Consider the following 56,833-nt stretch of genomic DNA (forward strand, 5'->3'; position numbering starts at 1 on the left):
GTGCTCGGCCGCGCCGCGTTCGGGGTCCGGGGCAACAAGCTGCCGTCACTCGTCTCGTGGCTGCTGACCGTCGGGTGGGAGACCGTGCTGACGATCCTCGCGACACTGGCGACCGCCACCGTGTTCGAGCGGCTCGGCTGGGGCGGCGGCACGCTAACCAAGGTGATCGCGCTGCTCGTGGTCGGCCTACTGACAGTCGCCTGCGGTGTTCTCGGGTTCGACCTGATCATGCGGGCGCAGACAGTCATCACGATCGTCACCGGCGTACTCACGGTCGTCTACATCATCCTGGTCGCCGACCAGATTCACTGGAGCACAGTGTCCGCGCTGCCGAGCGGGTCCGCGCAGGCGGTGATCGGCGCGCTGGTCTTCCTGATGACGGGCTTCGGACTCGGCTGGGTGAACGCCGCTGCGGACTACTCGCGGTATCTTCCGCGCCAGGCGTCGAGCCGCGGGGTGGTCGGCTGGACCACGTTCGGCGGTTCGCTGGCTCCCGTCGTACTGCTGGTGTTCGGTCTGCTGCTGGCGGGGTCGTCGGAGGATCTTTCGAAGGCGATCGGCGCGGACCCGATCGGGGCACTCGCCGAGGCGTTGCCGACCTGGTTCCTGGTGCCGTTCGTGATCGTCGCGGTGCTCGGGCTGGTGGGCGGCGCCGTACTGGACATCTACTCGTCCGGCCTCGCGCTGCTCTCGCTCGGGCTGCCGGTGAAGCGGTACGTCGCGGCGTTCATCGACGGCGTGGTGATGATCGCGGGGACCGTCTACGTGGTGTTCTACGGCGGCGAGTTCCTCGGGCAGTTCCAAGGGTTCCTGATCACGCTCGGCGTACCGATCGCGGCGTGGTGCGGGATCATGCTCGCCGACATCGCGTCCCGGCGGCGCGACTACGCGGAGGAGGACCTCTACCGGCCTTCCGGGCGGTACGGCGACGTGCAGTGGCTGCCCGTGGCGACGATGGTCGTTGCCACCGGCATCGGGTGGGGACTCGTCACGAACACGTTGGCGTCGTGGCTGACGTGGCAGGGGTATCTGCTCGGGGCGTTCGGTCTCGGCGGCAAGGAAGGCGCGTGGGCGTACGCGAACCTCGGCGTACTGGTGGCGCTGGTTCTCGGTTTCGTCGTGCAGTGGTTCGGCGGGCGGTCCGCCGTACGGCGTCAGGAGGCCTGATGGTGCTGGCCCTCATCGACCTGCAGCGGATCTTCGCGGACCCGGCGTCCGGCTGGGCGACACCGGATTTCCAGCGGGTCGTCGAGCCGACGCGGGAGCTGATCAAGCTGTTCGCACCGAACGTGGTGTTCACGCGGTTCGTCGCGCCGAAGCGGCCTGACGGAGCGTGGGTCGGGTACTACGAGGCGTTTCCGTTCGCGTTGCAGCCGGCGGACGCCGAGGACTATCAACTGGTCGACGAGTTCAAGGGCGCTCCAACTCTCGACAAGACCACGTTCGGTGCGTGGGGCCCCGAACTGGCGGCGCGGACCTACGGGCGGCTGGTGCTGGCCGGCGTGGCGACCGACTGTTGCGTGATCAGTACGGCGCTTGCCGCGGTGGACGCCGGCGTACAGGTCCAGGTCGTCGAGGAGGCGTGCGCCGGGTCGACCGCGGAGAACCACGCCAAGGCGATCGACCTGATGCGGCTGTACGCGCCGATGCTGGAGATCGTGAGCGTGGAGCAGCTGCGATGATCCGTCGGACCTCCCTGAAACACGAGCGGATCGCGCGGGTGCTCGCGCGGGAGATCAAGTCCGGCGTCGTACGGCGGGGCACTCAGCTGCCCGGTGAGGTCGAGCTGGCGAAACGGTTCTCGGTCAGCCGGAACACCGTCCGCGCCGCGCTCGCCGTACTCGCTGAGGACGAGCTGATCGCCACGCACACCGGCAAGGGTTCGTACGTGCTGTTCGACGGGCGACCGCTGGACGGGCGTCTTGGGTGGACGCATGCGCTGTCCGAGCAGGGTGTGGAGACCCGGATGCGGACGGTGCGGATCGAGCTCGAGAACGATCCCGCGCTGGCTGACCGGCTCGGTCTGCCGTCGTCCGAGGTGGTGGTGATCGAGCGCGTCCGCCAGCTCACGGACGGTACGGCGATCTCGCTCGAACGCAGCCGGATCCCGGCGCTCGAGTCGCTCCGCGACCTGCCCGAACGCGGCCTGGACAACGGCTCGATCAGCGTCACCCTGAACCGCGCCGGCCTTTACCTCGACCACTGCGAGCAACGCCTCCGCGGGCGCCCCCTCACCCCCGTAGAAGCCGGCCACCTGGCCCGCCCGCACGGCACCTGGTTCCTGCACACCACCCGAACCAGCTGGACCTCCACCGACACCTTCGCCGAACACGCCGACGAACTCTTGGACCCGACCCACTACGAACTGAACCTCACCTACCGCAGCTGAATCGCACTGACCGGACGGCCGCGCAGGCAGAAGTAGCTCCCGCTCGGCGTGTCACTGCCGTTTTGCGAGGTTTTGCCTGCGTAGCGGTCCCCTAGGGAGTCCATTGCCCAGGGCATAGGGAGTTGTCCGGATGTGGGGGGTGTCCTCAGGGGAGCACTGTCTAGTCATCGACAGGAGCTCGGAGGACATCATGTTTGTTTACTCGACTGACGCGGTGCGGGCGGAGATCAAGTACCGCCAGGAGCGGATTCGGCGGGACTACCAGCGTCCGTTGTGGTTCCTGCCCAAGCGTGCGCCGCGGCCGCCCCAGCCCTGCGCGCCCGAGCTTCGGGCCCGTCCCGCGATGTGACCGCACGATCACCGCCCCAGACCCCCTCCCCCCAAGGCGCGGTCGGCTCTTCGGAGCCGGCCGCGCCACCGTCGTTTCAGGGTCCTCAGGCACCCCCTAGGACCCCCTCAGGACACCTAGGTACCGCCCACCCGCGGGGATAGGGAGGACTTCCGATGTGCGGGTCCTCCTCAGACGAGCAGATTTACACCTGTCGGCAGGTAGCCGGCACCAGCAAACGGAGGAACACATGTTCACCAACGCATCGGTCAAGGCAGAGGTCGACTACCGCAGGGAGCGCCTCAGCCGTGACTTCCGGCAGACCCGGAACACCCGGAGCCGCCGGACCATCAGCCACCTGTTCGGCCGGAAAGCCTGAAGGGAGGGAAACCATGATGATCAACATGCCACTGACCCCGGACGCCATGAAGGCGGAATCGGCCTACCGGTTGGAGCGCGCCAAGCGTGACTTCCGGGTCGCGAACCGCCGGAAGCGCACGGAGCGGACCGCACAGTCCGAGCCGCGCCAGGCCCTCCGACCCCGCCCGGCCGCATGACCGCCGAAACCGCCGTCCCTGATCGAGAACTCGCGATCAGGGACGGCGTTTCTGCGCCTGGGAGAAAGGCCGGGAGCAGCCAGCGGACGGGATACCGTCGATTTGTGTCGGCACCAGGGGCGAAGATGGACGACGTGCCCTGGAACTCGACACCTCTCGTCGGCCGCTCATCCGAGATGGCCACTCTGCTCAGCGCCGTGGACGACGCCAAGACGCGTCGGGCCGGCGCCGTGCTGCTGTCCGGTGACGCCGGCGTCGGCAAGACCCGGTTACTGGACGAGGTGGCGACCGGCGCGCACGAGCGCGGATTCGGCGTCCTGGTCGGGCACTGCACCGACTTCGGCGACGCCGGCCTGCCGTACCAGCCGTTCTCGGAGATCTTCGGCCGGCTGGCCGGCGACCGCCCCGACCTCGTCGAGGGCGTCCTCACCAACTTCCCGGCGATCGGCCGGCTGCTCCCGGCGCACCGGCTGCTGAGCGCCCAGCCCGTGCCGCAGGAGGGCCAGCTCGACCGGGCCGCCCTGTTCGACGCCGTCCTCGGCGCGTTCACCGCGCTCGCCACCAGCGAGCCGCAGCTGGTGATCATCGAGGACGCCCACTGGGCCGACGACTCGACCCGGGACCTGATCGGTTTCCTGATCACCCGCCTGACCTCGCAGCGCCTGGCGCTCGTGGTGTCGTACCGCAGCGACGACCTGCACCGCCGGCACCCGCTGCGCCGCCCGATCGCCGAGTGGTCCCGCAACCCTCGGGTACGTCGCGTGAACCTGCTCCCCCACGACGCCGACGAGGCCCGCACCCTGCTGCACCTGCTGCTCACCGATCCGCTGTCTCCGGCCGAGGAGCGCCGCATCCTCGAGCGGGCCGGCGGCAACGCGTTCTTCACCGAGGAACTCGCCGCCGCGGCCTCGATGGGCGACGGCGACGCCGTGCCGCCCGATCTCGCCGACCTGCTGCTGGTCCGCCTCGACCCGCTGTCCGACGAGGCCCGCCAGGTCGCCCGGGTGATCGCGGTCGCCGGCCGCCGCGTCCCGCACGACCTGCTCACCGCCGTCGCCAAACTGCCGGATCGCGAGCTCGACGACGCCCTGCGCGAGCTGATCGACGCCCACATCATCGACGTACCGACCAGCGATCGGTACTACTTCCGCCACGCCCTGCTGGCCGAGGCCGTGTACGACGACCTGCTGCCGGGCGAGCGGGTTCGCCAGCACGCGGCGTACGTGCAGGAGCTGGAGAGCCAGACAGTCGCGGGCACCGCGGCCGAGCTGGCCGGGCACGCCACCCGGTCGCACGACCTGGCCACGGCGTTCGAGGCGAGGGTCCGAGCGGGTCAGGAAGCGCTCTCGGTCGCCGCGCCGCAGGAGGCGCTGAAGCACTACGAGATGGCCCTCGAGCTGTTCCCGAACGCCGCGCCGACGAGCACGGTCGACAAGACCTGGCTGATCGTCGACACGGCGATGGCGGCCACCTTGTCCTCCCAGCACCTGCGCGCCGTCAAGCTGCTCCGGAAGGCGCTGGTCGATCTGCCGCCCGACGCACCGAAGCTGCAGCGGGCCGAGCTGCTGCTGCCGCTCGCGGACATCGCGCTGGTCATCGACCAGGACAAGGAGGCCAGCGAGGCCGTCTCGCAGGCGCTCAAGCTGGTCCAGGACGAGCCGGCCAGCGTGTTCAAGGCGCAGGTCGCGTCGCTCTACGCCCGGGTGTCCGACGCGCTCGGCCGCCCGATGGATGCGGAGCGCTGGGCGCACAAGGCGCTCGAGATCGCCCGCGAGGCCGGCCAGGAATCCGCCGCCAGCGACGCCGGGATCACGCTGGCCCAGCTCCGTCGCCGGGCGGGCGATCCGGAGACCGCCGCGAAGCAGCTCGAGGAGGCCGCCGTACGGGCGCAGCTCACCGGCGACTCCCCCGCGGAGGTGCGCAGCCGGTTCCTGCTCGGGTCGACGCACTACGAGCAGGGCGACCTGCTGAACGCGAAGGCGTCGCTGTCGTTCGCGACGAAGCGGGCCGGTGAGCTCGGGCGGCAATGGGCGGCGTACGGGTTCGACGCGCGCCGGATGCTGGCGCTGACCCAGTTCATGCTCGGCGAGTGGGACGAGGCGGCGGCGACCGCCCGGACGGACTCGATGACGCCGGCGGCGGCCGCGGCGGCGTTGCGGGCGGTGGAGTTCTCGGTCCGCAGCGGGCGGGGTGACACGGCGGTCGCGGAGGAGTTCGAGCTGTCCCGGAAGTGGTGGGACCTCGACGTGATGCTGCCGATCATCGGGCTGCAGCCGGCCGTCGACGCGTACCGCGTACTCGACAAGCCGGCCGAGGCGGAGAAGCTGATCACGGATGTGTCGGCGCTGTGCGCCGACGTGTTCCAGACCGAATGGTTCTTCGCACGGATCCGGTTCTCCACGCTCGGGATGCAGCTCCTGTGCCACCGCGCCGTCGGTGAGCCGTCGGCCGCGGCCGAGCTGGTCGCGCGCGGCGCGGAGCTGCTCAACCTCGGGCAGATGACCGCGGAGAAGGGGATGCCTCCGGGGCGGCTGATGGGCGTCGAAGGTCTCGCCTGGCTCGCGCGGCTGGAGTCGGAGTGGGATCGGCTGCGCTGGCTGGCCGGGATCGACGCGCCGACGCCGGAGGAACACGTCGCCGCCTGGCAGCGGACGACGGACGCTTTCGGCTACGGGTACGTCTTCGAGCAGGCCTGGTCGCGGATCCGCCTGTCGGCCGCGCTACGCGCCGCGGGCCGGGTGGCCGAGGCGAACGAGCAGACGACACTGGCGGCCGAGGTCGGCCGGGAGCTGAGCGCGCGCCCGCTCCTGGAAGAGGCCGGCGGCGTCGACACCGGCGGTGCCAGTGCGCTGACGTCGCGAGAGACCGAAGTACTGCGATTGCTCGCGGAGGGCCGGACGAACCGGCAGCTGGCGCGGGAGCTGTACATCAGCGAGAAGACCGTCAGCGTGCACGTGTCGAACATCCTCGCGAAGCTCGGCGTCCGTTCCCGCACGGAAGCAGCCGCGGTAGCCCGCCGCGACGGACTCCTCGACGGGGACTAGAGCCCTAGCCGTGCCGGCGGTGCCGGCTGTCGGCCTCGGCCTGCAGATGCCGAGCCCGGGCGCGGCTCAGGTCGTCGCCGACCGACGCCGATTCGGCGGGGGGCGCGGCCGTGGGGCGATCGAGCTCGGTGATGTCGTCGAAGACCTTGCGGGCGTGCCGCATTCGCAGTGCGGCCAACACCACCAGCACGGCCGCAACGAGGGCTATCAATACCCACAGTTGCCAAGACATAGCCTCACCACCACGTATTCGCCCCGTTCCCCCGAGTAATCACCATAGCCCCGATGTCGGCCCTTGGCGACAGGGCGTACGCATACCGTCATCTCGGCGCTTGAAGCTTACGTTTTGTTGCCCATTGCAAACACATACGGTGACCGGGCAACGAGTCGGGGGAACCCAGGAGCGACTACTTTCAGTGACTGCGCGGCGTGAGCCGGCCACCCCGGAACAGGTATTCCGCGCGACCGTCGACCGCCCCGCGGAAGGCGAGCACCTCGTGCGTCCCGTGCTCGGCCTCGGCGGCGATCAGCCGGGTGTCGTCGAGCGCGACGAGCCTGGTCCGGCGCGGCTCCGGGTACATCAGCCGCGCCTCGTCGCTGACCGCCTCGTCGAGCACCCAGAACTCCCCGTCCTGGACGCTGATCGTGGCCTGCGCGAGTACGCCGGTGTACCGACCGGTGACCAGCTCCGGTGAGATGTCGACCGGCTCCGTCGGCGGCACCGGACGGGCCGGCAACTCGACCCCGGCCGTCTCGCGGAGGATGTGGCCGACCAGTTCGTCGTACAAGGGTCCGGTGCTGCCGCCGTTGGTGAGGAGCGCGACCGCGACGCCCTTCTCCGGCACCAGCCGGAAGAACGCCGACTGGCCGACGGTCCCGCCGTCGTGGCCGTAGAGCCGCCCGCCTTCGACGTCGAAGATCATCCAGCCGAGTCCCCAGTGCTGCGCGAACCCGCCGATCGCCGGTACGTCGACCTGCGGCTGCCACAACCGATCGACCGTTTCCCGGTCGAACAGCGTCGCGTCCAGGTAGGCGCGGCCGAACGTGATCAGGTCCCGAGCGCTCATCGCCAGCAACGACCCGGCCGGGGCCATCGCATGCACCAGGCTCCACACCGGCGCGGTCTGCAAGGGAGCACCCGGCTTCGGCGCCACATGCCCGAGCGCAGCGCGGTACAGGAGAGCCTCGTCCGCGATCGTCGCGACGTGCTCCAGCCCGAGCGGTACGGCGATACGCTCCCGGACGAGCTGGTGGAACGGCTTCCCGAACAGGACCTCGGCGATCCGCCCGAGCACCACGAAGCCGGAGTTGTTGTACGAGAACCCAGCGCCCGGCGACACCTCCTGCGCCAGCCCGGGCAGCACGTCCCGCACGAACAGCTCGACCGCGTCGTCGCCCCGCGAGGTCGGGGTGAAGGCGTCCCCGGAGAACCCGCTGGAGTGCGTGAGCAACTGCCGCGGCGTGATCACCACGGCGGCGGCCTCGTCGGCGAGCTTGAACTCGGGCAGGTAGTCCCGCACCGGCCGGTCGAGGTCGACCTTTCCCTCGGCAACCAGCTGCAGGATCAGGGTGGTTGTCCACAGCTTGGTGATCGACCCGATCTGGAACACCGAGTCGACGGTCGCCTCGACTCCCGTGTCGAGGTTGAGGATGCCCGCGGCCGCCGTACTGACCTCGCCGTCGACCAGGACGGCGACCGAGGCGGCCGGTACGCCGTGCTTCGTGATCAGGTCCGCGAGGTTGTCGTCCAGCCAGCTCTGCACGTCGTCACTCCTTGGATGAGAGAACCCGGACCAGGTTCTGGCCGAGGACCTTCCGGATGGTTGCTTCGGGCAGTCCCCGGGCCAGCAGGGCGTCGGTGACCAGGGGCATCCCGGCCGGGCCTTCGAGGCCGGGGACGTACAACTCGGCGTCCAGGCCCTGGATGACCACCGGCCGGTCGCAGGCCGGGATCTTCTCGCCGAAGACCTCCGCAACGAAGTCGCTGCCGAGACCGACGTGGTCCTCGCCGGCGACGTCGAGGATGTGCAGGACGTGGTCGGCCAGGTGGTCGACGGTCGGCTTCTCGGCGGTGGTCAGGAAGCCGGCGAAGAAGTTCACGCAGATCACGCCGCCGGTCGCGGCGATCGCGCGGAGCTGCTCGTCGGTCAGGTTGCGGTGGTGCTCGCGCAGCGCGAACGCACTGGAGTGCGAGGCGACGACCGGCTTGGTCGCGAGCTCGAGGATGTGCTCGGTGCCGGCACGGCCGACGTGCGAGACGTCGATGAGTACGCCGAGCTCCTCGAGGAGTCGTACCGCCTCGACGCCGGCGTGCGTCAGCCGGCTTCCGGTCGCGTCCTCACCGGATCCGTCGCCGAGCGCGCTGCGCCCGAAGTGCGTGAACGAGACCATCCGGACGCCGAGTCGCTGGAGGGTCTGCAGGAGCTCGAGGTCGGTGTCGATCTGCGGGCAGCCTTCGAGCGCCAGGACCAGCGCGATCCTGCCCGCCGCGGTCGCGGCCTCGACGTCGCCGGGCGCCGTACACAGCGCGACCTCGTCGGCGTTCGCCTCGGCGATCCGGTGCGCGGCCTCGATCATCCGGAGCGTCTCGCGCAGCGCTCCTTCGGGCAGGAACTCCGAGTCGATGAACACCGGCAGGACCTGCACGTCGATACCGCCGTCCCGCAGCTGCGGGATCCACCGCTCCCGGAAGTACGCGGACCAGACCTCCTTCGGCCGCCGCGCGACCAGCATCAGCAGATCGTTGTGCGCATCCGCCACCACCGCGTCGCGGTGCAGGTCCATCGCTCCCCCTCGAAGTCGGCCGGTCAGGTCCAGCGCAGGACGCCCTTGCGGTACGCGTACAACAGGCCGACGGCGACGAAGGCCAGGAAGACGAACATCTCGATCAGGGTCGCGAAGCCGAGGGTCGCGAAGATCGTCGCCCACGGGAAGAGGTAGATCGCGTCCACGGCGAAGATCACGTAGAGGTACGCGAACAGGTAGTACCTGATGTGGACCTGGGCCCAGCCCTCGCCGACCGGGTCGACGCCCGACTCGTAGGTCTTGAGCTTGCCCTCGGTCGGATACGTGACCGTCAGCGCCTTGTTCAGCGCGAACGCGCCGAGCAGCCCGACGAATCCGAGCGCGACCACCGCGGCGATGACGCCATAGCTGTCCGACACAGGGAGGAGTCTAGTTCGTACAGAGCAGGAGGGAGTCGATCGAGACGTACGGGCCGTAGCCGGAGCGGACGTCGGCGACCTGGAGGCGCAGGCGGGTGACGCCGGTGATGTCGTAGTTCAGCCAGGTCTCGGTCTCCTGCTGCATCCGGACCGACGTCAGCGCGTTCGTCCCGTTGTGCAGCGACACCCGGACCAGCCCGTCGGTGAGGTTGCCGAGCCAGTTCCGCGAGTACCGGCACCCGGCCGAGTCGACGTCACCCCAGACGTACCCGCCCTGGTTCGCCAGCAGGTCCGCCTCGGAGCGCCGCGGCCCGTCCTTCGGCGGTACGACGGTGAACTGCGGCTGGCCCGCCCCGCCCGCGGCCACCAGCCCCTTCTTGAACATCCCGCGCCACACGTAGTGCTTGAAGCTGATCATCGGCGAGATCGCCGCGGCGTACCGCGCCTGCGGGCCGACCGCGATCCGGTACGTCCGGATCGACCCGGGCTGCACGGTGGTGATCGTCACGCTGCTGCCCGACGAGTACCCGTGCGCGACCTCCTGCCAGCGCTTCAGCGACGGGATCCACTGGTGCAACGGGATCCTCGTGCCCGCGGCGGGCGCCGGCGACAACGTCCCGACGACCGTGATCACGCCCTTGGTCGCGTCCGTCGTACGAATGCTGTAGATCTTCGCGGTCCGCGCCGGTGACGGGACCGCGGTCGCGATCGGGACAGCGCAGCCCAGCATCAGCAAAGTCAGCAGTCCGATCAGCACACGGCGCATGAAGCAACTCCCTGAATTCGCAACTAGGTACGCCACCCTGCCGGTTCTCACTCCGGATCGCAAGCGAGCGCTTGCGCAGGGTGACACCGAACTGTTTCGCGCCTACCGCACCCGATCGCCTTGTAACACCGCGTCCCAGGCTGTGGACCTCCGGGGCTTCCGCATGATTCCGTTCTAAGGGCGAACTAATATTGGGGTTATCGCCCTGACGGGGGGATCGACGTGTCACCCACAAGGTGGCAAGCCGACCCAAGCTTCGACTTGGAGATGAACAGAACAGTGACCATCGAGGTCAAGCAGCTCGACCGCGTGGTGATCCGCTTCGCCGGCGATTCCGGCGACGGGATGCAACTCACGGGGGACAGGTTCACCGCGGAAACGGCATCGTTCGGCAATGATCTGTCGACCTTGCCCAACTTCCCCGCCGAGATCCGGGCACCAGCCGGAACTCTGCCGGGAGTGTCGTCCTTCCAGCTCCACTTCGCCGACCACGACATCCTCACGCCGGGTGATGCGCCCGACGTGCTGATCGCGATGAACCCGGCGGCGCTGAAGGCGAACCTCAAGGACGTGCCGCGCGGCGCGACCCTGATCGTCGACACCGCGGACTTCACCGCGCGCAACCTGAAGCGGATCGGGTACGACGAGAACCCGCTGGAGACCGGCGAGCTCGACGGGTACCACGTGGTCCCGCTGAACCTGACCGGCATGACGGTGGAGTCGGTCAAGGAGTTCGGCCTGACCCGCAAGGACGCGTCCCGGGCGAAGAACATGTATGCGCTCGGTCTGGTGTCCTGGCTGTTCCAGCGGCCGGTCGAGTCGACGATCACCTTCCTGCAGACCAAGTTCGCGTCCAAGCCGGACATCCGGGACGCGAACATCGCGGCCTTCCGCGCGGGCTACAACTTCGGTGAGACCGCCGAGGAGTTCTCGGTCCGGTACGAGGTGAAGCCGGCTCACATGGCCACCGGCACCTACCGGAACATCTCCGGCAACCTCGCGCTGGCGTACGGCCTGGTGGCGGGCGCCCAGCGGGCCGGGTTGCCACTGGTCCTCGGTGCGTACCCGATCACCCCGGCGTCCGACGTACTGCACGAGCTGTCCAAGCTCAAGCGGTTCAACGTCACCACGATCCAGGCCGAGGACGAGATCGCCGGTGTCGGCGCCGCCCTGGGCGCGTCGTTCGGCGGCGCCCTCGGCGTCACCACGTCGTCCGGTCCGGGCATCAGCCTGAAGTCCGAGACGATCGGCCTCGGCGTGATGCTTGAGCTCCCGCTGGTGGTCTGTGACATCCAGCGCGCCGGCCCCTCGACGGGTATGCCGACCAAGACCGAGCAGGCCGACCTGCTGCAGGTGATGTTCGGCCGCAACGGCGAGGCGCCGCTGCCGGTGATCGCGGCCCAGTCCCCCGCGGACTGCTTCGCGATCGCGGTCGAGGCGGCCCGGATCGCGATCACCTACCGGACACCGGTGATCGTGCTGTCCGACGGCTACCTGGCGAACGGTTCCGAGCCGTGGAAGATCCCGGTCATCGAGGACCTGCCGACGATCGACCCGGACTTCACCGTCGAGCCGAACGCGACCGACGACAAGGGCGCCCCGAAGTACCTCCCCTACCTGCGCGACCCGGAGACCCTCGCCCGTGCCTGGGCAGTTCCCGGTACGGCGGGCCTGGACCACCGGATCGGCGGTCTGGAGAAGGAGGACAAGACCGGGAACATCTCCTACGACCCGGCCAACCACGACCTGATGATCCGCACCCGCCAGGCGAAGGTGGACGGGATCACTGTCCCGCCCGTCGAGGTCGACGACCCGGACGGTACGGCGAAGGTCCTGGTGCTCGGGTGGGGTTCGACGTACGGCCCGATCGGCGCCGCTGTCCGCCGGGTCCGCAAGGTCGGCGGCAAGATCGCGCAGGCGCACCTGCGGCACCTGAACCCGTTCCCGTCGAACCTCGGCGACGTGCTGAAGTCGTACGACAAGGTCCTCGTGCCGGAGATGAACCTCGGCCAGCTGGCGATGCTGCTGCGCGCCAAGTACCTGGTCGACGTGGTCTCGTACGCGCAGGTCCGCGGCATGCCGCTCGGCGCCGCCGAACTGGCCGAGGTGATCGGCAACCTGGTCGAGGAGACCGAAGGGATCGACGACGACGCCCGCCACCTGGGGGCGGCCGCGGCCGCCGTCAAGCACGGCGAGGCACTGGCCGACCAGAACGGCCATCTCAAGACGGAAGGTGCACGATGAGCGCCGTAGAGCTCGGTATGCCGAGCCTGCCGAACGGACTGCAGGGCGTCCCGGCCGCGACCGAGCCGCAGAACCGCAAGGAGTACGTGTCGGACCAGGAGGTCCGCTGGTGCCCGGGGTGCGGTGACTACGCCGTACTCGCGGCCTTCCAGGGCTTCCTGCCCGAGCTCGGGATCAAGCGCGAGAACGTCGCGATGGTCTCCGGGATCGGCTGCTCGTCCCGCTTCCCGTACTACCTGTCGACGTACGGCATGCACTCGATCCACGGCCGCGCGCCGGCGATCGCGACCGGGCTCGCGACGGCCCGGCCGGACCTGAGCGTGTGGGTGGTGACCGGTGACGGCGACGCGCTGTCGATCGGCGGCAACCACCTGATCCACACGCTGCGGCGGAACGTGAACATGAAGATCCTGCTGTTCAACAACCGGATCTACGGGCTCACCAAGGGGCAGTACTCGCCGACGTCGGAGCCGGGCAAGGTGACGAAGTCGACGCCGATGGGCTCGGTGGACAATCCGTTCAACCCGGTCTCGCTGGCGCTCGGCGCGGAGGCGACGTTCGTGGCACGCACCGTCGACTCCGACCGCAAGCACCTCACCTCGGTCCTGCGGGCCGCGGCCGAGCACCGCGGTACGGCGTTCGTGGAGATCTACCAGAACTGCCCGATCTTCAACGACAACGCGTTCGACGCGATCAAGAACCCGGAGACCCGGGACGACGCGATCATCCCGCTCGTGCACGGCGAGCCGATCCGCTTCGGCACCGACGGGCACCTCGGCGTGGTGCGCGACGGCTTCGCCTCGCTGGCCGTCCGCGAGGTCGCCGACCTACCCGGCGGCGAGTCGGACCTGGTCGTCCACGACGCCCACACCGAGGACCCGGCGTACGCGTTCGCCCTGTCCCGGCTGACCGACGGCGGTGTCCTGCACCAGGCCCCGATCGGCGTCTTCCGGTCCGTCGAGCGTCCGGCGTACGACGACCTGGTCCGTCAGCAGATCACCACCGCCCAGGAATCCCAGGGCACCGGCGACCTGCAGGCCCTGGTCACCGGCGCGGACACCTGGACCGTGAACTAGAGCAGTTCGAGCAAGGTCTGCCCGGCCGCGCGGTCCAGATGCCGCGCGGTCAGGCCGGCCGCTTGCGCGGCGACCACGTCCAGCTCGAGGTTGTCGCCGATCATCAGCGCATCGGACGGCTCGACTCCCAGCGCTTCGCACACCCGGTGGTAGGCCCGCGGGTCGGGCTTGCTGAAACCGAGCGATTCCGAGGTGCAGACGACGTCGATCAAGTCGGCCAGCCCGATCTTCTGCAACTTCGCGTTCTGCTGCCGGGTGCTGCCGTTGGTGAGTACGCCGATCCGCCATCCGTTGCCCCGAGCAACTTCCAGCGCGGGACGCGCGTCCGGGTACGCGATCCAGTTGTTCACGTACTGTGTGAGGTACCCCTCGAACACCTCGTCCAACTCGGCATCGGTCGCCGGGACCGGGCGACCGAGCACCGGCAGAAAAGCGCGAAGTCGCCCGCGCCGCTGGCCCTGGTGCGTGAGCTCCCCGGCCAGAAAGCGATTGAACTGATCCTCTTCGATCACGAACCACTCGGCGATCAGCTCATCCGTCGGCGTGATCCCCAGCTCCGTCACCCAGCTGCGCAGACCCGCCACGGCACACCCTGTGTGATCGAACAACGTGTTGTCCAAATCAAACACAACCGCCTTCATGCGCGGACCACCGAGTCGCGGTTGAGCTCTCGATGGTTGGCGTAGCCGGAGAGGGCGAGGGTCAGGTCGAGTTCGGCGAGGAAGCAGCGGAGGACGTGCTCTACGCCGGCTTGGCCGGCCAGGGCCAGGCCGTACAACAAAGGTCGGCCTAGAAGTATCGCCTTCGCTCCCAGGGCGAGTGCCTTGGCCGCGTCGGCCCCGGTGCGTACGCCGGAGTCGAAGAGGATCGTGAGCTGCTCACCGACCGCGTCCGCGATCGCCGGCAGTGCGTCCAGCGAGGCGATCGCGCCGTCGACCTGGCGGCCGCCGTGGTTCGAGACCACGAGGCCGTCCACGCCGTGCTCGGCCGCGAGCTTGGCGTCCTCGACGTGGGTGATGCCCTTGAGCACGATCGGGCCGTCCCAGTTGTCCCGCAGGAACGACAGGTCGTCCCAGGACAGGCCGACGTTCGGGAACATCTGCGCCCAGTGCATCACCGCCGCGCCGGGGTCCTCGTCGATCGGCTTGGCCAGCTTCGCCCGGAACGCCGGGTCGCTGAAGTAGTTCGCCAGCCCCTCCCCCTTCAGGAACGGCAGGAACCCGCGGTCCAGGTCGGCCGGGCGCCAGCCGATCGTCCCGGTGTCCAGGGTGACGACGAGTACGGCGTACCCCGCGGCCTTCGCGCGCTGCAAGAAGCTCAGGCAGACGTCGCGGTCGGTCGGGTAGTACAGCTGGAACCACTTGCTGGTTGCCTCGATCTGCTCGATCGCGTGGCTCGCCTGGGTCGAGTGCGTGTAGGTCAGGCCGAGCGCGTCCGCGGCGCGTGCGGTCGCCAGCTCGCCGTCCGGGTGCGCGAGGGTCTGTACGCCGATCGGCGCGACCAGGACCGGCGCCGGCATCGCCGTGCCGAGCACTGTGCAGGAGAGATCGCGTTCCGTGCTGCCGCGGAGCATCCGCGGCACCAGGCGCCAGCGGTCGAACGCGGATCGGTTGGCCCGGGCGGTCGCGCCTTCACCGGCGCTCGGCACGATGTAGCCCATCGCCTCGGCCGGCAGTTTCCCGGCCGCCTGCGACTCCAGCCGCGCCAGGTCGGTCGTGATCTCCGGCGTCACCCCCTGCAGCATCCCTTGCAGATAGATCTGCAACTGGAAATCACCGAAGTTGGCCATGCCGGATGCTCCCACAACGCCATGACATCCGTCAGCACAGGATCCGGACGGATCGCATCCGTGCGGGCGGTCGCCGGCCACGAGAGTGACAGGTATGACGATGACCGCCCCAAGGCAGAGCAGCGTGAAGCGCAGCCTGCCGGCTCTCGGCCTGTTCTTCCTCGCTCCCCTGGTTGCGGAGTTCCTGCTCGGGAACATCCCGCTCACCGGTCTCTTCGCGCTCTTCGGCCTGGCTCCGTTGTACGGCGGCGGCGCGGTCCTGATCCGCGAACTCGTTCGCCGCCGCGGCTGGGGATACCCGAGCGTGCTGATCCTCGGGCTGGCGTACGGCGTACTGGAGGAAGGCATCACCACCCAGTCGCTGTTCAACCCGAACTACGTCGACCAGCGACTCCTCGACCCCGGGCACATCGGGTTCCTCGGGATGGGCGCGCCGTGGACGCTGTTCGTGCTCGGACTGCACACGGTCTGGAGCATCACGGTGCCGATCGTCCTCACCGAGTCGATCTCGCGCCGGCCCCGCGAGCCCTGGCTCGGCAAGATCGGCCTGAGTGTGTACGGCGTACTGTTCGTCTTCGGCGTGGTCGCGACGACGGCCATCCAGCTCAACAACGACTCGTTCGTGGCATCGCCGGCCCAGTTCGCGGGCGTGGCGGTGGCGATCGTCGCGCTGGTGGGCATCGCGGTGTCGGTCGGTCGTCGAACGTCTCGCCGTACGGCGGGCTCCGTGCCGTCCGTGGTGATCACGGGAGCGGCCGTCCTGGTCCTCGGCTCAGGATGGATGCTGACCGACCACCTGACCGACAACGGCTGGATCACCGCCGCCGCGCTGCTCCTCCTCGAACTGATCGCGGTCGCCATGCTCACGACTTGGTCCCGGCGGAGCGGCTGGACGCAGCGGCACTCGATGGCCGCGGCCGGCGGCGCGCTGCTGACGTACGCGTGGCACGCGTTCCCGGAGACGCCGGTCTTCGAGGCCTCGCGGACGGTGGATCTGATCGGGAACACGGTGTTCGCCCTGCTCGCGCTGGTCCTGCTGGCCTTTGCGACAATCAGGTGTGAAAAGTTCGGTGACTCCTGACGATCGCGAGACCGCGCGACACGTCAGCCTGGCGTTGTTCGCGCTGGCGACGGGCGGTTTCGCGATCGGGACCACCGAGTTCGTCACGATGGGGCTGCTGCCGCAGATCGCGGACGGCGTGCACATCTCGATCCCGACCGCCGGCCACGTGATCGCGGCGTACGCGCTGGGCGTCGTGGTCGGCGCTCCCGTGATCGCGGCGCTCGGCGCGCGGACCGGGCGGAAACGGTTGCTGCTCGGGCTCGTGGCGGTGTTCGTGGTCGGCAACGTGCTGTCGGCGGTTGCCTCGAGCTACGAGTTCCTGCTGGCCGCGCGGTTCCTGTCCGGGCTGCCGCACGGTGCGTTCTTCGGGATCGGCGCGGTGGTCGGCGCGTCGATGGTGGCGCCGGACCGGCGGGCGCGCGCGGTGTCGATGACGATGGTCGGGCTTCCGGTCGCGAACATCATCGGCGTACCTCTGACGACCCTGCTCGGGCAGCAACTCGGGTGGCAGGTGCCGTTCCTCGCGGTCGGGGTGCTGGGGTTGCTGACGCTGGTCGCGGTCTGGTTCTGGGTGCCGCCGCAGGCCGTCGGGAGCGACGTCAACATCCGCAGCGAGCTCAGCGCGCTGGCCCGGCCGCAGGTGTGGATGGCGCTGCTGGTCGGGATGGTCGGGTTCGGCGGCATGTTCGCGACGTACTCGTACATCACGCCGACGATGACGGAACTGGCCGGTTTCTCCGAGTCCGCCGTGACGATCGTGCTGGCCGTGTACGGCGTCGGCATGACCGTCGGCACCGTCCTCGGTGGACGCCTCGCCGACCGGTGGCTGATGGGCAGCGTGTACGGCGGACTGGTCGCGGTCGCCGTCGTACTGGGAACGTTCGGCTGGCTCGCGCAGAGCCGGGCGGGCGCCCTGATTGCAGTGTTCGCGATGGGCTGCTCCGCGAGCATCCTGGTGCCGGCGCTGCAGACCCGCCTGATGGACGTCGCGCACGAAGGCCAGTCGCTGGCCGCGTCGCTGAACCACTCCACGCTCAATATCGCCAACGCGCTCGGGGCTTGGCTCGGCGGTGTCGTACTGGCCGCCGGCTACGGCTACGAATGGCCCAGCCGCCTCGGCGCCGCACTCGCCGTCGCCGGCCTGATCCTGGCCGTGATCTCCGGCCTGATGGAACGTAGAGGGTCGACTCAGGTACTTGCCTGAGGGTTTCCTCACCGCGGACTTGGTTAGATCGGGGTATGGCGACCTTGACGTTGGGCGCGGCCGATCTGGTACGGCGGCGTGGGCTGCGGCAGATGCGATCGGTGGCGTTGGCGCTGCTGGTGCTGGCCGCGGTGATCTACGTGGTGACGCTGCACCGCAGCGGCGGCTGGGGGTACGTGAACGCGGCGGCCGAAGCGGCGATGGTGGGCGCGTTGGCGGACTGGTTCGCGGTGACGGCGCTGTTCCGGCGGCCGCTCGGGCTGCCGATCCCGCACACCGCGATCGTGCCGACCCGGAAGGACAGCCTCGCCGAGAGCCTGGAGCAGTTCGTCACCGAGAACTTCCTGTCCGAGGAAGTCGTCGGGGAGAAGATGCGGACCGCCGAGGTGAGCCGGCGGGCCGGTGAGTGGCTTGCCGCCGGCAACCACGCCGAGCGGATCGTGGCCGAAGGCGCGCGCACGGTCGGGGCGGCGCTGCCGAAACTCGGCGACGAGGACGTGACCGCGTTCGTGAGCGGGTCGTTGCTGCCGCGGTTCGTGAAGGAGCCGTTGAGCCCGATCGCCGGGCACTTCGTGGGGTCCGTGGTCGACGACGGCGCTCACCACGCGCTGCTCGACCTGTTGCTGGTGGAGGCCCACGACTGGCTGGCCGACAACCGGGACCTGCTGGCGGATGTCGTCGGGCCGCGGGCGCCGCGGTGGTCACCGCAGTGGGTGGATCGGATGGTGATCGACCGGATCCACCGCGAGGCGCTGGCGTGGCTGGCCGACGTACGGGACAACCAGTCGCATCCGGCGCGGCGGGCGATCGATCGGCTGCTCGGGCAGCTGGCTCACGACCTGCAGCACGACCCGGACACGATGGCGCGGTTCGAGGCGTGGAAGGCGCGAATGCTGACGCACCCGGACATGGGTTCGAGCCTGACCGCGGTCTGGGACGCGATGCGCACCGCCCTGATCGACTCGATCAACGACCCGAGCAGCACCCTCCGGGCGCGGGCGATCCGGGCCCTGCAGGAGCTGGGGCAACGGCTCCAGGACGACGAGTCGCTGCGCGCGAAGGTCGACAGCCGCGCCGCCGAGGCCGTCGGGTACGTCGTCCGCACGTACGGCCGCGAGATCGTCTCGGTCATCTCCGACACCATCGAACGCTGGGACGGCCGCGAAGCCGCCGCCCGCATCGAACTCCACGTCGGCCGCGACCTCCAGTTCATCCGCATCAACGGCACCGTCGTCGGAGCCCTCGTCGGCCTCACCATCCACACCGTGAGCCAGCTGCTGTGAACCCGACGAACATCCGCAAGCGGAAGCGGCCGCAGGCCGCGGCGGTAGCGCTTGGGCTACCGCCGCTGACCGACTTCGGGGATCGTCCGCTGGACTAGATGCCGCAGTTCGGGGCGCTCCAGAAGTTGCTGGTGCGGATGTCCGCGTGGGTGTGGTCGTTGTGGCCGGGGTAGCCGGGGCCGAGGATGCCGCCGAAGCCGTGGTAGCGAGCTTGCTTTGCGAGAGTGCAGAGCGAGTGGACGCCGACCAGGTCCGCGGACCGGCCGTAGAGGTGCTGGCTGTCACTGGCGCCGCCGACCTGGCTGTTGCACGAGTAGCTGCGGAAACCGCTGGAGATGTTAAGGGGCTGGTCACCGAGCGCGTGCCGCAACGCCTCCAGGTGCCACATCGTCTCGAGCGCGTTGGCCTTGGTCGCTGCCTCGGACAGCGGACCGCCGTCGTACCCCGACCCGCCGCACCCGTCGTCGAGCTCGGCGTACGTGAAATGGATCGGCGTGCAGTCGTCGTCCTGCAGCGCATAGATCTTGGTGAACGTGGCCGAACCGGCGACTCCGTCCTGCGCCAGCCCGTAGGCCGCCTGGAATCGCTGCACCGCGGCCTTCGTCGCGGGGCCGAACTCACCGTCGATCGCCAGGTGCGCACCGTATCCGGGATATCCGGAGACCCGGATCTGCAACTGCCGCACGTCCGCGCCGGACATGCCTTGACTGAGGGTGCGGCCCCACGTGTAACAGCCGTCCGCGTGGGCGACGGTCGTGGCCACGACCTGTGAAGCGGTGAGGGTCGCCACGAACAGCAGGAGTACGGCGAACAGCCGCGGCAACGGTCGAGTGATGGACATCGGACACCTCCGGGGCGGTGAAGGGATCTGTCCCCGAACAGCATTCCGTCATTTTCCGCCTCTTGGCCAGCGCTCACCGGAAATTTCCGACACGCACGCGACTTTCCGACCCGGCAGGCAACTTTCCGCAACGGCCAGCCGGTCCAGCAGGATGTGAGCATCGACGACGGCGTCTTGGCGACGGGGGTGACCGCGGTGCACGACGGCACGGACACCTTCGACACGTTCGTCGCCGCGCGCTCGCGGGCCCTGCTGCGGACCGCCTACCTGCTGACCCGCGACCATGCGCTGGCCGAGGACCTCGTCCAGACCGCGCTGGCCAAGGCGTGGTTCCACTGGTCCCGGATCCGCGAGGACAACCCGGAGCCGTACGTCCGGCGGATCCTGGTCACGACGTACTCCTCCTGGTGGCGCCGCCGCTGGAACGGCGAGATCCCGACCGAGGAACTGCCCGACGCCCCGACCCCGGACGGCGAGGACGCACTCGACCTCTGGGACGCCATCGGTCGCCTCCCCCGCCGGCAACGCGCGGTCGTCGTCCTGCGCTTCTACGAGGACCTGAGCGAGGCCGAGACCGCCCGGCTGATGGGCAGTTCCGTCGGCACCGTCAAGAGCCAGACCGCCAAGGCTCTCGCCAAGCTCCGCCTCGACCCTTCCCTTGCCACCCCAGCAGATCTGGAGACCCCGTGATGAACCTCCAGGACCTGCGCGACGAGCTCACCACCCGCGCCGCCTCCGCCGACCAGCACTCAGGTGACCTGCTGCCCGGTGTGCAGCAGAAGATCCGCCGCACCAAGCAGCGCCGCGCCTTCACCGCGCTCGGCGTGGTCGCCGTACTCGCGGCCGTCGCCGCCACCCTCGTCCCCACGATGAGCCCGACGCCACCAGCCGACAACCCACCCGAGGACTACACCAGGGACGGCCTCACGGTCCCAGGAACGGTCGGCAGCGACAAGTTGCTCAAGGCATGGATCGGCGACCGCGGCCAGAGCAGTCTGTCGTTCGCGTGGACCCCGACCACGGACTCGATCACCATCCACGCCAACTGCGAGGCCGCCGGCGCCATGTACGCGATCCGCTTCCGCATCAACGGCTGGTACCTCGGTGACGCGAGCTGCGACGCCGGCCCGAACGCGTGGGCGATGGACAGCGGCGTCACCCTCGCACCGGACTCGGCTTTCTGGCTGGCCTCCCCGGTCGGCAAGGCGGCGCGGGTCTCCGCCGATCTGATCGAGCTGGAGTCAGGCCGGCCGGCCGGCAAGGACAGCCGGATCTGGTTCGGCATCTACTCCACCTCGCCCAACCCGCCGAGCAGCAACGGCGCACCGGCACGGCTTGCGCCGGTGGATGCGGGCGCGTACCAAAAGGACGGAGTGGTCTACCGGAAGACGGTCGGTGGCGACACCCTGGCCGCCGCGCAGGTCGCCAACCTGGATCGCCTCGATGTGCGGTTCAGCTTCACTGCGACCGGAGCCAAGCTGGTCCTGCACCCGTTCTGTACGGCGAACTCGGGCTACGTCGGCGACAACCCGCCGCACACCGTGGAGATGCGCGTCGGCTCCGGGCAGCCGGTAAAGGCCACCTGCGAGGCGAGCTCGACCGACGCCGTGAAAGGCAGCAGTCTCACGATCGACTCGCCGGTGCCGGCCGGGCAACGTGTCGACGTGGTTGCGAAGGTCTTGTCGACCAGCCCGCACCTCATCGGGATGCCGGCGGACGTCCGGTTGGGTCTGGGCGTCTACTTCCAGGGGCCGCAGCGAGTCATCGACGGGATGGAGCTTCCGGAGCAGACCGAGGTGGCCGGGTACCGGTACCGGCTTGCGGAGGTGAAGACCGCGCCCGGGCCGGACCGACGCCTCGCGACCGATACCCCGGCGGACCAGCCGTACGTCGTCGCCTACGGAGGCTCGCCCCTCGGCCCGGGCGGCGGGTTCCAGGCCAGCCTCACGGTCGGCAAGACCGAGACGGGCGTCGGCGTCGCATCGGACGCCGGCGGCATGGGCATCGGCTGGGACGCACACGGTGCCTCCCCCTCCGAGCGCGCCACCCTGACGATCGCCGAAGGCAAACCCACCAAGGGAACGCTGATCCTGGCGATCTACCTACCGGACTAGGTCCTAGACCCAGCTGTGCAGGTCGGCGGCGTCCTTGGTGAACTGCTCGGGTGAGTCGTCCGCGACGAACTCCAGCAGCGCGTTGATCTCGCGAGGCTCGGCGGCCAGGCGGTCGAGGACCGGCCGCCACAGCGACTCCCGGGCCGCGAGCGGCAGCCGATTGTTCGACGGCCACCACGAGAACACGTGCACCGTGCTCAGCCACGGCATCAGCGCCTCGAGCTGCTGGAGGCACGCCGCGTCGTCGAGATCGACCGGCGGCTGCCAATACGTCGTGAGGTTCGGCGCGCCGACGTCCAGCAGCAGGGTGATCGTCGAGTCGACCTCGTCGGTGAGCGTGTTGCGGTGGAACTCCATCGCGATCTCGATCCCCGCGCCGGCAGCCATGTCGGCGAGCTCGCCCAGTCCACGGGTCACCGCCATCCGGTCACCGACGCCCGCATCCGCCGTACCGACGTTGCCTGCCCAGACCCGGATCCGGCGTGCGCCGAGCGCCTCGGCGGTGGCGATCGCGGAGCGCATCTCCTCGCGGTCCACGCTGCCGGCCCGCAGGTAGGAGCCGTACGCCGCGACTTGCAGGCCGTGCACCTCGGTCAGGTTCCGCACCCGCTTGGCGTTGACCAGGTTCCCGAGCGGGACATGCACGTCACCGCCCCATTCGATCGCCGCGAGCCCGGACTTCGCTGCCACCTCCACCACCTGGTCGACCGGCAACTGGCGAAACGTCACCGAGACCAGACCGGTCCTCACACCCACGCGCGCCTCCTGGTGTTCACCCCTCCATCCAACCGCATCACACCAGCGGTCTCACCTCACGCGTCACCCGATGGACGGTCGCCTGTCCGGCGCCTGCCTTGCTCTGATGGCATCCACGCCTTTCTTGACGGCAACCACCGGAGCGGCCACCGCACCGGCGGCACCAGCAGCAGCACCGGCGCCGGCTTCAGCGCCGGCAGCAGCACCCTTGGCAGCAGCAGGTGCCTGGGACGGTCCACCGGGCGCCTTCTTGGCCGCCGCCTCCGCGGCGAACACAACCGCGTGCGCAATGTAGTCCTGGGCGCGCCCGGTCCGCTCCGAGTCCATGGTGTTCGTCCGATCGTCCGCGGCCAGCAACTCCGCCGCCAGCGTTCGCGCCGCCGATGCTTCCGGCCGCGCCTGGTCCTGCTCGACGTGCGGTCGATCGTTGCTGGCCAGGTAGTCGCTGAACGGCTCCGCTTCCGGACTGTCCTGGTCGCCGACGGTCGCCGCGACCACATCGCGGTGCGCCCCCATGGCCTCCGCTGCGATCGCCTGCCGAACGCGCTGTCCGGCCAGCACGCGATCCTCAGCGGTGAGACTGGCCGATGCGAGCGCCGACCGTGTGACGTCGTCGGTCAACTCGTCGATGAGCTTGCCGCGGGACTGCGCCATGCGATTCCTCCTGTGGTCCGTGGCCGAAGTGCGCACAGCCTATCCACGCGGGGAGGCCGCGGCCGTCTCACGTCATGAGCAAAGCGATTGGATGCGACTGTCGATCAGGCATAGTCTGGCCGACGTGCCAGAACAGCGAAAAGGGTTTACCTATGGGTTCGCCGCGTACCTGATCTGGGGTCTGTTCCCGCTGTACTGGAAGCTTCTCGACCAGTCCGGGGCTCTCGAGCTGCTGGCCCACCGGGTGCTCTGGTCGCTGGTCACGATCGTGATCCTGGTCGCCGTACTGCGGAAGCTCGCCGCCGTGAAGGCCCTGCTCGCGGAACCACGGCGGCGGTGGCCGTTGATCGCCGCGGCGTTCCTGATCTCGGCGAACTGGGGCACCTACATCTGGGCCGTCAACAACGGCCACGTCGTGGAGACCTCGCTCGGGTACTTCATCACGCCGCTGTTCACGGTCCTGCTCGGCGTCTTCGTCCTCAAGGAACGACTCCGGCCGGTGCAGTGGACCGCGCTGGGGATCGCCTTCGTGGCCGTCGCCGGCCTGACCGTCGAGAACGGGCGGCCGCCGTGGGTGGCGATCATCCTCACGTTCTCGTTCGGGTTCTACGGGCTGGCGAAGAAGCAGGCCGGCGCCGGCGCGATCGAGGGCACGGCGATCGAGTCCGGCACCGTCGTACCGTTCGCGGTCGTGGGGATCATCGCCCTCGGGCTGCAGGGCGACGCGACGGTCACCCACCACGGGACGGCGTACCTCGTGCTCGTGCTGCTGACCGGGCCGATCACCGCCGTACCGCTGCTGCTCTTCGGGGCCGCGGCGACCCGGGTCTCGATGACGACGCTCGGGCTGCTGAACTACATCGCGCCGATCATGCAGTTCATCTGCGGCCTGGTGATCTTCCACGAGCAGATGACGCCGATGCGCTGGCTCGGTTTCGGCCTGGTGTGGGTCGCGCTGGCGCTGTTCACCTTCGACAGCATGCACACCCGCCGCCGCAACCTCGCCCTCGAACGCGCCGCGGTCACTGCTTCCGCAGTGTGATTGTTCGACCGCGCTTCGCTTTCTTAGGTCAACCTAAGCCGTGTGACGTTCACCTGACCTTCACTCGGTCGGCTCTCAGCTTCCCTAGGGTCGCTGATCGTGACCAAGTTCCTGCCGCTGATCAGTCAGATCGGCACCCGCCACGGGTCCCGCTCCCTGCGCACCTGCGAGTACAAGTGCGCGAACCAGTGCGACCACTCCGAGCCGAACACGTCCGGCAACGAGCACATCCAGACCGTGATGCGGTCCGCGTTCAGCCGCCGCAAGGTGCTCGCGATCGGCGCGGCCGGCGTCGGCGCCGCCGGTGTCGCCACGCTCGCGGTGAACGCGCCCGCGATCGCCGACCAGACCAGCCGGGGGTCGGGCAACGGATCCGGCAACGGCTCCTTCCCCGGCTTCGGCCACCGCAGTGAGCTGACGCACAGCGTCGTACCGCCGAACCGTCAGGACGACATCGTCGTACCGCAGGGGTACGACCAGGCCGTGATCATCGGCTGGGGCGACCCGGTCCTGCCGGGCGCGCCGAAGTTCGACCCGTACAAGCAGTCCGCCGAGGCGCAGGCGCGGCAGTTCGGGTACAACAACGACTACACGATGATCGTGCCGCTGCGCGACGATCGGGTGGCGTTGCTGGTCTGCAACCACGAGTACACCGACGAGAACCTGATGTTCCCGACCGGCAAGTACTCGACCGCCGAGATCGCGAAGATCGGGATGGCCGCACACGGCATGGCCGTCGTCCAGATCGAGCGCGTCGGCCGCAAGGGCGAATGGCGCCGCGACAAGCAACTGTCCCGCTACAACCGCCGGATCACCGCGTCCACCAAGTTCGAGGTGACCGGGCCGGCGGCCGCGGACGCCCGCGTCGGGAAGGTTGCCTACGGCACCTTCGGGAACTGCTCCGGCGGCGTGACGCCGTGGGGCACGATCCTGTCCGGCGAGGAGAACTTCAACGGGTACTACGACGTGAGCGGCACGATCCCCGCCGAGCACGTGGATTCCTACAAGCGGTACGGCGTACCGACGACTGTCACCAAGTCCGCGCGGCAGTGGAGCGTCGTCGACGCGCGGTTCGACCTGACCAAGACGCCGACCGAGGTCTACAGGTCCGGCTGGGTGGTCGAGGTCGACCCGTACGACCCGCGGTCGACGCCGAAGAAGCGGAGCATGCTCGGCCGCCTCAAGCACGAGGGCGCGACCACCACGATCACCGCCGACGGGCGGATCGCGGTGTACACCGGCGACGACGAGAAGGGGGAGTACCTCTACAAGTTCGTCTCGGCCGGCAAGTACGACCCGAAGAACCGCAAGAACAACTTCGGCCTGCTCGACGAGGGCACGCTGTACGTCGCCAAGTTCACCGGCGACGGCACCACGGACGGCGTGTACGACGGTATCGGCCAATGGATCCCGCTGACCTCGGACACGAAGTCGTTCGTCGACGGCATGTCCGTGCAGGAGGTGCTGATCAACACCCGGGTCGCCGGTGACAAGGTCGGCGCCACCCGGATGGACCGCCCCGAGGACGTCGAACGGAACCCGGTCAACGGCCGGATCTACGCGGCGCTGACGAACAACGACAAGCGCGGCGGCAGCTTCCCGGTCGACGAGGCGAACCCGCTCGCCGTCTCGCACGTGCGGGAGACGCTCGGCGGACCGCTGATCGAGAAGGCCGGCAACCGCAACGGGTACATCCTCGAGATCAGCGAAGAGGGCGACGACGCGGCCAGGACCGGCTTCTTCTGGACCCTGTTCCTGGTCTGCGGCGACCCGGCCGCACAGGAGACGTACTTCGGCGGCTTCGACAAGGCGAAGGTCAGCCCGATCTCCTGCCCGGACAACGTCGCGTTCGACGGCTCCGGCAACCTGTGGATCTCCACCGACGGCAACGTGCTCGGCTCGAACGACGGCATCTTCACCGTCCCGGTCGCGGGCCCGAACCGCGGCCAGGTCAAGCAGTTCCTGTCCGTGCCGCTCGCCTCCGAGGCGTGCGGGCCACTGGTCTCGGACGACGACAAGACCGCGTTCGTCGCCGTACAGCACCCGGGCGAGACCGACACCGCGACGTTCGAGAAGCCCAGCTCGACCTGGCCGCACACCGACAAGTTCCCGCGCCCCGCGATCGCCTGCGTCTGGCGCCGCGACGGCGGCCGCGTCGGCAGCTGAGCGCTCTCGAGGCCCGGCGCTCCGGCGCCGGGCCTCTTGACGATCGCTATCCTGGACATCTAATATCCAGGATATGAAGATGAACGAGGGCGTCGAGTGGGCGATGCACAGCTGCGTGAATCTGAGCTGGGCACCCGGCGAGGCGGTCACCGCCAAACGGCTCGCGGCCTTCTACAACCTGCCCACGGCGTACCTGAACAAGCAGCTCCAGGCGCTCACCCGGGCCGGCATCCTCACCTCGGTCTCGGGTCCGAAGGGCGGCTTCCAGCTGGCCCGCGACCCGCGCGACATCAGCTTGCTCGACATCGTCGTCGCCATCGACGGGCCGGACGACGCGTTCCGCTGCATGGAGATCCTCAAGGAAGGTCCGGGCGCCGACGCGCGGGCCGACTACACCAAGATCTGCGTGATCTCGCAGGCGATGCGCGGCGCCGAGCTGACCTACCGCCGCGAGCTGGCGAACCGCTCGATCGCGGACATCGCGGCCGAGGTCGTCCGGCTGAACCCGAGCGCCCCGGACAACACCCGCAACCGCTTCGCCAACCTCAAGTCGTGATAGCGGATCCCCACGCAGGCAGAACCCCCGAAATCCGCCGTTCGCGGCACGAAAACGGCGCTTCTGCCTGCGCAGCCGCACCCCACCAACCGAAGGAGACCCCATGACCACCCTGATCCGCGCCACCAACGCCGAGAACCTGGCCGCGAGCGGTGTCACATTGCTGGCCGACGTACCCGACACCGACGGGCACCTGACCAGCCACCGCTCGATCTTCCAGCCCGGCAAGGAAGGCGCTCCCCCGCACCTGCACCGCGAGGCCGCCGAACTGTTCTTCGTCCTGAGCGGCTCACTCCGCGTCCTCACCGGCGAGAACCTCGTCGAGCTCCACCAGGGCGACTTCCTGCACGTCCCACCCAACACCGCCCACGCCTTCGAGGCCGCCGGCAGCGAACCGGCCGAGGTCCTGTTCGTCCTCACCAACGCCAAGCCCCGCTTCGGCTACTACCGCCTCCTGGAAGGCGCCTACCGCGGCGAGACGGACTGGGCCGAGGTAGCCAAGACCAGCGACCTCTACGACAACCACTACGTCGAAAGCCCCACCTGGCAGAACCGCTGACTCCTGATCAGCGGACAGGCCACGTTCGCGGTCAGTGATGTGCGACACGGGACGTCACACTCTCGCTCGCTGCGGTGTCGTATGGGTGACCGAGGGAGGTCGGGCATGCAGCGTCCATCGAGCAACCTGCGAGCGAGAGTATTTCCCAACCACTGGTCGTTGTTGTTCGGCCAGATCGCCTTCTACAGCTTCGTTGTGATCCTGTTCAGCGGCGTGGTCCTGATGCTGGACTACAAGCCGTCGGCAGAACAGGTCGTGTACGACGGACCGTACGGGCCGCTGCGCGGAACGGAGATGTCGCGGGCGCTGGACTCGACGCTGGCGATCACCTTCGAGACCCGTGGCGGGTTGCTGATCCGCCAGCTCCATCACTGGGCCACGCTGATCATGGTGGCGGCGATCCTGCTGCATCTGCTGCAACTGTTCTTCACCGCCGGCTTCCGTCGGCCACGACGCCTGAATTGGCTGGTGGTTTTCGGCCTGCTGGTCATCACGCTGGGCGCAGCCCTCACCGGGACCTCGCTCCCGGACGACATGGCGTCCGGGACGAGCCTCGCCGTACTCGACGGTGTCCTGCAGGCAACGCCGTTCGTCGGCTCCGCACTGTCGTGGCTGCTGTTCGGCGGCGAGTTCCCCGGCGATGTGATCTCGCGGTTCTACCCACTGCACATCGCCGTCCTGCCCGCCGCGATCGTCGTACTTTTCCTTGCCCTCAGGCGGAAATCTGGACAAACCGTCAGGGGACGCGCCGCAGCCGTAGCCGTGGTGAAGCGGGTCGGCCTGTTCTGCTTCGTGGTCGGGGTCTCGGTCGTGATGGCCGCCACGGCGACCATCAACCCGGTCTGGCTGTACGGCCCGGCCGATCCGGCGGACACCTCGGCCGGTGTCGGCCCGGCCTGGTATCTCGCCTTCCTCGACGGCTCACTCCGGCTCGCGCCGGGCTGGGAAGTCGTCTGGTGGGGAAGGACGATCAGCTTCGCCGTCCTGTTGCCGGTCGCGATCTGCACGCTGTTCCTCGCGCTCGTCGCGGTCTACCCGTTCATCGAGGAACGGATGACGGGCGACCGGAAGGAGCACCACGTGCTCGAGCGGCCGCGGGCCAACCCGATCCGGACCGGCATCGGCGTCGCGGGCATCGTCTTCTACGGCGTCCTGTGGGCGGCCGCCGGCGCCGACACACTCGCCGTACAGTTCCACCTCTCGTTCAACACGCTGCTGCGGGTGTTCCAGATCCTCCTGATCCTGGGCCCACCGGCCGCGTTGGTGATCACCCGCCGCATCTGCCTGGGGCTGCAGCAACAAGACACTGAGATCGCGACGCACGGTATCGAGACCGGCCGGATCGTCCGGCGTCCCGACGGCGGGTACGTCGAGGACCACCGCCCGTCCGTGCGTCAGCTCATGCCGAGGTGACGAGCTCGTTGGTGCCGCCGTGGATCCGCCCGCTGGTCGTCGACAGCGGGCGTGCACTCGCCGCGCTCCGGGTCGCGATGATCTCGGCCGCGATCGAGATCGCCGTCTCCTCCGGTGTCCGGGCGCCGAGGTCCAGACCGGTCGGCGACGTCAGACGGGCCAGCTCGTCCTCCGTCACGCCCGCGGATCGCAAGCGGGCCAGTCGATCGTCGTGGGTACGCCGCGAGCCCATCGCGCCGATGTACCCGGCGTCCGTCCGCAAGGCCAGTTCCAGCAGCGGTACGTCGAACTTCGGATCGTGCGTCAGCACACATAGCGCCGTACGGCGATCGACCTGGTCGATCGCACCGGCCAGGAAGCGGTGCGGCCAGTCGACCACGACCTCGTCCGCCTCGGGGAACCGTGCCCGGGTGGCGAACACGGCGCGGGCGTCGCACACGGTCACGTGATAGCCGAGAAACTTGCCGACACGCGCCACGGCCGCCGCGAAGTCGATCGCCCCGAACACGAACATCCGCGGCGGCGGGGTGAACGCCTGCACGAACACCGACACCTCGGTACGCCGGCATTCGCCGTGCGCGCCGTACTGCTTGATCGCGGTGGAACCGTTGCCGAGCATGCCCACCGCGTCCTCGACCACGGCCGCATCCAGGCCCGGATCGCCCAGGCTGCCGGTGACCCCGTCGAGCTCAACGACGAGGCGCCGACCGAGACCCTCCCCCGCTGTGACGACGGTCGCGACCGCGATCGGCCGGCCCGACTCGATCGCGGCGGCCACGGTCTCGAACTCCGCGAACGATGCCCGATCGATTGGTTCCACCAACACCTCGATCACGCCACCGCACGTCAGGCCGATCGCGAACACGTCGTCGTCCGACACGCCGTACCGGCGAACCGTCGGTACGCCGGTCTTGATGACCTCCTGCGCCACGGCGTACACGTCGGCCTCGACGCAACCGCCGGACACACTCCCGACCGCGACACCGTTGCCCGACACCGCCATCGACGCGCCGGGTTGGCGAGGAGCCGAGCGGAACGTGTCGATCACCGTGGCCAGTGCGAACCGCTCGCCGTACCAAGGGCGGACGTGCGCGAGGACGTCACGCACCCATGTCCTCCGCGCCCGCCTTGACCGCTTCGCGAATCCGCGTGTACGTACCGCAACGGCAGATGTTGCGCAGTTCGTCGAGGTCCGCGTCGGTGATGTCGCGGCCCTCCGCGCGGGCCTGCTTGACCTTCGCGACGGCCGCCATGATCTGGCCGGGCTGGCAGTACCCGCACTGCGCGACGTCGTACTTCAACCAGGCTTCCTGCATCGGGTGCAGGTCCTTGCCGACCGTCGCCGGCAGCCCCTCGATGGTGGTGACCTCGTCCGCCGGCTCGATGTCCTTCACCTGCACCGAGCACGGGTTGAACGCCTTGCCGTTGATGTGCGAGGTGCACGACTTGCACACCTCCAGCGCACACCCGTACTTCGGACCGGTAACGCCGAGCAGGTCCCGGAGAACCCACAGCAGCCGGACGCTGTCCTCGGCCTCGACGCTGATCTGCTTGCCGTTGAGCTTGAAAGTGTGCGTAGGCATGGATTCCTCAGAACGTGTGGTCGAGGCCGTCGGTCGGCGACTGCGGGGTGGACGGCTGCAACGGCAACGGCTCGAAGCTGAGCTTGCCGTGATTGATCGGGAAGTACGTCGGCAGCGTGCCGGTCGCCCGCGCATAGGCACACGCGACCGCGGCGAACGCCGGCGCCACCGACAGCTCACCGGCACCGCTCGGACTGTCGCTCGTGTTCGGCATGATCACCACCTCGACGTCCAGCGGCGAGTTCCACTCCCGGGTGTAGAAGTAGTTGTCCCAGCTGCCTTCGAGCGGGATGCCGTTCTTGATGTGCAGGCTCGACGTCAGCGCCAGCGCGATCGCGTCCTGCAGACCGCCGAACATCTGGGCCTCCAGACCACGCGGGTTGATGCAGAATCCGGGATCGACGACGATCACCGCCTTGGTCACCCGCGGACCGGTCACGCCTTCGCCCTCGACCGGCCGGTTCACCGTCTCCGGCCGGCAGTCGATCTCGACCAGCGTCGCGACGGCCGCCCGGTACTCCGAGTGCACCCCGACGCCCTGCGCCGTACCCTTCGGCATCGCCTTGCCCCAGTTGCCGACCTCGGCCGCCTTGTTCAGGACCGCGAGCAGCCGCTGGTCCTTGAGGAAGTTCCGGCGGAACTTGACCGGGTCCTGGCCCATCTTCGCGGCGAGCTGGTCGACCATCAGCTCCTCCGCACAGACCACGTTCGGCGAGTAGATGTTGCGCATGCTGCCGGTGTTGAACTTCAGCGGGATCTCGTTGAGCAGCTGCGTCGTGACGCCGAAGTTGTACGGCGACGACTGGGTGAGCGCGAAGATCGTCTCGGCGAACGACAGGTTGCCGGCGACCGGGAGATCCGCGGCGAACGCCGTGATCATCTCGCCGAGACCGTGACCGAAGTCGGTCTCCACGCTGGTGTGCCGCTGCTCGTAGGTCAGCACGTTCCCGGCCAGGTAGTTCACCCGGACGCGCGACGTGCTCATCGGGTGCGTGCGGCCCTGGCGGAAGTTGTCGGTGCGGGACCAGGACAGCTTGACCGGTTTGCCCATCTTCTGCGAGATCTCCGCCGCCTCGGCCGCCACGTCGTGGAACAGGTGCCGGCCGAACGAACCGCCGCCCTGGATGACGTGCACCTTGACCGCGTCGATCGGCAGGCCTAGCTGCTTGGCGATGTCCTCCTGCGCGACGATCGGAACCTTTAGACAGGACCAGATCTCGGCGCTGTCCGGACCGACGTCCGCGATCGCGCAGTCCGGTTCGAGCGGGCTGTTGCTGGCGAACGCGAACACGAACTCGGCGTCGATCGTCTTGGTCAGCAACGGCACCGTCGGAACCGCCATCGGCAGCTGGGCCGCGCGCAGCTTCGCCAGCACGGTGGCGTCGGACTCGCCGTCCACCGTGCCCGGGCCCCAGGTCGCGTCGACCTTCTGGATCGCGTCGATGCACTGGCCGAACGTCTCGCCACGGATCGCGACACCGTGGGTGATCCCAACGACATCGGTGATCCCCGGCAGCGCCCGCAGCGCCGCGAGGTTGTTGATCGACCGCAGCGTCCCGTTGATCGTCGGCGGCCGGGCCACCATGGTCGGCTTCGCACCCGGGACGTTCAGATCCATCGCGAACTGTTTGCGGCCGGTGACGATGTCGTGGGCGTCGACGCGGTTCCGCGGCTTCCCGAGGACGCTGAACTCGGACGGTGACTTGAGCCCGGCGGACACCGTGATCGTCTTGGCGGTGGCAGCGAGCTTGGCCAGCGAGCCGTACGTCGCCGTACGGCCGCTCGGACCGCTCAGCACACCCTTGCGGGTAGTCACCTTGCCGACCTCGACGCCCCAGTGCGTCGCGGCCGTCTCCACCAGGCGCTGCCGGGCGATCGCCGCCGCCGTGCGCACCGGGAGGTACATGCTGCGCATCGAGTTCGAGCCGCCGGTCAGCTGATTCATCAGCAGCTCCGGCCGCGCGTCGGCGAGCGCGATCTCGACCTTGTCCATCGGGAGATCCAGCTCTTCGGCGACCATCATCGCGAACGCGGTGGTGATGCCTTGGCCGACCTCGGCCCGCGGGACCGCGAAGTACGCGGTGCCGTCGGACTTCAGTTGGACCGTGATCAGCCCGGACGTCGGCGCCGCCGCGAGGTTCTGCAGGTCACCGAGGTCGAAGATGTCCGACGGCTGCGGCAGCGAAGGAACCGCCGCATCGGCCGCGCGCGGGTCGGACTCGTTGGTCAGCCAGCTCACGCCGACCGCAAGAGTCGGCGCGGCGATCAGGTACCCGAGAACCTTGCGCCGGCCCAGCAGACCGCGTCTGTCGGCCGGTTGATCGCTTGGTCGATCCAACGAACGACGATGTTCGGCCATGAAGGTTCCTCCGTGCTCGAGCAATGCTGGGAACGCAGTCTGGCACCGTCATCGGCGCGGCGGCATGGCCACGATGCCCACGTTTTGCGCGGTCTTACTGTGCACAACGCACAGCCCGGCACTTCGGTCACGCAGAGGGCGGGAACAGTCTGAAAGCACGCAACGCGAGGCCAAGCTCCAGGTGGAAGCCTTCGTCGCTGAGGTTACGGCCGGTGATCTGATGGACCCGGTGCAGGCGGTTGATGACCGTGTTGCGGTGACAGTGCGCAAGGTCGGCGGTACGACGTACTGAGCCAGCCGCGAGCACCCACTTGTCCAGGGTGTCGAGCAACAGTTCGCGTTCGGGCGCGGGTACCGTCATCAGCGGCAACAGCCAGTGCTGCACGAGTTGCTCGGCCAACTCCGGTGCGCTGAGCAACAACGCCTCGGGAAGGCGTTCCGTCAGGGCCGCCACGTCGATCTGCCCGGCCGGGAGCGTACGACGGGCCAGCATCGCCTGCCGGTACGCGATGTTCACCTCGGCCAGACCGGAGACAACGCCGGACAATCCGGCCGGTGCGTGTACGACGTCACGCAGCGTGCGGAGCACCGTGACCGGGGATTCCGTGCCCACAGCAATCAATCCGACGACGGTCTGCGGACGTACCTGCCACGCGGAGGCGATCCGGAGGCCGGCGAAGCGCCGTACGAACGAGGATGTCGTGCACTCGTCGTCGATCAGGTTGTCGATCGCCACCACCGCATAGCGGCCGTTCACCGGCACGTCGAGGACCGTGGCCGCCTCTTGTATGAAAGCCCGATCCTTCCCCGGGCCATGCAGCAGGCCTTCCCACAGGGTCGACCTGCGTCGCTCGTCGGCGCGGACGAGCTGCCGTTCGGCGGCGTGATAGGCCGCCGCGACCTGCGAGGACGTTCGGTCGACGACCTCCCAGACCTTGCTCGCGACATCCAGCAGCGCCTCGGACTCGACCACGCCCTGGGCGCGAGCCTCGTCGATCAACGCCTCCCACACCAACCGCCCGCCGAGGCGGAAGGACTTGAGTACGTCGTCCAGCGGCATCCGCTGCTCCGCCCGCCGCCGCCCGGTCGCGTGCGCCGCGTCGAAGTGGTCGTCGTTGTCGGCAATCATCTGCACGACGCGGGCAACGTTGTCATGACACGACCGCCACAGATCCTGCTGCGGCACCGCACCCATCTCGCGATACGCAGGGTTCTGCTCGTAGATCGTCTCGACCAACGCATCGGTCAACGCCGGCAGATGCAGCAACACGCTCTCGGCCAACGCCTCGACCGTCAGCCCCACCACCGGCAACGCAACATCCCGCTCACCCATAGTCGGCACAGCATCGCACACAGTCGCAGCGTTGGGTACGGGTGAAGTACGGGCAGCGATCTGTTCGCACGGGTCCTTACTGTTCGCAGCAACAGCCGCTGACAACAGTAAGGAAAACATGCCTTCGCAGAGCATCCGCCGACGCGTCCTCCGCAGAGCCGCCGCCCCGGCTGCCGCTGTGGCCGTGGCGCTCGGCCTCACCGCGGCCCTGACCACCGCCCCCGCCGCCGCCAGCGGCTCCTACACCGGTCGCGCCTACGTCTACGGCGAAGGCTCCCTGGCCGGCGACTGGAGCGACGAGGGCGTCGTCAACGTAGCCACGCACCGCTCCTCCAACGTGACCTGCCTGTGGCAGACCATCCTCTGGGCGGACGGCTACCTGCCGAGGTCCGACATCGACGGCATCTTCGGCGACCAGACACACGCCGCCACGGTGAGATGGCAGCGGAACCACGGGCTCACCGCCGACGGCTCGGTCGGCAAGGCGACCTTCGCGAAAGCGCAGCAGAACATCGTCCTTCAGGACACCTCGGACGGCTACCAGTACGGGATGTACGACGGAAACAGTCTCTTCGCCGTCCGTCGCCCGATCAATGCCGGGAACTGGATGTTCGCTTCGCCCAGTGGCGTCTTCATTTCGGCCGCCTACAACTGGAAGACGTGCTGAACCGTGCGCAAAGTCATCGCCGCGCTGGCCGCCCTTGCCATCGCCGGGGCCACGCTCGTCGCCGTCTCCGCGGGCGCTGAAGCCGCCACCACCTGGCAGGCTCACGACAAGAACTGCAAGACCCTGAAAACCTCGGAGGGCGTGGAGATCGGCTCGGTCTGCGCCGAGGTGCAGAAGCGGGTCACCGACACCGGGTCGATCACCGGCTACCGCGGGCGGGCGTCCGTCGCGCCCGTCGCCGGCCAGTCGATCACGCCGGACCACTACGTCTGGAACAGCCAGATCACGGAGTACTGCTCCGGCGGCGTATGCGCTCCGAAGACCACGGCGTGGACGTCCTCCTGGTCCCCGGTCCTGACCTCCGAGAGCCCGTATGTCACTTGGGGCGATTACGGGGACGTCGGCGCCTCCTGGAGCCAGTGGTTCAAGCAGGCGGGCCGGTGCGTGACGTACGTCGCGGGCGAGGTCTGCGTCAACCGGTACGAGCGTGCATACCGCACGTACCACGAGGAGCGCGGACAGCTCATCGTCAAGCCCGCCTCGGGCCAGTGGATCGAACCGCGATGGGTCCGGGTCGGCCACGTCATCAACGGCGAGAGCACCTCGCAGACCACCAACCTGTGCGACCCGTCCTGCACGCGGACCAGCACGAACTTGTCGCGCTCAGTCGTGCGCTCCTTCGACAGCGGCTACGACGAGGGCTTCGCCTCCGCCAGCTGGGCCCTCCCCTCCGGAGCAGTCAAGAGCATGCGCGTCGCCTACCCCTGACAGCGGCCGGAACGCGTCATGCGCTCTGGCTGAGGAGGCCGGGCCGAGTTCCGGGGCGGTGTGGACTACTCGTCGGCCGTCGCGGTCGCTGGCGATCAGGCCGGCGTCGCGCAGGATCCTCGTCTGCTCGCTGGTTGACGCCGGGGAGATGTCCAAGCGCTGGGCCAGTTCGCTCGTGGGTGCAGGAGGGGTCGGCGAGGCAGTCCAGCATGGCGGCGCGGGTTCGGCTGAGGAGATCCTCCAGGCTGGCCCCGGCTGATGCCGGGTCCAGCCAGCCGAGCCGCTGGGACACCGGGTAGACCAGCACGATCGGCTCCCGGGGCAGGTCCATCAGCGTGATGTCGTTGCAGGCGAACAACGACGGTTGCGGGACGACGCCCCGGCCGTCGAGATGGATGTCGAGCTCGGACCGCTTGTTCACCAACACGATCGCAGGTGGCTCCCAGCGGAGAGTTCCACCGATCCCGGACGGCAGGCCAACACCAAGGCCAGCGACCTGGGCAGCCGAGGTATCTCGTCATCACACAGAGCGGATGGTGACCTGGCGGGCCTTCGGATCGGCTGCTGGTCGATTCAGGTTCGCGGGACTCCCCGGCATTGGTCAGCACGGGACCGGCATCGCAAGAACTCGGCACCGCGGCGTTACTGAGATTTGGGACAGGCTGGATAGTGTGGTGTATTTCGACCCCACAGCAGAGCCCCGAGAAACGATCCCCTGAACTCCAACTGCGGTGCTTTCCTGAGCGCACCACTGACCGCCGGCGACCCGCTGCAGATGGCACGTGACCTGATCCTGTCGGGATCAAGGAACTCGATGGATCGGTCGGATTCGCTCATCACAACCAGCGCACCCTGCGATTCACCGAGCACATAGCCGACCCGATTCGAACCATCTGTTGTCACAATCGCCTGCACCGGCAGCCATGGCCTTTGCAAGATGATCGGAGTCATTGCGGCGACCACGAGTAGAACCGTGAACTGAATCCGCAGGATCCGACTCGAAGAGACGGCGTCAGCGATATTAACAGTGCGGGAGTTTCGGTGAAGATAGCGACCTATGACAGCAACGACGAGTACAAAGGCAACCGTGGCCGCCACGAGTGTCGTGGCCGTCAGACACAGCGTTGCACCCATTGCCAGGCTGAAGAAGGTCCATGACCAGCCCGGACTCACAGCGATCAGCGTCGGGTCTATCAGTACGACAATCGCCAAGAGACAGGTTGCCACCATCAGGGCAAAGGGTAGGAGAGTGAGGGTCGTTCCCGCGACCGCGGTTGCTGTTCCTGACGTCTGGAGGATTGTGGCTGCCGTACTGACATCAAAACGCGCAATGGACAACAGCCGTGCCGCGATCAAAGCAGCGGTTAGTGCTGCCGCGACCAGTGCGGGATGATCCTTGAAAGACACCCAGCACCTCCGCGAGTAGAGGTCCCCCTTGCTGCGCCAGTTGGCTCGGCCTATCGTAAGCGTGGGGGGAGACATGAGCAATGGCGGACCGTTGAGCGGGCGCGCTCTGAAAGCGTCGCTTTCGGTTGGATTCCTTGCGCTCACGTTGCTTCTTGGCGCCGTTGGTTTCGGCTTGCTCAGTCAGTCCAGTGGTCCGGACGCCGGTGCCGAACCAACGTCCACGGGCAGACCCCCCGAGCCCCTTCCGACCGCCACCACCTCCGAGCCTCAAGCCACCACCTCCGAGCCTCAAGCCACCACATCCTCTTCACCCCAGCCATCGCTTGGTCGTATCAAGGTCTATTACGGACTGGCGGCCCAGCAGATCACCGGCGAGGTCGCACTAGTTGTGAACGGCCGGCGGGCCGGAGTGCTGAGGGTAAACCGCAACCGTCCGGAAGCGGTCTTGAATGTTGCGTTGAACGGTCCTGCTCTTCTGACCTACAGGCTTGCCGGGACGACGACCTTCCGAGACAAAGACGGAGGGACGGTCCCGCTCGCTGCGCGCGGACAGGGCATCGTCGAAGCCTCTCCAGGCGAGCGCTTCACAGTGAGGTCTGAACGTCAGGGCCAAGCCATCATCTTGATCTTGACGCTCGAATGAACCTGTCGGATGTACCTCAGACGGAGCGGGTGGCTACCAGGTCGCAGAGGGCGTCGAGGGCTTCTCGGCCGGGGCCCTCCGGGAGGGTGGCAAGGAGTTTGCGGGCGTCTGCCGCGCGGCGGCGTACGTCGTCTTCGGCCTGGCGGAAGGCGGGGTGCGAGCGGAGCAGGTCCAGGGTCTCCGCCAGGCGCGCATCGTCGGAGAGGTCGGAGTCCAGGAGGTCCAGCAGACGGGCGTCCGTGGCATCCGAGGGGTCCGCCTGGGCGCGGAAGATCAGGACCGGAAGGGTCGGGACACCTTCGCGGAGGTCGGTGCCGGGGGTCTTGCCGGACTGGCCGGACTCGGACGCGATGTCCAGGAGGTCGTCTGCGAGCTGGAAGGCCACGCCGATCTCCTCGCCGAACGCCCGCAGCAACTCCTGGATCTCCTCGGACGCACCGGCGTACCGGGCACCGAAGAGGGCGGACGTCGCGATCAGTGAGCCGGTCTTGTCGGCGACCACCGACAGGTAGTGCTTGAGCGGGTCCTGGCCTTCGCCAACACCCATGGTCTCGCGGATCTGGCCCTCGACCAGCCGGCCGAAGGTGCGGGCCTGGATCCGGACCGCTTCCGGCCCGAGATCCGCGACCAGGTCCGACGCCCGGGCGAACAGCCAGTCACCGGACAGGATCGCGACCGAGTTGTCCCACCGCGCGTTCGCCGTCGACGAACCCCGCCGCAGCACGGCCTCGTCCATCACGTCGTCGTGGTGCAGCGTCGCGACATGCGTGAGCTCCACGACGACCGCAGACTTCACGACATCGTCGGACGAGACGTCAGCACCGAACTCCGCCGCCAGCAGCACCAGCAACGGCCGGAACCGCTTGCCGCCGGCAAGCATGACGTGCTGAGAGGCCGCCGTGACGAACGGCGCCTCCGACTGGGTCGCGTCGAGCAGCGCCTGCTCCACACGCTCCAGCCCAGCACGAACCCGGGACTCGAGCGCCGCGTCGGCGAACTCGAATCCCAGGCTCTCGGCCGGCAGCGGGGTCGGACTCAACGGATGAACTCACCAGCTCGGGCCGCCAGGTCGAGCACCGGTCCGGGAACCAGACCGAGAACCACCGTGGCGGCAAGACCCAGGGCGACTGCCGACGTGGTCTGCCAGCCCGGCAGCGCCACGTCCGGCGCGTCGGCCGGCAGGTCGGAGAAGAACATCAGCACGATCACGCGGACGTAGAAGAACGCGGCGACCAGGCTGGAGAGAACAGCGACGACGACCAGCGGCCACGCGCCACCGGTCCACGCCGCACTGAAGACCGCCCACTTGCCGGTGAAGCCCGCGGTCAGCGGGATGCCGGCGAAGGACAGCAGGAAGAACGCGAAGATACCGGCCAGCAGCGGCGACTTCTTGCCCAGGCCGGCCCAGCGGGACAGGTGCGTCGCCTCGCCGCCCGCGTCGCGCACCAGCGTGACAACCGCGAACGCGCCGATGGTCGGGAAGCCGTACGAGACCAGGTAGAACAGCACCGCCTGCGTCGAGGTGATGCCGTTGTGGACGCCGCTCCCGGCCTGCGCGAGGCCGACGAACGCGGTGAGCAGGAAGCCTGCGTGCGCGATCGAGGAGTACGCCAGCATCCGCTTCACGTCGGTCTGCGTGATCGCGACGATCGAACCGACCACCATGGTGAGGATCGCGATGATCCACATCATCGGCGCCCAGTCCCAGCGCGAACCGCCGAGCGCGACGTAGAAGACCCGCATCAGGCCGACGAACGCGGCGATCTTGGTGCAGGCCGCCATGAACCCGGTGACCGGCGTCGGAGCGCCCTGGTACACGTCCGGCGTCCAGGAGTGGAACGGTACGCCGCCGACCTTGAACAGCAGGCCGACACCCAGCAGGCCGGTACCGGCGAGCAGGATGGTGTCGCTCCCGGTGTCCGAGCTGAGCGCGTCCGCGATCCCGCCGAGCGACATGGTGCCCGCGTACCCGTAGAGCAGCGCGATCCCGAACAGCAGGAACGCCGACGAGAACGCACCGAGCAGGAAGTACTTCATCGCGGCTTCCTGCGAGATCAGCCGGCGACGACGCGCCAGACCGCACAGCAGGTACAGCGGCAGCGAGAACACCTCGAGCGCCACGAACAGCACCAGCAGGTCGTTCGACGCCGCGAACAACATCATGCCGCCGACCGCGAACAGCGTCAGCGGGAAGATCTCGGTGTGCTCGATACGCGCCGCCGTACCCTCGCGCTCGGCGTCGGAGCCCGGTACGGCGGCCGCTTGGCCGGCGAACGCGGACAGGCCGCCGTCGATCGAACGCTCCGCGAACAGCAGCACGCTGATCAGGGACAGCGCCAGCAGGATCAGCCAGGTGAACAGTGCCGGACCGTCGACCGAGATCGCACCCTGGGCGGCGAGCAGTTCCTTGTTGTCGTTCATCAGAATGCCGGTCAGTACACCGGACACGACCACGGCGACCACCGTGATCGCCAGCTGCACCAGGTGCCGCAACGGCCGCGGCAGGAACGCCTCGACCAGGACGCCGACGCACGCCGCGCCGAACACGACGAGCAGCGGAGCCAGCTCGTTGTACTCGATCTTGGGCGCCGTGAAGTCCGCCAGCGGCAGCAACATCGCGCTCACTTCTGTCCCTCCGTCACGGGGATCTGCGGTGCCTTGTCGGTCACGCCGACCCGCTGCATGGTCTCGTCGACCGCGGGCTTGATGATGTCGACCACCGGCTTCGGGAAGATCCCCAGGCCGATGATCAGGACCACGAGCGGCGCGATCGCCAGCACCTCACGCGCGTTCAGGTCCTTCAGCTTCTCGATCCCGTCGCGGACCGGACCGGTCATCGTGCGTTGGTACATCAGCAGGATGTACAGCGCGGCCAGCACGATACCGAGGACCGCGATCACCGCGATCACCTTGTGCCGGCTGAACGTCCCGGCCAGCACCATGAACTCGGAGATGAACGGCGACAGACCGGGCAGTGCCAGGCTGGACAGGCCCGCGAACAGGAACGTGCCGGCCAGCACCGGGGCGACCTTCTCCACCCCGCCGTAGTCGGCGATCCGCGCGGACCCGCGCCGGGAGATCAGGTACCCGGCGACCAGGAACAGCGCCGCGGTGGAGAGACCGTGGTTGAACATGTACAGCGTCGACCCGGTCAGGCCCTGCGACGTCAGCGCGAAGATGCCCATCACGATGAAGCCGAAGTGCGAGATCGAGGTGTACGCGATCAGGCGCTTGATGTCGGTCTGGCCGATCGCCAGGAGCGCGCCGTACAGCACCGAGATCAGCGCCAGCACCAGAACCACCGGGGTGGCCCACTCGGACGCGTTCGGGAACAGGCCCAGGCAGAACCGGATCATCCCGAAGGTGCCGATCTTGTCCAGGATGCCGACCAGCAGCACCGACGTACCCGGCGTCGCCTCACCGGCCGCGTCCGGCAGCCAGGTGTGGAACGGCACCATCGGCGCCTTCACCGCGAAGGCGAAGAAGAAGCCGAGGAAGAGCCAGCGCTCGGTGTTCTGGCTGATGTCGAGCTTCATCAGGTCGCTCAGCAGGTACGACGGCTCACCGGCCTTGGCCGAGATGACGTACAGACCGACGACCGACGCCAGCATCAGCAGACCGCCGAGCAGCGAGTAGAGCAGGAACTTCACCGCGGCATACGAACGCTGCGGGCCGCCGAAGCCACCGATCAGGAAGTACATCGGGATCAGCGTGGCCTCGAACAGCACGTAGAAGAGGAACACGTCGGTCGCGGAGAACACGCCGATCGACAGCGCCTCGAGGCCCAGGATCCAGGCGAAGAAGGACTTCTCCGACCAGCGGCCGTGCTGCGCGTCGTTCCAGGACGCGATCAGCACGATCGGCGTCAGCAGCGCGGTCAGCACCACCAGCACGATGCCGACACCGTCGAGACCGAGCGCGTAGTGCGCGCCGAAGGCCTTGATCCAGGTGTGCGTCTCGGCGTAGTCCTCGCCGCCGTTGCGGTGGTAGCCGATCGCGACGATCGCGGTCAGCACCAGCGTCACGAGCGAGAACCCGAGCGCGACCTGCTTGGCCGTCAGCGCTTTCGCCTTCGGCACCAGCATCGTCGCGATGGCCCCGACGAACGGCAGGAGCAGTAACAGGGTCAGCCAACCGATGTTCACGACAACCTCACCGCGAGGAGGGCGACGACCACGAATGCGGCGCCGAAGACCATGCTGAGTGCGTACGAACGGACGAAGCCCGTCTGGAACCGGCGGAGCCGGCCGGACAGACCGCCGAAGAGTGCGGCCAGGCCGTTGACCAGGCCGTCGACGCCCCGGTTGTCGAGCCAGACCAGCGTCCGGGTCAGGTACTGCCCGGGCCGCATCAGGACCGCCTCGTTCAGCGCGTCGCCGTACAGGTCCCGGCGGGCGAAGACGGTGACCGGCGAACCGGCGGGCGCCTCCCGCGGGATGTCCCGGCGGTACTTGAGCACCGCGATGACGATGCCGACGGCAACCACCGCGAGGGTGATCAGCGTCATCACCAGGGCACTCACCGGCGGGTGCTCCTCCTCGTGACCGACGATCGGCTCCAGCCAGTCGACGATCCAGTGACCCGCGAAGTACAGCGCACCGCCGCCCAGCGACAGCGCCGCCAGGATGATCAGCGGCCAGGTCATCACGGACGGCGACTCGTGCGGGTGCACGTCCTCGGCCCAGCGCTTCTTGCCGAAGAACGTCATCAGCATCACCCGCGTCATGTAGAACGCGGTGATACCGGCGCCGAGCAGCGCGCACAGACCGATCACCGTGTTGTCCGCGAACGCGGCCTCGATGATCTTGTCCTTGCTGAAGAAGCCGGCGAACGGCGGGATGCCGAGGATCGCCAGGTAGCCGCAGGCGAAGGTCACGAAGGTGATCTTCATCGGCGTCCGCAGGGCGCCGTAGTGGCGCATGTTCACGTCGTCGTTCATGCCGTGCATGACCGAGCCGGCGCCGAGGAACATGTTGGCCTTGAAGAAGCCGTGCGTGAGCAGGTGGAAGATCGCGAACACGTACCCGGCCGGGCCGAGACCCGCGGCGAGCATCATGTAGCCGATCTGGCTCATCGTCGAACCGGCCAGGGCCTTCTTGATGTCGTCCTTGGCGCAACCGATGATCGCGCCGGCGAGCGCGGTGACCGTACCGACGATCACCACCGCGGTGGACGCGGCGTCGGTGACCTCGTAGATCGCGTGCGACCGGACCACCAGGTAGACGCCGGCCGTGACCATCGTCGCCGCGTGGATCAGCGCCGACACCGGGGTCGGGCCCTCCATCGCGTCCAGCAGCCAGGACTGCAGCGGCACCTGCGCGGACTTGCCGCACGCGGCCAGCAGCAGCATCAGGCCGAGCAGCGTGGCCCAGGTACTCGAGACGTGCTCGGCGCCGGCGTTCACGGTCGCAAAGGCCGAGGAGCCGAAGAGCGCCCACATGCTCATCACCGCGAGCGAGAGGCCGATGTCACCGACCCGGTTCACCACGAACGCCTTCTTCGCGGCGACCGCGGCCGAGTTCTTGTGCTGCCAGAAGCCGATCAGCAGGTACGACGCCAGACCGACGCCCTCCCAGCCGACGAAGACCAGCAGGTAGTCGGCCGCCAGCACCAGCAGCAGCATCGCCGCGATGAACAGGTTCAGGTAGCCGAAGAACCGGCGCCGCCGCGGGTCGTGCTCCATGTAGCCGATCGAGTAGATGTGGATCAGCGAACCCACACCGGTGATCAGCAGCACGAACAGGATCGACAGCGGGTCGATCAGCAGGCTGAAGTTGACCGTGACATCGCCGACCGAGAACCACTCGAACAGCCGGAACGTCTCGGACCGCTCCTCGCTGCCGAGGCCCTGCATCTGGACGAACAGCACGACGCCGAAAGCGAAGGAGATCAGCGGCGCCAGCGTGCCCAGCAGGTGACCCCACGCGTTGGTGGCTTTGCCACCCAGCAGCAGGATCGCCGCGGACAGGGCCGGGACCGCGATCAGCAGCCACGTCAGCTCATGACTCATCGGTGCTTACCTCAGTACTTGAGCAGGTTGGCGTCGTCGACCGAGGCCGAGCGACGGGTGCGGAAGATGGCCATGATGATCGCCAGCCCGATCACGACCTCGGCCGCGGCCACCACCATCACGAAGAAGGCGGCGATCTGGCCGTCGAGGTTGCCGTGCTGGCGGGCGAAGCTCACGAACGCGAGGTTGGTCGCGTTCAGCATCAGCTCGACGCACATGAAGACGACGATCGCGTTCCGGCGTACCAGCACGCCCAGCGCGCCGATACTGAACAGAATCGCCGCGAGCACGATGTACGGCTCTGTCGTCACTTGTCGTCCTCCTCGACCGGGAACTCGCCTTCGGCGGTGAGCGTGCGGACCTCGTCGACGTCCGCGCGCTCCTCGGCTTCGGGGAACACGGTGCCACGTGCCTGGAGCACCCGCGAAACCGAGGTCGGTGCGATCGACCCGTCCGGCAGCAGGGCCGGGGTGTCGACGGCGTTGTGCCGGGCCAGGACACCCGGCGTCGGCAGCGGGCCGGGGTGGATGCCCTGTTCGGCGTACTTGCGGATCCGCTCCTCGGCGTGGTCGCGCTGCGTCTTCTTCTTGGTCAGCCGCTCGCGGTGGGCCAGCATCATGGCGCCCATCGCCGCGGTGATCAGCAGCGCCGACGTGACCTCGAAGGCGAACACGTACTTGCCGAACAGCAGTTGCGCGAGACCCTTGACGTTGCCGTCCGGCTGCGCGTCGGCCAGCCCGGTCGGGTTGCCGTAGATCGCGTTGCCGACGGCGGCGAGCAGCAGGACGCCGAAGCCGAGGAACGCGATCCCGGCGAGCAGCCGCTGACCGCGGATCGTCTCGACCAGCGAGTCGGACGCGTCGACGCCGACCAGCATCAGCACGAACAGGAACAGCATCAGGATCGCGCCGGTGTAGACGATGATCTGGACGGCGAACAGGAACGGCGCGTCCTGCGCGGCGTACTGCACCGCGAGGCAGATCATCACGGTCGCCAGCAGCAGCGCCGAGTGCACCGCCTTACGGACCAGCACCATGCCGATCGCGGCCAGGATCATGACCGGGGCGAGCAGCCAGAACGCGACCTCCGGCCCGGTGACCAACCCGATCATTTGGCGTCACTCCCCTCGGCGTGGGAGGCCGTACCGGTCAGACCGAGGTAGTAGTCCTTCTCGGTCGCGCCGAGCTGCATCTCGTGCGGCGGCTCCTGCATGCCCGGGAGCAGCGGCGCCAGCAGGTCCTTCTTCTCGTAGATGAGGGACTCGCGGCTGGTGTCGGCCAGCTCGTACTCGTTGGTCATGGTGAGCGCCCGGGTCGGGCAGGCCTCGATGCACAGACCGCAGAGGATGCAGCGCAGGTAGTTGATCTGGTACACGCGCCCGTACCGCTCGCCCGGCGACATCCGGCCGCCCTCGGAGTTGTCCGCGCCCTCGACGTAGATCGCGTCCGCGGGGCAGGCCCACGCGCACAGCTCGCAGCCGATGCACTTCTCCAGCCCGTCCGGCCAGCGGTTCAGCTGGTGCCGGCCGTGGAACCGCGGGGCGGTCGGCTTCTTGTAGAACGGGTACTCCTCGGTGAACACCTTCCGGAACATCGTCCGGAAGGTGACCCCGAACCCGGCTACCGGATCCCAGAGGGACTCTTTGACACTAGCCACGGCTGCCTGCCTTCGATTTCGGCTCGGTCTGCTGACTGGGGAGCGGTGGTGGCACCGGGAACCCGCCGGCGAAGGCGTCGAACTCCTCGCCGTCGGCGACCTCGACCGGCTCTTCCTTGGGCTTCTGCGGGATGAACATGCTGATCACCGCGATCACCAGCACGATCGCGGCCGCGACCAGCAGCGTCGTACGGCTGAAGTTGGTCTCGCGGCCGACCGCGCGGACGGTGGCGACCAGCAGGATCCAGGCCAGCGAGATCGGGATCAGGACCTTCCAGCCGAACTTCATGAACTGGTCGTAGCGCAGTCGCGGCAGCGTTCCGCGCAGCCAGATGTAGAAGAAGATGAAGGCCATCAGCTTGCCCATGAACCACAGCACCGGCCAGAAGCCGGAGTTCGCGCCGTCCCAGATCGAGATCGGCCACGGTGCCCGCCAGCCGCCCAGGAACAGCGTGGTGGCCAGCGCGGACACGGTCGCCATGTTGATGTACTCGGCCAGGAAGAACATCGCGTACTTGATCGAGGAGTACTCGGTCAGGAAGCCCGCGACCAGCTCGCCCTCGGCCTCGGGGAGGTCGAACGGCGCCCGGTTCGTCTCGCCGACCATCGAGATCACGTAGATCACGAACGACGGGAAGAGCAGGAACGCGTACCACCCGGGCAGTGGGATGTCGGCCCCGAACCAGTGCACGGTCTGGTGCGACTGCGCCGCCACGATCTCCGAGGTGGACAGCGAACCCGCGAACAGGAACACCGTCACCAGCGCCAGTCCCATCGCGACCTCGTACGAGATCATCTGGGCGCTGGACCGCAGACCGCCGAGCAGCGAGTACGTCGAGTTCGACGACCAGCCGCCGAGCACGATGCCGTAGATGCCGATCGAGGCGATCGCCATCACGTACAGCACCGAGACCGGCAGGTCGGTGAGCTGCAGCCGGGTGTAGGTGTCGGTGAACGGGATCTTCACCGTCGGGCCGAACGGGATCACCGCGAAGGTGAGGAAGGCCGGTACGGCGACGATCGCCGGCGCCAGGACGAAGACCAGCCGGTCGACGCCCTTCGGCGTCAGGTCTTCCTTGAGCATCAGCTTCACACCGTCGGCCAGCGACTGCAGCAGACCCTGCGGGCCGTGCACGTTCGGGCCGATCCGCTGCTGCATCCGCGCCACCACCCGGCGTTCCCACCAGATGTTGAAGAGCGTCAGCACCACCAGGAAGACGAAGATGAACAGCACCTTGATGAGAATGACCCACCAAGGGTCATGTCCGACCCCGGCGTCCGGCACCGCGAGCGGGATGTTCATGCGTTCCCTCCGGCGATCGTCACGATCGAGCCATGGTCTGCGTGCAACGACCGGCGGACGTGGGAGTCGGCCGAGTTGGTCGGCAGCCAGACCACGTTGTCGGTCATCGGGGTGATGACGACCGGCAGCCGGATGCTCCCGGCGTCGGTGCTCACCACCAGCTCGTCGGCGTCGGCGACACCGATCCGGCGTGCGGTGGTGAGCGAGACCCGGGCGACCGGCGTACGCGCGGTCGCGGTCAGGTGCGGCTCACCGTCGCAGGCGCGGCTGTCGTCGATCAGCATCCGCCAGGTCGCGAGCCGGGTGGAGTCGAACGCGCCGAGGGCCGGACCGGCCTGGTACGTCGGCTCCTGGGCCCGGTCGCCGTCCCAGCGGCCGAGCTCGTCGTACTCGCGCTTCGCGCCGTCGGGCGTGCTGAAGCCGAGCGGGTTGCCCATCTCCCGCGCCAGCGCGGCCAGCGCGCGGACGTCCGGCATCGCGGTCGGCACCTGGAGCACGACCGGGAACGGCCGCTCGCGGCCCTCCCAGTTCACGAAGGTGCCGGACTTCTCCGCCGGCGGTACGACGGGGAAGACCACGTCGGCGTACTCGGTCACCTGCGAGTTGCGAACCTCGAAGCTGACCACGAACGGCGCGGCCTCCAGCGCAGCGAGCGCCGCGGCCGGGTCGGGCAGGTCGTCGATCTCGACACCCGCGACCACCAGCGCACCGAGCGATCCGGCGTTGGCGATGATCTCGGTGAGGTCCTTGCCGGGCTCGCCCGGCAGGTTGTCGACCCCCCAGGCGGCCTGCAGGTCGACCCGCGCCTGCGGGTCGCTGACCAGGCGGCCACCGGGCAGCAGGCCCGGAAGGCACCCGGCCTCGAGCGCGGCCCGGTCGCCCGCACGCCGCGGGATCCAGGCCAGCTGCGCACCCGTGTCGAGGGCGAGCCGGAGCGCGGACGAGTACCCGCCCGGCACCGCGGCCAGCCGCTCACCGACGACGATGATCGAGTCGGCACCGAGCGCGGCCCGGGCAGCTGCCCCGGCCTCACCGGCGTTGCCGAGATCCGCGAGTACGCCGGCCTCGGTGCCCGGCGAAGCCGGTACGACGACGCCGTCGAGCTTCTCCACACCGCGGGACGCGTACGCCGCGATCGTGAACACCTTGGTGCCGTGCTTCTTCACGCCCTTGCGCACCCGGAGGAAGACCGACGGTGCCTCTTCCTCGGGCTCGAACCCGACGAACAGGACGGTGCCGGCCTTCTCCAGGTCCGCGAACGTCGTGCCCAGGCCGGTACCGGCCACCGCGGCGGCGAGGAAGTCCGCCTCCTCCGCGGAGTGCGGGCGGGCCCGGAAGTCGATGTCGTTGCTGCCCAGCGCGACCCGGGCGAACTTCGAGTACGCGTAGGCGTCCTCGACCGTCAGCCGGCCACCGGTCAGCACCGCCGCGTTGCCACGGGCCGCCGTCAGCTTCTCGGCGGCGAAGGCCAGCGCCTCCGGCCAGGACGCCGGCCGCAGCTCGCCGTCCTCGCGGATCAGCGGGTGCGTCAGCCGGTCGCCGGTGGTCGCGTAGTTGAACGCGAACCGGTCCTTGTCGGAGATCCATTCCTCGTTGACCTGCGGGTCGTCGCCGGCCAGCCGGCGCATCACCTTGCCGCGCCGGTAGTCGACCCGGATCGCCGCACCGGACGAGTCGTGCTCGGCCACCGACGGCACCGACACCAGGTCGAACGGCCGCGAGCGGAAGCGGTACGCCGCACTCGTCAGCGCACCGACCGGGCAGATCTGGATCGTGTTGCCGGAGAAGTAGCTCTCGAAGGGCTCCTTCTCGTAGATGCCGACCTGCTGCAGCGCGCCACGCTCGATCAGCGCGATGAACGGGTCACCGGCGATCTGCTCGGAGAACCGGGTGCAGCGCGCGCAGAGGATGCAGCGCTCACGGTCCAGCAGCACCTCGGCCGAGATGCTGATCGGCTTGGGGTAGGTCCGCTTGATCTCGTGGAAGCGGGTCTCGCCGGCGCCGTTCGACATCGCCTGGTTCTGCAGGGGGCACTCGCCGCCCTTGTCGCAGACCGGGCAGTCGAGCGGGTGGTTGATCAGCAGGAATTCCATCTGCCCGTGCTGAGCCTTGTCCGCCACCGGCGAGCTCACCTGGGTGCGGACCACCATGCCGTCGGCAACGGTGATCGTGCAGGAAGCCTGCGGCTTGGGCATCCCCCGGCCGTTCCCGGCGTCGGTGATCTCGACCAGGCACTGGCGGCAGGCGCCGACCGGGTCGAGCAGCGGGTGGTCGCAGAATCGCGGGATCTGGATCCCGATCTGCTCCGCGGCCCGGATCAGCAGGGTGTTCTTCGGAACCTTCACCTCGATGTCGTCGATGGTGAGGGTCACCAGATCGGTGCGCTCCACCTCCGAGGAGGCCGGCGGGTTCGCTTGGATCGTCATGCGCTAGCTCCAGCAGTCGCGAAGACAGTGCTTGCCATCGGGTCGAACGGGCAGCCGCCGTTCTCGAAGTGCGCCAGGTACTCGTCCTTGAAGTGCGCGATCGAGCTGGCGATCGGCGCGGTCGCACCGTCGGCCAGCGCGCAGAAAGAACGACCGGTGATGTTTTCACACAGGTCCAGCAGCGTGACCAGGTCTTCCTCGGTGCCCTTGCCGTGCTCGAGGCGCTCGAGGATCTGTACCAGCCACCAGGTGCCTTCGCGGCACGGCGTGCACTTGCCGCAGGACTCGTGCTTGTAGAACTCGGTCCAGCGCAGTACGGCGCGGACGACGCACACCGAGTCGTCGAAGATCTGCAACGCCTTGGTACCGAGCATCGACCCGACCGAGCCGACGCCCTCGTAGTCCAGCGGTACGTCGAGGTGCTCCGACGTCAGCAGCGGCGTCGACGAGCCACCCGGCGTCCAGAACTTCAGCTCGTGGCCCTCGCGGACCCCGCCGGCGAGGTCGATCAGCTCCCGCAGCGTGATGCCCATCGGGGCCTCGTACTGCCCCGGGCGGGTGACGTGCCCGGACAGCGAGTACAGCGTCATCCCCTTGGACTTCTCGGTGCCCATCGAGCTGAACCAGTCCGCGCCGTTCTTGATGATGACGGGAACCGACGCGATCGACTCGACGTTGTTGATAACAGTGGGGCAGCCGTACAGACCGGCGACCGCCGGGAAGGGAGGACGCAGCCGAGGTTGACCGCGACGTCCTTCCAGCGAGTCCAGCAGCGCCGTCTCCTCACCGCAGATGTAGGCGCCGGCACCGGCGTGCACGACCACGTCGAGGTCGTAGCCGCTGCCGAGGATGTTCTGGCCGATGTAGCCGGCGTCCTTGGCCTCCTGGACCGCCTGCTGCAGCCGACGGACCACGTGCAGAACCTCACCGCGGACGTAGATGAACGCGACCGACGCGCGGATCGCGTAGGACGCGATGATGACGCCCTCGACCAGCGTGTGCGGCGAGGCGAGCATCAGCGGGATGTCCTTGCAGGTGCCCGGCTCGGACTCGTCCGCGTTCACCACCAGGTACTTCGGCTTCGGGTTGTCCTGCGGGATGAACGACCACTTCATCCCGGTCGGGAAGCCCGCGCCGCCACGGCCGCGCAGACCCGAATCCTTGACCGTGGCAACGACATCGGCCGGCTGCATCGCGAGCGCCTTGCGCAACGCGTCGTACCCGCCGGAGCGCTGGTACGACGACAGCTGCCAGGACCTGATCTGGTCCCAGTTGTCGGACAGCACCGGAGTCAACGTGTCAGCCATGGTCAGTCCTCCTTCTGGGTGTCGGCGTTGGAGGAGCCACCGGGCGCGGTCCAGCCGCGCTCGCGAGCCAGCCGGAGGCCGGCCAGCGTGGCCTTGCCGCCGGTCGGGCCCTCGTCCGCGCGGCCGTCGGCGTACCCTGCCAGCACCCGCTCGGCCTCGCGCCAGGTGCAGATCGTCGCACCGCGCGGCGACTTCACCTCGTTGCCGTCCCGCAGGTCGTCGACCAGCTGGGTGGCGGACTCCGGCGTCATGTCGTCGAAGAACTCCCAGTTGACCATCATCACCGGCGCGTAGTCGCAGGCCGCGTTGCACTCGAGATGCTCGAGGGTGATCTTGCCGTCCTCGGTGGTCTCGTCGTTGCCGACGTCGAGGTGCTGCTTCAGCCGGTCGAAGATCAGGTCGCCGCCCATCACCGCGCACAGCGTGTTGGTGCAGACGCCGACGTGGTAGTCGCCGACCGGGCGGCGCTTGTACATCGTGTAGAAGGTGGCCACCGCCGACACCTCGGCGCCGGTCAGCCCGAGCACGTCGGCGCAGGCCTCGATGCCCTCCGGGGTGACCCGGCCCTCGACCGACTGCACCAGGTGCAGCATCGGCAGCAGCGCGGACCGGGCGACCGGGTACCGGGCCGCGATCTCGCGCATCTCCGCGATCGTGGCGTCGGTGATCTTCGAGTCGCCGGTGCTGTACGGCACCGTCTTGTCGGTAGCAGTCGTGTGGTTCTCGGCCATTTAGCGGTCCACTCCACCCATCACCGGGTCAAGGCTGGCGACGGCGACGATCACGTCGGCGACCTGGCCGCCCTCGCACATGATCGGCATCGCCTGCAGGTTTGCGAAGGACGGGTCACGGAAGTGCACCCGGTACGGCTTGGTGCCGCCGTCGGAGACGACGTGCGCACCGAGCTCGCCACGCGGCGACTCGATCGCCACGTAGGCCTGGCCGGCCGGTACCCGGAAGCCCTCGGTGACCAGCTTGAAGTGATGGATCAGCGCTTCCATCGACTCGCCCATGATGTGCTTGATGTGGTCGAGCGAGTTGCCCATCCCGTCGGCGCCGACGGCCAGCTGGCTCGGCCAGCCGATCTTCTTGTCGGCGACCATCACCGGCTGGCCTTCCATCTTCTCCAGCCGGTCGGCGCACTGCTCGACGATCTTCAGCGACTCGTGCATCTCCTGCAGCCGCACCCGGAACCGCCCGTAGGAGTCCGAGGAGTCCCAGGTCGGTACGTCGAAGTCGTACGTCTCGTAACCGCAGTACGGCTGGCTCTTGCGCAGGTCCAGCGCGTAGCCGGTGGAGCGCACCGTCGGGCCGGAGATGCCGAGCGCCATGCAGCCGGCCAGGTCCAGGTAGCCGACGTTCTGCAGCCGCGCCTTGAAGATCGGGTTGGCGTTGCAGAGCTCGGCGTACTCCTTGAGGTGCCGGTTCATCCACGTGATGTACTCGCGGATCTTGTCCAGCGCACCCGGCGGCAGGTCCTGCGCGACACCGCCCGGCCGGATGAACGCGTGGTTCATCCGCAGCCCGGTGATCAGCTCGAACAGGTCCAGGGTCTTCTCACGCTCGCGGAAACCGATCGTCATCACGGTCAGCGCGCCGATCTCCATACCGCCGGTGGCGATGCAGACCAGGTGGCTGCTGATCCGGTTGAGCTCCATCAGGAGCACCCGCATCACGTTCGCCTTGTCCGGGATCTCGTCCTCGATCCCGAGCAGCCGCTCGACCGCCAGGCAGTACGCCGCCTCGTTGTAGAACGGCGACAGGTAGTCCATCCGGGTGACGAACGTGACGCCCTGCACCCAGGAGCGGAACTCCATGTTCTTCTCGATACCGGTGTGCAGGTAGCCGATGCCGCAGCGGGCCTCGGTCACGTTCTCACCGTCGAGCTCGAGGATCAGCCGGAGCACGCCGTGCGTGGACGGGTGCTGCGGGCCCATGTTGACGACGACGCGCTCTTCCGGCTCCTCGCCGAGGCCGGCCACGACCGAGTCCCAGTCCTGGCCGGTGACGGTGAAGACCTTGCCCTCGGTGGTGTCCCGGGTGGTCGCGTACGGGTCTGTAGTGGTCATCAGTTGTACGACCTCCGCGTGTCGGGCGGTGGGATGACAGCGCCCTTGTACTCGACGTCGATACCGCCGAGCGGGTAGTCCTTGCGCTGCGGGTGCCCCGGCCAGTCGTCGGGCATCTGGATCCGGGTCAGGGCCGGGTGCCCGTCGAAGATGATGCCGAAGAAGTCCCAGGTCTCCCGCTCGTGCCAGTCGTTGGCCGGGTAGACCGAGACGATCGACGGGATGTGCGGGTCGGCGTCGGGCGCCGACACCTCCAGCCGGATCCGGCGGTTGTGGGTGATCGACAGGAAGTGGTAGACGGCGTGCAGCTCGCGGCCGGTCTCCTCCGGGTAGTGCACACCGCTGACACCGGAGCAGAACTCGAACCGCAGCGCCTCGTCGTCGCGCAGGTGCCGGCAGACGTCGACCAGGTTCTCGCGCTTGATGTGCAGGGTCAGCTCACCGCGGTCGACGACGACCTTCTCGATCGCACCGTCGGCGGCCAGGCCTTCCAGCCGGTCCACCGCACCGTCGAACCAGGAGCCGTACGGCTTCGGCGTACTGCCCGGCAGCGCTACCTGGCGGCGCAGGCCACCGAACCCGGAGGTGTCACCGGTACCGCGGACACCGAACATGCCCTCGCGCTGCTCGATGACCTCGGCCTCCGGAGTCTGCGCGTCACCAGCGGCAGAAGTCGCCGGCAAGTTCTCCGGCTGCGAGTCACTCACCGCAACAGACCCTTCATCTCGATCGTCGGCGCGGCGGTCAGGGCCGCAGCCTCCAGCTCGGTCTCCAGCGCCTTCTTGTGCGCGCCGAGCTTCATGTGCTGGATCTGGTCGTGGATCTTCAGGAACGCGTCCAGCAACATCTCCGGCCGCGGCGGGCAGCCGGGCAGATACATGTCGACCGGTACGACGTGGTCCACGCCCTGCACGATCGCGTAGTTGTTGAACATGCCGCCCGACGATGCGCAGACGCCCATCGCCAGCACCCACTTCGGGCCGGGCATCTGGTCGTAGATCTGGCGCAGTACCGGAGCCATCTTCTGGCTCACCCGGCCGGCCACGATCATCAGGTCGGCCTGTCGCGGCGAGGCCCGGAAGACCTCCATGCCGAACCGCGCGGCGTCGTACCGCGGGGCGCCGGTGGTCATCATCTCGATGGCGCAGCAGGCCAGCCCGAAGGTTGCCGGCCACAACGAGGCCTTGCGCATGTAGCCGAGCAGTCCTTCGACGGTGCTCAGCAGGACGCCGGCCGGAAGCTGTTCCTCAAGACCCATGTCAGTCCCACTCCAGTCCGCCGCGGCGCCACACGTAGGCGTACGCGACGAAGACGGTGACGATGAAGATGACCATCTCGATCAGCCCGAACAGCGCCATCTGGTCGAAGGCCACCGCCCACGGGTAGAGGAAGATGATCTCGATGTCGAAAACGATGAACAGCATCGCGGTGATGTAGTACTTCACCGGGAAGCGCCCACCACCGACCGGCTGCGGAGTGGGCTCGATGCCGCACTCGTAGGAGTCCAGCCGGGCCCGGTTGTAGCGCTTCGGGCCGACCAGTGCGCTAACGGTGATGCTGCCTGCGACGAAGAGCGCCGCGAGCACACCGAGAGCGAGAATCGGTGTATAGGGGTGCATCGCTGCGTGCTCCCTCCTTCAGCCGGTGGTCTGTACTTGCCTATGGATTCAATACTGTGGATATCAGTACCGCTGTGGCTGCGCTCACTCGCCCCGCCGGTCAGGCGGCGGGGGCGAGCTTGGTGAGGCCGTTGATGATCTTGTCCATCACGTCCCCGTCCCGCGGGTCGGTGAGGTTGGCGAGCAACTTCAGGGTGAACTTCATCAAGGTGGTGCGCGGCAGACCGTACTTCGTGCAGAGCCGCATCACCTCCGGATTTCCGATCAGCTTCACGAAGATCCGGCCGAGCGTGTAGTAGCCGCCGTACTCCTGCTTCAGCGCCTTCGGGTACGCCGACAGTGCGCGTTCCCGCTGGTTCGGCTGCCGGTGCAGCGCCTGGGCGGCGACCTCGGCGGCGAACGCCCCGGACTCCATCGCGTACGGGATGCCCTCGCCGTTGAACGGGTTGACCATGCCGCCGGCGTCGCCGAGCAGCATCAGGCCGCGGGTGTAGTGCGGCTGCCGGTTGAAGCCCATCGGCAGCGCGGCGCCCCGGATCGGGATGGTCTGGAACTCGTCCCGGAACTGCCACTCCTCGGGTGTGACCTTGAGCCACTGCTTCAGCAGGTCGGCGTAGTCGACCTTGCCGAACGCGTCCGAGGTGTTCAGGATGCCGAGGCCGACGTTGACCGTGCCGTCGCCCATCCCGAAGATCCAGCCGTAGCCGGGAAGCAGCACGCGGCCACCGGGCTGCTTCGGGTCGTCGGCCCACAGCTCCAGCCAGGACTCGAGGTAGTCGTCGTCGGTCCGCGGGCTGGTGAAGTACGTCCGTACGGCGACACCCATCGGGCGGTCGTCGCGCTTGTGCAGGCCCATCGCGATGCTCAGCCGGGACGAGTTGCCGTCGGCCGCCATCACCAGTGGCGCCCGGTACTCGACGTCGCCGCCGGCCCGGCGGCCGTTGTCGTCGACCGGCTTCGCGGTGACGCCGACGATGTCGCCCTTGGCGTCCAGGATCGGGCCGGTCACGTTGGTCCGCTCCCGCAGCCGCGCCCCGGCCTTCTCGGCCTGCCGGGCGAGCATCTCGTCGAAGTCCATCCGGTTCCGGGTCAGGCCGTAGTTCGGGTGGCTGGCCAGATCCGGCCAGTCGAGCTGCAGGACGTGCCCGGCGCCCTGGATGCGGAGTCCGTAGTTCCGGATCCAGCCGGCCTCTTCGGAGATGTCGATGCCCATGTTGATGAGCTGCTTGGTGCCGCGCGGGGTGAGCCCGTCGCCGCACACCTTTTCCCGCGGGAACGCGGTCTTCTCCAGCAGCAGGACGTCCAGCCCGGCGTTCGCCAGGTGGTACGCCGCCGCCGATCCGGCGGGTCCGGCACCGACGACGATCACATCGGCGGTCTCCGCCTGCTGCCCGCTCGGCACGCTCTCGCTCATCTCTCCGGCCTGGATGTTCTTAGGGGGCGTGTGCGCTCGTGAAGTTGTTCACGAGCCCTCTTCACTCGATAGTCTAGGACTGCCTGACATGGACACGAAACTCGCCCCAACCTCCTTGCAGGCAAGCCAATTACGCATAATTTCCGTTGCGTAATTAACTGGCCTTCACGGCCCGGTGAATGGCCACCAGGCCGCCGGTCAGGTTCCGCCACTCGACGCGGGTCCACCCGGCGCCCTCGATCGCCCGGGCCAGCGGCTCCTGGGGCAGCCAGGCGCGCGTCGACTCCGCCAGGTACTCGTACGCCTCCGGATTGGTCGACACCACCTTCGCCACCGCCGGCACCGCCCGCATCATGTACTCCAGGTACACGACCCGGAACGGCTTCCAGGTCGGGTGCGACTGCTCCAGTACGACGAGCCGTCCGCCGGGCCGGGTCACCCGCAGCATCTCCTGCAGCGCGGCGCCGACGTCGTTCACGTTCCGCAGCGCCCAGGAGATCGTCACCACGTCGAACGTGTCATCGGCGAACGGCAGCCGCAGCGCGTCGCCCGCGACCAGGTCCAGCTCGGGGTGCCGGCGCTTGCCGACCCGGAGCATGCCGACCGAGAAGTCACAGGACACCACTTCGGCGCCGGCCTCGCGCAGATTGATGCTGGACGCGCCGGTCCCGGCCGCCAGATCGAGGATCTTCATCCCCTTCCGCGGCGCGATCGCGGTCAGCGTCGCGGGCCGCCAGTACAGCTTCTCCAGCCCCATCGTCGCGACCGCGTTGGTCCGGTCGTACCCCTCGGCCACGTTGTCGAACATGGCCGCCACGGCCTGCGGGTCCTTGCTCAGATCTGCGCGCGTCACCTGTCTAGTTCATCACGCGAGGGGGAGTCGGCCGGACGGGAGGCATACGCTTGCATCTCGTGAGTGCATCTCCAGGTAGCCGTGCGGCCCTCGCGACCCGAGGCCCCGCACCGCAGTTGGTGGTTCGCAGTCAGGCGGTGGACGGGGTCTCGGCGCAACTGCTGGACCATCTGCCGGACGAGGGCGGACTCGCGTGGGTACGGCGGGGCGACGGCCATGTCGGCTGGGGCGTCGCCGCCCGGCTGGACGTTGCCGGTGGCAACCGCTTCCAGGAGGCCATGACCTGGTGGCAGGAGCTGACGTCGGCCGCGGTGGTCCGCGACGAGGTCGGCGTACCGGGCTCCGGGCTGGTCTGCTTCGGCTCCTTCGGTTTCACCGACCAGGACCCGGGTGAGCTGGTGGTCCCCG

The 56,833-nt window shown here is 68.4% G+C and carries 56 protein-coding genes (2 of these 56 cut by a window edge); 23 read left to right on the plus strand and 33 right to left on the minus strand.

Annotated features, from left to right (window positions below):
* The 7 genes from E0H45_RS06500 to E0H45_RS43595 all read left to right on the plus strand — a co-directional run.
* Positions 1-1,167 carry the 3' portion of a purine-cytosine permease family protein gene (locus E0H45_RS06500; protein ID WP_131335331.1) on the plus strand. It extends 285 nt beyond the left edge of the window, so 1,167 of the gene's 1,452 nt are visible here — the last part of the coding sequence; its start codon lies off the left edge, out of view; its stop codon occupies positions 1,165-1,167.
* Complete coding sequence (locus E0H45_RS06505; RefSeq protein ID WP_131335332.1) at positions 1,167-1,682, plus strand: cysteine hydrolase family protein; 516 nt, start codon at positions 1,167-1,169, stop codon at positions 1,680-1,682. The genes E0H45_RS06500 and E0H45_RS06505 overlap by 1 nt, the downstream gene beginning before the upstream one ends.
* Positions 1,679-2,389, plus strand: coding sequence for a GntR family transcriptional regulator (locus E0H45_RS06510; RefSeq protein WP_131335333.1), 711 nt, complete (start codon positions 1,679-1,681; stop codon positions 2,387-2,389). Before E0H45_RS06505 ends, E0H45_RS06510 begins: the two co-directional genes overlap by 4 nt.
* A 190-nt stretch (positions 2,390-2,579) precedes the next feature.
* The gene (locus E0H45_RS42355; protein ID WP_165546366.1) at positions 2,580-2,738 is read left to right on the plus strand and encodes a hypothetical protein; all 159 of its coding nucleotides are present in this window, start codon (positions 2,580-2,582) and stop codon (positions 2,736-2,738) included.
* A gap of 229 nt (positions 2,739-2,967) precedes the next feature.
* Positions 2,968-3,096, plus strand: coding sequence for a hypothetical protein (locus tag E0H45_RS43590; RefSeq protein ID WP_255512288.1), 129 nt, complete (start codon positions 2,968-2,970; stop codon positions 3,094-3,096).
* A gap of 13 nt (positions 3,097-3,109) precedes the next feature.
* Positions 3,110-3,274, plus strand: a complete 165-nt coding sequence (locus E0H45_RS42360; RefSeq protein ID WP_165546367.1) for a hypothetical protein — start codon at positions 3,110-3,112, stop codon at positions 3,272-3,274.
* Positions 3,275-3,378: 104 nt separating this feature from the next.
* Complete coding sequence (locus E0H45_RS43595) at positions 3,379-6,318, plus strand: helix-turn-helix transcriptional regulator (RefSeq protein WP_272948944.1); 2,940 nt, start codon at positions 3,379-3,381, stop codon at positions 6,316-6,318.
* Between the two features lie 4 nt (positions 6,319-6,322).
* On the opposite strand, the gene E0H45_RS06520 is transcribed toward E0H45_RS43595, so the two are convergent.
* The 5 genes from E0H45_RS06520 to E0H45_RS06540 all read right to left on the minus strand — a co-directional run bounded on the left by E0H45_RS06520 (position 6,323) and on the right by E0H45_RS06540 (position 10,248).
* Positions 6,323-6,550 carry a hypothetical protein gene (locus E0H45_RS06520; RefSeq protein WP_131335334.1) on the minus strand — a complete coding sequence of 76 codons (228 nt, stop codon included), beginning with the start codon at positions 6,548-6,550 and terminating at the stop codon, positions 6,323-6,325.
* A gap of 181 nt (positions 6,551-6,731) precedes the next feature.
* Entirely contained in the window at positions 6,732-8,081 is a 1,350-nt protein-coding gene (locus tag E0H45_RS06525) for a serine hydrolase domain-containing protein (RefSeq protein ID WP_131335335.1), read from the minus strand.
* A 4-nt stretch (positions 8,082-8,085) separates the two neighbouring features.
* On the minus strand, positions 8,086-9,102 hold the full coding sequence (locus E0H45_RS06530; RefSeq protein WP_131335336.1) for a dipeptidase: 1,017 nt from the start codon (positions 9,100-9,102) through the stop codon (positions 8,086-8,088).
* A gap of 23 nt (positions 9,103-9,125) precedes the next feature.
* Positions 9,126-9,482 carry an NADH-quinone oxidoreductase subunit A gene (locus tag E0H45_RS06535; protein WP_131335337.1) on the minus strand — a complete coding sequence of 119 codons (357 nt, stop codon included), beginning with the start codon at positions 9,480-9,482 and terminating at the stop codon, positions 9,126-9,128.
* Positions 9,483-9,492: 10 nt separating this feature from the next.
* Complete coding sequence (locus tag E0H45_RS06540) at positions 9,493-10,248, minus strand: hypothetical protein (protein ID WP_131335338.1); 756 nt, start codon at positions 10,246-10,248, stop codon at positions 9,493-9,495.
* A 267-nt stretch (positions 10,249-10,515) separates the two neighbouring features.
* Between E0H45_RS06540 and E0H45_RS06545 the strand changes: the two genes are divergently transcribed.
* Both E0H45_RS06545 and E0H45_RS06550 read left to right on the plus strand, forming a co-directional pair.
* The gene (locus E0H45_RS06545) at positions 10,516-12,492 is read left to right on the plus strand and encodes a 2-oxoacid:acceptor oxidoreductase subunit alpha (protein WP_238154830.1); all 1,977 of its coding nucleotides are present in this window, start codon (positions 10,516-10,518) and stop codon (positions 12,490-12,492) included.
* Entirely contained in the window at positions 12,489-13,568 is a 1,080-nt protein-coding gene (locus E0H45_RS06550) for a 2-oxoacid:ferredoxin oxidoreductase subunit beta (protein ID WP_131335339.1), read from the plus strand. The genes E0H45_RS06545 and E0H45_RS06550 overlap by 4 nt, the downstream gene beginning before the upstream one ends.
* On the opposite strand, the gene E0H45_RS06555 is transcribed toward E0H45_RS06550, so the two are convergent.
* Both E0H45_RS06555 and E0H45_RS06560 read right to left on the minus strand, forming a co-directional pair.
* Positions 13,565-14,209 carry an HAD family hydrolase gene (locus tag E0H45_RS06555; RefSeq protein ID WP_131335340.1) on the minus strand — a complete coding sequence of 215 codons (645 nt, stop codon included), beginning with the start codon at positions 14,207-14,209 and terminating at the stop codon, positions 13,565-13,567. The two genes, E0H45_RS06550 and E0H45_RS06555, sit on opposite strands and share 4 nt — an antisense overlap.
* The gene (locus tag E0H45_RS06560) at positions 14,206-15,357 is read right to left on the minus strand and encodes an alpha-hydroxy-acid oxidizing protein (protein WP_131335341.1); all 1,152 of its coding nucleotides are present in this window, start codon (positions 15,355-15,357) and stop codon (positions 14,206-14,208) included. Before E0H45_RS06560 ends, E0H45_RS06555 begins: the two co-directional genes overlap by 4 nt.
* Positions 15,358-15,457: 100 nt before the next feature.
* On the opposite strand from E0H45_RS06560, the gene E0H45_RS06565 reads away from it, so the two are divergent.
* Genes E0H45_RS06565 through E0H45_RS06575 form a run of 3 tightly spaced genes read left to right on the plus strand, consistent with a single transcriptional unit; the run spans position 15,458 to position 18,907 of the window.
* Entirely contained in the window at positions 15,458-16,438 is a 981-nt protein-coding gene (locus E0H45_RS06565; RefSeq protein WP_131335342.1) for a hypothetical protein, read from the plus strand.
* On the plus strand, positions 16,428-17,624 hold the full coding sequence (locus E0H45_RS06570; RefSeq protein ID WP_131335343.1) for an MFS transporter: 1,197 nt from the start codon (positions 16,428-16,430) through the stop codon (positions 17,622-17,624). Before E0H45_RS06565 ends, E0H45_RS06570 begins: the two co-directional genes overlap by 11 nt.
* A gap of 35 nt (positions 17,625-17,659) precedes the next feature.
* Complete coding sequence (locus tag E0H45_RS06575; protein ID WP_131335344.1) at positions 17,660-18,907, plus strand: DUF445 domain-containing protein; 1,248 nt, start codon at positions 17,660-17,662, stop codon at positions 18,905-18,907.
* 94 nt (positions 18,908-19,001) lie between these two features.
* Here E0H45_RS06575 and E0H45_RS06580 read toward each other — a convergent pair whose 3' ends face one another.
* The gene (locus tag E0H45_RS06580; protein WP_131335345.1) at positions 19,002-19,748 is read right to left on the minus strand and encodes a D-Ala-D-Ala carboxypeptidase family metallohydrolase; all 747 of its coding nucleotides are present in this window, start codon (positions 19,746-19,748) and stop codon (positions 19,002-19,004) included.
* A gap of 153 nt (positions 19,749-19,901) precedes the next feature.
* On the opposite strand from E0H45_RS06580, the gene E0H45_RS06585 reads away from it, so the two are divergent.
* Both E0H45_RS06585 and E0H45_RS06590 read left to right on the plus strand, forming a co-directional pair.
* Positions 19,902-20,438, plus strand: a complete 537-nt coding sequence (locus E0H45_RS06585; protein ID WP_131335346.1) for a SigE family RNA polymerase sigma factor — start codon at positions 19,902-19,904, stop codon at positions 20,436-20,438.
* Positions 20,438-21,862, plus strand: a complete 1,425-nt coding sequence (locus E0H45_RS06590) for a hypothetical protein (protein WP_131335347.1) — start codon at positions 20,438-20,440, stop codon at positions 21,860-21,862. The genes E0H45_RS06585 and E0H45_RS06590 overlap by 1 nt, the downstream gene beginning before the upstream one ends.
* 3 nt (positions 21,863-21,865) lie before the next feature.
* On the opposite strand, the gene E0H45_RS06595 is transcribed toward E0H45_RS06590, so the two are convergent.
* The gene (locus E0H45_RS06595) at positions 21,866-22,618 is read right to left on the minus strand and encodes a sugar phosphate isomerase/epimerase family protein (protein WP_131335348.1); all 753 of its coding nucleotides are present in this window, start codon (positions 22,616-22,618) and stop codon (positions 21,866-21,868) included.
* A gap of 63 nt (positions 22,619-22,681) precedes the next feature.
* Positions 22,682-23,272: a hypothetical protein gene (locus E0H45_RS06600; RefSeq protein WP_131335349.1), complete on the minus strand. Its 591-nt coding sequence runs from the start codon at positions 23,270-23,272 to the stop codon at positions 22,682-22,684.
* A 124-nt stretch (positions 23,273-23,396) separates the two neighbouring features.
* Here E0H45_RS06600 and rarD point away from each other — a divergent pair, with 124 nt between their 5' ends.
* From rarD to qcrB, 5 genes are all read left to right on the plus strand, one after another.
* Entirely contained in the window at positions 23,397-24,314 is a 918-nt protein-coding gene (gene rarD / locus E0H45_RS06605; protein ID WP_131335350.1) for an EamA family transporter RarD, read from the plus strand.
* A 99-nt stretch (positions 24,315-24,413) separates the two neighbouring features.
* Positions 24,414-26,480 (plus strand): PhoX family protein, encoded by a 2,067-nt coding sequence (locus E0H45_RS06610; protein WP_238154832.1) that lies wholly within the window; start codon positions 24,414-24,416, stop codon positions 26,478-26,480.
* Between the two features lie 73 nt (positions 26,481-26,553).
* Complete coding sequence (locus tag E0H45_RS06615; protein ID WP_131335352.1) at positions 26,554-27,036, plus strand: RrF2 family transcriptional regulator; 483 nt, start codon at positions 26,554-26,556, stop codon at positions 27,034-27,036.
* Between the two features lie 103 nt (positions 27,037-27,139).
* The gene (locus tag E0H45_RS06620) at positions 27,140-27,595 is read left to right on the plus strand and encodes a cupin domain-containing protein (RefSeq protein WP_131335353.1); all 456 of its coding nucleotides are present in this window, start codon (positions 27,140-27,142) and stop codon (positions 27,593-27,595) included.
* 105 nt (positions 27,596-27,700) lie between these two features.
* Positions 27,701-29,008 carry a cytochrome bc1 complex cytochrome b subunit gene (gene qcrB / locus E0H45_RS06625; RefSeq protein WP_131335354.1) on the plus strand — a complete coding sequence of 436 codons (1,308 nt, stop codon included), beginning with the start codon at positions 27,701-27,703 and terminating at the stop codon, positions 29,006-29,008.
* Here the strand turns inward: qcrB and E0H45_RS06630 are convergent.
* From E0H45_RS06630 to E0H45_RS06645, 4 genes are all read right to left on the minus strand, one after another.
* On the minus strand, positions 28,995-30,116 hold the full coding sequence (locus tag E0H45_RS06630; protein WP_131335355.1) for an XdhC family protein: 1,122 nt from the start codon (positions 30,114-30,116) through the stop codon (positions 28,995-28,997). The two genes, qcrB and E0H45_RS06630, sit on opposite strands and share 14 nt — an antisense overlap.
* Positions 30,109-30,591: a (2Fe-2S)-binding protein gene (locus E0H45_RS06635; protein ID WP_131335356.1), complete on the minus strand. Its 483-nt coding sequence runs from the start codon at positions 30,589-30,591 to the stop codon at positions 30,109-30,111. The genes E0H45_RS06630 and E0H45_RS06635 overlap by 8 nt, the downstream gene beginning before the upstream one ends.
* Before the next feature lie 7 nt (positions 30,592-30,598).
* Entirely contained in the window at positions 30,599-32,929 is a 2,331-nt protein-coding gene (locus E0H45_RS06640; protein WP_238154833.1) for a molybdopterin cofactor-binding domain-containing protein, read from the minus strand.
* Between the two features lie 148 nt (positions 32,930-33,077).
* Entirely contained in the window at positions 33,078-34,283 is a 1,206-nt protein-coding gene (locus E0H45_RS06645; protein ID WP_131335358.1) for a PucR family transcriptional regulator, read from the minus strand.
* A gap of 118 nt (positions 34,284-34,401) precedes the next feature.
* On the opposite strand from E0H45_RS06645, the gene E0H45_RS06650 reads away from it, so the two are divergent.
* Both E0H45_RS06650 and E0H45_RS06655 read left to right on the plus strand, forming a co-directional pair.
* Positions 34,402-34,950 carry a peptidoglycan-binding domain-containing protein gene (locus E0H45_RS06650; RefSeq protein WP_131335359.1) on the plus strand — a complete coding sequence of 183 codons (549 nt, stop codon included), beginning with the start codon at positions 34,402-34,404 and terminating at the stop codon, positions 34,948-34,950.
* Positions 34,951-34,953: 3 nt separating this feature from the next.
* Positions 34,954-35,718 (plus strand): hypothetical protein, encoded by a 765-nt coding sequence (locus E0H45_RS06655; RefSeq protein WP_131335360.1) that lies wholly within the window; start codon positions 34,954-34,956, stop codon positions 35,716-35,718.
* Positions 35,719-35,734: 16 nt separating this feature from the next.
* On the opposite strand, the gene E0H45_RS43170 is transcribed toward E0H45_RS06655, so the two are convergent.
* Both E0H45_RS43170 and E0H45_RS06665 read right to left on the minus strand, forming a co-directional pair.
* Positions 35,735-36,139, minus strand: a complete 405-nt coding sequence (locus E0H45_RS43170) for a hypothetical protein (protein WP_238154834.1) — start codon at positions 36,137-36,139, stop codon at positions 35,735-35,737.
* Between the two features lie 221 nt (positions 36,140-36,360).
* Positions 36,361-37,125 carry a hypothetical protein gene (locus E0H45_RS06665; RefSeq protein WP_131335361.1) on the minus strand — a complete coding sequence of 255 codons (765 nt, stop codon included), beginning with the start codon at positions 37,123-37,125 and terminating at the stop codon, positions 36,361-36,363.
* 73 nt (positions 37,126-37,198) lie between these two features.
* Here E0H45_RS06665 and E0H45_RS06670 point away from each other — a divergent pair, with 73 nt between their 5' ends.
* On the plus strand, positions 37,199-37,768 hold the full coding sequence (locus tag E0H45_RS06670) for a hypothetical protein (RefSeq protein WP_131335362.1): 570 nt from the start codon (positions 37,199-37,201) through the stop codon (positions 37,766-37,768).
* 16 nt (positions 37,769-37,784) lie between these two features.
* On the opposite strand, the gene E0H45_RS06675 is transcribed toward E0H45_RS06670, so the two are convergent.
* The 17 genes from E0H45_RS06675 to E0H45_RS06755 all read right to left on the minus strand — a co-directional run bounded on the left by E0H45_RS06675 (position 37,785) and on the right by E0H45_RS06755 (position 56,425).
* On the minus strand, positions 37,785-38,807 hold the full coding sequence (locus E0H45_RS06675; protein ID WP_131335363.1) for a polyprenyl synthetase family protein: 1,023 nt from the start codon (positions 38,805-38,807) through the stop codon (positions 37,785-37,787).
* Complete coding sequence (gene nuoN / locus E0H45_RS06680) at positions 38,804-40,384, minus strand: NADH-quinone oxidoreductase subunit NuoN (RefSeq protein WP_131337675.1); 1,581 nt, start codon at positions 40,382-40,384, stop codon at positions 38,804-38,806. The genes E0H45_RS06675 and nuoN overlap by 4 nt, the downstream gene beginning before the upstream one ends.
* Positions 40,385-40,389: 5 nt before the next feature.
* Positions 40,390-41,913, minus strand: coding sequence for an NADH-quinone oxidoreductase subunit M (locus E0H45_RS06685; protein ID WP_131335364.1), 1,524 nt, complete (start codon positions 41,911-41,913; stop codon positions 40,390-40,392).
* Positions 41,910-43,778 carry an NADH-quinone oxidoreductase subunit L gene (gene nuoL, locus E0H45_RS06690; protein WP_131335365.1) on the minus strand — a complete coding sequence of 623 codons (1,869 nt, stop codon included), beginning with the start codon at positions 43,776-43,778 and terminating at the stop codon, positions 41,910-41,912. The genes E0H45_RS06685 and nuoL overlap by 4 nt, the downstream gene beginning before the upstream one ends.
* Before the next feature lie 11 nt (positions 43,779-43,789).
* The gene (nuoK, locus tag E0H45_RS06695; protein ID WP_130384807.1) at positions 43,790-44,089 is read right to left on the minus strand and encodes an NADH-quinone oxidoreductase subunit NuoK; all 300 of its coding nucleotides are present in this window, start codon (positions 44,087-44,089) and stop codon (positions 43,790-43,792) included.
* On the minus strand, positions 44,086-44,889 hold the full coding sequence (locus tag E0H45_RS06700; protein WP_131335366.1) for an NADH-quinone oxidoreductase subunit J: 804 nt from the start codon (positions 44,887-44,889) through the stop codon (positions 44,086-44,088). Before E0H45_RS06700 ends, nuoK begins: the two co-directional genes overlap by 4 nt.
* Positions 44,886-45,434, minus strand: coding sequence for an NADH-quinone oxidoreductase subunit NuoI (gene nuoI, locus E0H45_RS06705; RefSeq protein WP_131335367.1), 549 nt, complete (start codon positions 45,432-45,434; stop codon positions 44,886-44,888). The genes E0H45_RS06700 and nuoI overlap by 4 nt, the downstream gene beginning before the upstream one ends.
* Complete coding sequence (nuoH, locus tag E0H45_RS06710; RefSeq protein ID WP_131335368.1) at positions 45,427-46,737, minus strand: NADH-quinone oxidoreductase subunit NuoH; 1,311 nt, start codon at positions 46,735-46,737, stop codon at positions 45,427-45,429. The genes nuoI and nuoH overlap by 8 nt, the downstream gene beginning before the upstream one ends.
* Positions 46,734-49,163, minus strand: a complete 2,430-nt coding sequence (locus tag E0H45_RS06715; protein WP_131335369.1) for an NADH-quinone oxidoreductase subunit G — start codon at positions 49,161-49,163, stop codon at positions 46,734-46,736. The genes nuoH and E0H45_RS06715 overlap by 4 nt, the downstream gene beginning before the upstream one ends.
* Positions 49,160-50,470 carry an NADH-quinone oxidoreductase subunit NuoF gene (gene nuoF, locus E0H45_RS06720; protein ID WP_131335370.1) on the minus strand — a complete coding sequence of 437 codons (1,311 nt, stop codon included), beginning with the start codon at positions 50,468-50,470 and terminating at the stop codon, positions 49,160-49,162. Before nuoF ends, E0H45_RS06715 begins: the two co-directional genes overlap by 4 nt.
* A 2-nt stretch (positions 50,471-50,472) precedes the next feature.
* The gene (nuoE, locus tag E0H45_RS06725) at positions 50,473-51,201 is read right to left on the minus strand and encodes an NADH-quinone oxidoreductase subunit NuoE (RefSeq protein ID WP_165546370.1); all 729 of its coding nucleotides are present in this window, start codon (positions 51,199-51,201) and stop codon (positions 50,473-50,475) included.
* Entirely contained in the window at positions 51,202-52,539 is a 1,338-nt protein-coding gene (locus tag E0H45_RS06730; RefSeq protein ID WP_131335371.1) for an NADH-quinone oxidoreductase subunit D, read from the minus strand.
* Positions 52,539-53,246, minus strand: a complete 708-nt coding sequence (locus E0H45_RS06735) for an NADH-quinone oxidoreductase subunit C (RefSeq protein WP_131335372.1) — start codon at positions 53,244-53,246, stop codon at positions 52,539-52,541. The genes E0H45_RS06730 and E0H45_RS06735 overlap by 1 nt, the downstream gene beginning before the upstream one ends.
* Positions 53,243-53,797, minus strand: coding sequence for a NuoB/complex I 20 kDa subunit family protein (locus E0H45_RS06740; RefSeq protein WP_130384815.1), 555 nt, complete (start codon positions 53,795-53,797; stop codon positions 53,243-53,245). Before E0H45_RS06740 ends, E0H45_RS06735 begins: the two co-directional genes overlap by 4 nt.
* Before the next feature lies 1 nt (position 53,798).
* Positions 53,799-54,158 carry an NADH-quinone oxidoreductase subunit A gene (locus E0H45_RS06745; RefSeq protein WP_131335373.1) on the minus strand — a complete coding sequence of 120 codons (360 nt, stop codon included), beginning with the start codon at positions 54,156-54,158 and terminating at the stop codon, positions 53,799-53,801.
* A 100-nt stretch (positions 54,159-54,258) separates the two neighbouring features.
* Positions 54,259-55,572, minus strand: coding sequence for a geranylgeranyl reductase family protein (locus tag E0H45_RS06750; protein WP_131335374.1), 1,314 nt, complete (start codon positions 55,570-55,572; stop codon positions 54,259-54,261).
* Between the two features lie 154 nt (positions 55,573-55,726).
* Positions 55,727-56,425 carry a demethylmenaquinone methyltransferase gene (locus E0H45_RS06755; RefSeq protein ID WP_131335375.1) on the minus strand — a complete coding sequence of 233 codons (699 nt, stop codon included), beginning with the start codon at positions 56,423-56,425 and terminating at the stop codon, positions 55,727-55,729.
* A gap of 59 nt (positions 56,426-56,484) precedes the next feature.
* On the opposite strand from E0H45_RS06755, the gene E0H45_RS06760 reads away from it, so the two are divergent.
* Positions 56,485-56,833: the beginning of an isochorismate synthase gene (locus E0H45_RS06760; protein ID WP_131335376.1), read on the plus strand. Its footprint extends 932 nt past the window's final position; the window shows 349 of its 1,281 coding nt (coding positions 1-349); it begins with the start codon at positions 56,485-56,487; the stop codon falls past the right edge of the window.

Origin of the sequence: Kribbella soli (assembly GCF_004331345.1) — a bacterium.
In the GTDB taxonomy this organism is placed as follows: domain Bacteria; phylum Actinomycetota; class Actinomycetes; order Propionibacteriales; family Kribbellaceae; genus Kribbella; species Kribbella soli.

Bases quoted from the DNA above. Each gene is read 5' to 3' on its own strand.
- E0H45_RS06715 (WP_131335369.1), bottom strand. From the start codon at position 49,163: ATGACGATCCAAGCGAACCCGCCGGCCTCCTCGGAGGTGGAGCGCACC.
- E0H45_RS43590 (WP_255512288.1), top strand. From the start codon at position 2,968: ATGTTCACCAACGCATCGGTCAAGGCAGAGGTCGACTACCGCAGGGAG.
- E0H45_RS06510 (WP_131335333.1), top strand. From the start codon at position 1,679: ATGATCCGTCGGACCTCCCTGAAACACGAGCGGATCGCGCGGGTGCTC.
- E0H45_RS06600 (WP_131335349.1), bottom strand. From the start codon at position 23,272: ATGGCGCAGTCCCGCGGCAAGCTCATCGACGAGTTGACCGACGACGTC.
- E0H45_RS06555 (WP_131335340.1), bottom strand. From the start codon at position 14,209: ATGAAGGCGGTTGTGTTTGATTTGGACAACACGTTGTTCGATCACACA.
- E0H45_RS06520 (WP_131335334.1), bottom strand. From the start codon at position 6,550: ATGTCTTGGCAACTGTGGGTATTGATAGCCCTCGTTGCGGCCGTGCTG.
- E0H45_RS06700 (WP_131335366.1), bottom strand. From the start codon at position 44,889: ATGATCGGGTTGGTCACCGGGCCGGAGGTCGCGTTCTGGCTGCTCGCC.
- E0H45_RS06540 (WP_131335338.1), bottom strand. From the start codon at position 10,248: ATGCGCCGTGTGCTGATCGGACTGCTGACTTTGCTGATGCTGGGCTGC.
- E0H45_RS42360 (WP_165546367.1), top strand. From the start codon at position 3,110: ATGATGATCAACATGCCACTGACCCCGGACGCCATGAAGGCGGAATCG.
- E0H45_RS06615 (WP_131335352.1), top strand. From the start codon at position 26,554: ATGAAGATGAACGAGGGCGTCGAGTGGGCGATGCACAGCTGCGTGAAT.
- nuoF (WP_131335370.1), bottom strand. From the start codon at position 50,470: ATGGCTGACACGTTGACTCCGGTGCTGTCCGACAACTGGGACCAGATC.
- nuoL (WP_131335365.1), bottom strand. From the start codon at position 43,778: ATGAGTCATGAGCTGACGTGGCTGCTGATCGCGGTCCCGGCCCTGTCC.
- E0H45_RS06620 (WP_131335353.1), top strand. From the start codon at position 27,140: ATGACCACCCTGATCCGCGCCACCAACGCCGAGAACCTGGCCGCGAGC.
- E0H45_RS06635 (WP_131335356.1), bottom strand. From the start codon at position 30,591: ATGCCTACGCACACTTTCAAGCTCAACGGCAAGCAGATCAGCGTCGAG.
- E0H45_RS06505 (WP_131335332.1), top strand. From the start codon at position 1,167: ATGGTGCTGGCCCTCATCGACCTGCAGCGGATCTTCGCGGACCCGGCG.
- E0H45_RS06745 (WP_131335373.1), bottom strand. From the start codon at position 54,158: ATGCACCCCTATACACCGATTCTCGCTCTCGGTGTGCTCGCGGCGCTC.
- E0H45_RS06530 (WP_131335336.1), bottom strand. From the start codon at position 9,102: ATGGACCTGCACCGCGACGCGGTGGTGGCGGATGCGCACAACGATCTG.
- E0H45_RS06560 (WP_131335341.1), bottom strand. From the start codon at position 15,357: ATGGCCAACTTCGGTGATTTCCAGTTGCAGATCTATCTGCAAGGGATG.
- E0H45_RS06575 (WP_131335344.1), top strand. From the start codon at position 17,660: ATGGCGACCTTGACGTTGGGCGCGGCCGATCTGGTACGGCGGCGTGGG.
- E0H45_RS06580 (WP_131335345.1), bottom strand. From the start codon at position 19,748: ATGTCCATCACTCGACCGTTGCCGCGGCTGTTCGCCGTACTCCTGCTG.
- E0H45_RS06650 (WP_131335359.1), top strand. From the start codon at position 34,402: ATGCCTTCGCAGAGCATCCGCCGACGCGTCCTCCGCAGAGCCGCCGCC.
- E0H45_RS06545 (WP_238154830.1), top strand. From the start codon at position 10,516: ATGAACAGAACAGTGACCATCGAGGTCAAGCAGCTCGACCGCGTGGTG.
- E0H45_RS06590 (WP_131335347.1), top strand. From the start codon at position 20,438: ATGAACCTCCAGGACCTGCGCGACGAGCTCACCACCCGCGCCGCCTCC.
- E0H45_RS06550 (WP_131335339.1), top strand. From the start codon at position 12,489: ATGAGCGCCGTAGAGCTCGGTATGCCGAGCCTGCCGAACGGACTGCAG.
- nuoE (WP_165546370.1), bottom strand. From the start codon at position 51,201: ATGGCCGAGAACCACACGACTGCTACCGACAAGACGGTGCCGTACAGC.
- E0H45_RS06645 (WP_131335358.1), bottom strand. From the start codon at position 34,283: ATGGGTGAGCGGGATGTTGCGTTGCCGGTGGTGGGGCTGACGGTCGAG.
- nuoH (WP_131335368.1), bottom strand. From the start codon at position 46,737: ATGAACATCCCGCTCGCGGTGCCGGACGCCGGGGTCGGACATGACCCT.
- nuoN (WP_131337675.1), bottom strand. From the start codon at position 40,384: ATGTTGCTGCCGCTGGCGGACTTCACGGCGCCCAAGATCGAGTACAAC.
- E0H45_RS06670 (WP_131335362.1), top strand. From the start codon at position 37,199: ATGAGCAATGGCGGACCGTTGAGCGGGCGCGCTCTGAAAGCGTCGCTT.
- E0H45_RS06740 (WP_130384815.1), bottom strand. From the start codon at position 53,797: ATGGGTCTTGAGGAACAGCTTCCGGCCGGCGTCCTGCTGAGCACCGTC.
- E0H45_RS06565 (WP_131335342.1), top strand. From the start codon at position 15,458: ATGACCGCCCCAAGGCAGAGCAGCGTGAAGCGCAGCCTGCCGGCTCTC.
- E0H45_RS06750 (WP_131335374.1), bottom strand. From the start codon at position 55,572: ATGAGCGAGAGCGTGCCGAGCGGGCAGCAGGCGGAGACCGCCGATGTG.
- E0H45_RS06730 (WP_131335371.1), bottom strand. From the start codon at position 52,539: ATGACCACTACAGACCCGTACGCGACCACCCGGGACACCACCGAGGGC.
- qcrB (WP_131335354.1), top strand. From the start codon at position 27,701: ATGCAGCGTCCATCGAGCAACCTGCGAGCGAGAGTATTTCCCAACCAC.
- E0H45_RS42355 (WP_165546366.1), top strand. From the start codon at position 2,580: ATGTTTGTTTACTCGACTGACGCGGTGCGGGCGGAGATCAAGTACCGC.